Raw genomic sequence first — 48,699 nt, 5'->3', positions numbered from 1 at the left:
CATCGCCGCCGAAGCGACTTTATCAATATAACATTTTGTTATATTTTCGTCAACAACTTTTTGTCTTAAAAGTTGTTTTCGTTTGTTTTCTTTGTTGTCTTTCGTGACAACGAATATAAATATACCAGTTCATTTATTAAAATGCAATAGTTTTTTAATAAAATTTTTAACCTAATCAAAAAGTATAAAAACAGTATCGATCCTCCTACATAAAGACACCTTTCTTCTATATAGTAAATGAATCATTTTAACTTCACTATATGACAAAAAGAAAAGCTTTGGAGAAATCTCCAAAGCTTGGATTAGTCTTGCTTATGACGCATCGCTGGGAATAACAGCACGTCGCGAATAGATGGCGCATTTGTTAATAGCATAACAAGACGATCAATACCAATTCCAAGTCCACCTGTAGGAGGCATGCCGTACTCAAGTGCTTCAATATAATCATTGTCCATCATATGCGCTTCATCATTACCTTGTTCACGCTCTTTTAATTGCGCTTCAAAACGTTCTTTTTGATCGATTGGATCATTTAATTCCGTAAATGCATTCGCATGCTCACGAGCAACAATGAATAACTCGAAACGATCTGTAAAGCGTGGATCTTCATCATTCTTTTTCGCAAGCGGAGAAATTTCCACTGGGTGTCCATAGATAAATGTAGGTTGAATTAACTTTTCTTCTACTTTTTGTTCGAAGAATTCATTGATAATATGACCAACTTCCATTGTATCTTTAATTTCCACACCATGTTCTTTCGCCAATGTACGTGCTTCTTCCACGCTCATCGGGCTCCAGAAATCTGCTCCAGAATATTGTTTAATTGCATCTACCATGTGGAGACGTGTCCATTCTGGCTCTAAATTAATTTCTTGCTCACCGTACTGGATTGTTGTTGTACCTAGTACTTGCTTTGCGATATGAGCAATCATGTTTTCTGTTAGTTTCATAATATCTTCATAGTCAGCATATGCTTCATATAATTCGATCATTGTAAATTCAGGATTATGACGTGTTGACACACCTTCATTACGGAATACACGGCCGATTTCGTATACCTTCTCTAAGCCACCTACAATAAGGCGTTTTAAGTGTAACTCAATTGCAATACGCATATATAATTCCATATCTAACGCATTATGATGCGTAATGAATGGGCGAGCAGAGGCACCGCCCGCAATCGCGTGCATCATTGGTGTTTCTACTTCAAGGTAGCCATTATCATCTAAGTATCTTCTCATTTCACGAATGATTTTACTACGAGTAACAAATGTTTCACGGCTCTCCATGCTCGTAATTAAATCTAGGTAACGTTGGCGGTAACGTTGTTCAACATCTTTCAACCCATGGTATTTATCTGGAAGTGGACGAAGAGCTTTCGTTAATAACGTAAATCCTGTTGCTTTCACTGAAAGCTCACCTACGTTCGTTTTGAAAACTTTCCCTTCAATTCCTACTAAATCACCTAAGTCAGCTGTATTAAATAATTCATATTGCTCATCTCCAACAGCATCTTTACGAACATAGATTTGAACTTGTCCGTGTAAATCTTGGATATGCGCAAAACCTGCTTTCCCTTTACCGCGCTTTGTCATAATACGGCCAGCAATAGAAACAGAGATTCCTTTCTCTTCTAATTCTTCTTTAGAGAACTCTCCATACAAGTTTAATAATTCTTTCGTTGAATTCGTACGTTCAAAACGTTTACCAAACGGATCGATCCCTTGTTCACGTAAGTTATGTAACTTCTCACGACGAACAAGCAATTGGTCATTTAATTCTTCGTGGTTCATGTTATCCATGGTATTGATATCACTCCAGCTCTATTAAATTTTACAATATATACAGTATATCATTTTCTACTCAACTAGAAAAACTGCCAGTAGTATACTGGCAGTTCTTCTTTCTTTCACGTAATTATAGGTAGTGAGAGAAGGAATGTCAAACGTTCTCTCTTTCCTCCTTTTAACCAACGTGAATTGTTTTTTGTTTTGTTTCTACTTCTTCTATAAATGCACCTAATAAAGAGGCAAGATCTTCACGAGTATTACAAGTATTAATTGCATTACGTACTCTCGCATTACCACCAACACCTTTTAAATACCAAGCTGCATGCTTTCTCATCTCTCTTACTGCAATATCTTCATTCTTTAAGTCAATAAGACGATCTAAGTGCAACATACATACATCCATTTTCTCACGCACTGTTGGTTCCGGCATTAATTCCCCTGTTTCTAAATATTTTACTGTACGATAAATCATCCATGGGTTCCCGAGAGCTGCACGCCCAATCATAACGCCATCTACCCCTACTTCATCAAGCATACGTTTCGCATCTTGAGGAGTTTCTACGTCACCATTTCCAATAACAGGAATATTCACAGATTGTTTTACCTGTTTAATAATATCCCAATCCGCTTTCCCTTCATACATTTGAACACGTGTACGTCCATGAACCGCTACCGCTTGACCGCCTGCACGTTCCACAGCTCTAGCATTTTCAATTGCGAAAATGTGGTCTTCATCCCAGCCAATACGCATTTTAACTGTAACTGGTTTTTCAACAGCATCTACAACGGCCGCTACCATTTCATATACTTTATCTGGATCTAATAACCACTTTGCACCAGCATCACACTTCGTAATTTTCGGAACTGGGCAACCCATATTGATATCGATAATATCCGCCGTTGTGTTTTTATCTACATATTTCGCAGCACCAACAAGCGTTTCCTTCTCACCGCCAAAAATTTGTAAACTTAGCGGCTTCTCTCTCTCATCGATATATAACATATCTAATGTTTTTTGGTTATTAAATAAAATCGCCTTATCACTTACCATTTCAGCACATACTAAACCTGCACCAAATTCTTTTACTGTTAAACGGAATGCAGAGTTACACACTCCCGCCATTGGTGCTAGTACAACTGGATTCTTCATCTCAATGTTTGCAATCTTTAACACTCGACTGTCTCCTTCTTTTATCCTCACTTTGGCATTAATTCATCTATTGAAATATTTAATGTCTTAGCAACTTCTACTACAAAATCTTGAGAAGGGGTTCTATTCCCTCTCTCTACTTCTCCTAAAACAGATACAGATACCCCTAATTCCTTTGCAAAACCTTCTTGTGTATAACCTTTTAATTTCCGAAAAGCACGAATGCGTCTTCCCCATTTTTCTGCTTCCATACCGTTACTCCCTCTCGCCTTTTCATTTCATCTACTTGCGAACGTGAAATATTTTGTTTTATATCTTGATTGATCTCTAACAACGGAACGATAACAAAAGCTCTTTCGAACATCCGCGGATGCGGCACAATAAGATTCTCTGCTTCAATATTTTCTTGATTATAGAGCAAAACGTCAAGGTCAATGGTTCGCGGGCCCCATCTAATTTCCCTTTTTCTTCCTAAATCTATCTCAACCTTTTGCGTTACTTTCAACAATTCTTGCGGCGGTAAATTGGTAGAAATTTTTATAACTAAATTTAAAAAACGATTTTGATCTGTATATCCCACTGGATCTGTTTCATATACAGAAGAGACATCCTCCACTTGAATATGAGGATTTTTATTTAACAGCTCAATCGCTTGCAATAAATAAACATAACGATCACCAATATTTGATCCTAACGCAACGTATACTACATTTTTCATGGTCGATCTCTCGTAATTTCTACCGCCACAGCACGATAGTGCCCTGGTATTGGTGGATCCGGTTTAACAACCTTTACTGTACATCGCAAAATACTTACGTACTGATTCAATATATTCGCCGCTATATTTTCCGCAATACTTTCTACAAGCTTATATGTTCGATCTTCTACCACTTGTCTGCAAAGTTCAAAGAGCTCTCCGTAGTTTACCGAATACTCTAAGTTATCACTTTCGCCCGCTTGTTTTAAATCCAGTTCCACTGTTAAATCCACTTTAAATCTTTGCCCCAATTTATTCTCTTCTGGAAATACGCCATGATAGCCATAAAACTCCATATCATGAATATAAATTTTATCCAATCATTTTACCCCCTTGCCAATCATTGCATCCATCATCTTTGCCATACGTGCCATTTCCTTCACATCATGAACACGAATCATTTCACAGCCTTTATCAATACCAAGACAAATCGATGCTCCTGTGCCTTCTACACGTTCCTCTACCGGCAAATCTAAAACATGACCGATAAACGATTTTCTCGAAGTCGCAAGAAGGACTGGATACCCTAACACATGTAATTTTTCTAGATTACGCATCGCTTCTAAATTTTGTTCTGGCGTCTTCGCGAAACCGATACCCGGATCTAAAACGATATTCTCATCAGGTACACCTGCACCTTTTGCAATTTTAACACTCTCATATAGATCCGCAATCATATCCGCCATAAGATTACGGTAATTTGTGTTATCGCGATTATGCATTAAAATTATCGGCACATTATAATGTGCCGCAACTTCTGCAATTTTCGGTTCCGCCTTTGCTCCCCATACATCATTAATAACATGAGCACCCGCTTCAATTGCTTGTTTGGCTACTTCAGCTTTATACGTATCGATAGAAATAGGCACTTTCACTTCTTTCGAAACCGCTTGAATCATCGGAATTACACGCCCTAATTCTTCCTCCACCGAAACTTTCGCGAAACCAGGACGAGTTGATTCCCCACCGATATCAATAATATCAGCTCCATTACTCACCATTTCTCTCGCATGACTTACAGCTGCGTTCACCTCATCGTAGTTTCCACCATCTGAAAATGAATCTGGTGTAACATTTAAAATCCCCATGATTAATGTTTTTTTATTTAAGTCCAATGTATATTCGCCGCAGCGCAAATCATAATTCCACTTCACACTACACATCTCCTCTTAGCAGTTCATTTCGGCTCCAAAGACTTTCTCTATGCATTTCATACACACACATGAAAGACTTTGTAACCTTCCCTTCTTTACCTGGAAAATTAACTTCTTCAATCTGATTAAGTGGGACAATTTCTTGAATAGAATTTGTTACAAACACCTCATCGGCAGAAAGCAATTCCTTTTGTGTAAACAAACCTTCTTCTACACGTACATCTAATACTTCAGCAATTCTTATAATAAAAGCGCGAGTGATCCCATTTAAAATCCCTGTTTCCAGCGACGGCGTGTATAAAACACCCTCCTTCACAAAAAAGAGATTCGAAACAATCCCCTCCGCTACATAACCTGCTTCAGTAAGGAAGATTCCTTCTTTATTCACAACATTTCCAATTTCACGTTTTCCTAAAATGTTATTTAAATAGTGATGAGACTTTAAACGAAACGTCCCTTCCGGCGTATTTCGTTTTTGATTCAAAATAACGCCTTTCTTTTCTACCGCTTTACCCGGAACCGTCAAAGGTTTTATAAATACAATAACGGAAGGCTCTTCATATAGCCCTGTCTGTAAGCCTATTTCACCTATACCAGCTGAAACATTAAAACGAACATACGCATGTTCTAATCCATTTCGCACGAGTAATTCCTGCAAAATACGAAGTACGTCATCTTTCGTCATCTTCCACTCAATTTGCAATACAGAAAGGGCATCCATTAAACGCTCATAATGATCGTCTAATAAAAACGGATAGCCATTATAAATACGAAATGTCTCAAAAACCCCCAGCCCATATAAATACCCATGGTCATAAGGGGAGATTTTCGCCTCACTCGCTTCCACATATGCACCATTTACATAAATTAACATGACGATACACTGGGGCTATAACTACGAATAAAGTTCTGCAGTAACTCTTTCCCATGTGAAGTCATAATGGATTCCGGATGGAACTGCACTCCTTCAATTGGCAATGTTTTATGACGAAGCGCCATAATCTCTCCCTCTTCTGTCCAAGATGTCACTTCTAAACATTCTGGCAATGTTTCTTTTTTTACAATAAGAGAATGATAACGCGTTGCTGTAAATGGATTTGGAATGTCTGCAAAAATCAGGTTTCCATCATGATACATAAGAGAAGTTTTTCCATGCATTAAACGATCCGCACGAACAACATCGCCTCCGAACACCTGTGCAATCGATTGATGACCTAGACACACACCAAAAATCGGAATCTTTCCTGCAAAATATTTAATGACACCCATACTTATACCAGCTTCATTCGGACTACAAGGACCTGGTGAAATCATAAGAAAGTCAGGTTTCATTTGTTCAATATCTGAAATTGTAATTTCATCATTGCGCTTGACGATAAGCTCTTGTCCAAGTTCCCCAAGAAATTGCACTAAATTAAACGTAAATGAATCATAATTATCAATCATCAATATCATTTCTCTCACCTAACCGTTTCTTCGCTGCTTTCTTTCGCACGCCATAAGGCGATTGCTTTTTTCAACGATTCTTCATACTCATATTTCGGATTTGAATCAATTACAATTCCTGCCCCTGCCTGCACATATGCTTGGCCATCTTTTGCAAGAAGCGTACGAATCACAATATTTAATTCCATATCTCCTGAATAACCAATCCAACCAATTGAACCTGTATAAATTCCACGGCGAACCGGTTCTAATTCCTCTATAATTTCCATCGTACGTATTTTAGGTGCCCCCGTAATTGTTCCACCTGGAAACACAGCTCTTACTAAATCGAAAGCATCCTTATCCGTTTCAACCTCACCACGAACGTTTGAAACGATATGCATAACATGCGAATATTTTTCAATGACCATAAATTCATCTACTTCTACAGTTCCATACTTACAAACTCTCCCTAAATCATTACGCTCTAAATCCACAAGCATGACGTGTTCTGCACGTTCCTTTTCATTTTCAATTAACTCTTTCGCTAAACTCTCATCTTCTTGTTCGTTTTTCCCACGAGAACGTGTACCAGCAATCGGACGGGTACTCACTTCATTCCCTTGCTTTTTAATTAACAATTCAGGTGAACCGCTAACAATTTGAAAATCTCCAAACTCTAAATATCCCATATATGGTGATGGATTAATTTCACGAAGACTCGTATAAATCTCCAGTGGGTGTGTTTGTAATGTTTTCTCTTGTCTTGTAGACAAATTCACTTGAAACACATCTCCAGCCCCAATATATTCTTGAATACGCTGAACAGCTTTCATAAATCCTTCTTCTGTAAAAGCTACCGCTTCATTTCTATTTTCAGGACATTCAAATGGCACTTTAACTTCAGGAATTTCCTTCATCCAAAGGCTCTTCCATTCATTTAAACGACTTTCCGCTTCCTCACGTTCATCTATATAATGCGTAATAATCCACAACACATTCTCTTGTTGATCATACACAAACACGTCATCAAATAATAAAAAGAATATGTCAGGTATATCCACATCATCCTCCGCAAGGGAAGGAAGTTTTTCAATATAACGGATACAGTCATAACTAAAATATCCGATTGCACCACCTTGAAATGGCGGATAGTCCGGATTATGCTTCGTTCTCCATCGTTCCATATACCTTTGCATTAAATCTAACGGATTGCCTTTCTCTATTGTTTCCTTACCGCTTTCACTTATATGTAACGTTTCATCTTTCCCCTGAATCACCGCTACCGGATCGAGCCCCGCAATACTATAACGACCCCCACGTCCACTTTCTAACAAAATATGTTGATTCTTATTCTGAGAAAGAAACTTATATTGCTTAAAAAAATCTAAATGATATGGAACAGAAAGCGCTAAAGATTTTCTTCGCTGCATACCAACACCCCGTCTTCTTTTATCCCACTCCCTTAGACTAATCACCCCAAATTACAGATGGTTAATATGACATACTCGTCCCTGAGAGCTAGTGAAAATATTTTAACTTTACTACTACTTATTTTACATGAAGTTTTCTAGTCATTCACTATTTTCAAACGAAAAAAGAAAAAGCATTCCTTTTCAGGAATGCTTTTTCTGGCCATACTAATTATGATTCAAATTGATAAAGCGGTGTACTTAAATAACGTTCACCATTACTTGGAATAATTACAAGAACCTTTTTCCCTTTACCAAGCTTTTTCGCAACTTCTGTCGCGGCATAAATGACAGCACCTGAAGAAATACCAACTAAAATACCTTCTTCACGAGCCACTCTTCTCGCATATTCAAATGCCTGTTCTGTCTTCACTTGAATAATTTCATCATATACTTCTACATCCAATGTTTCAGGAACGAATCCAGCCCCAATACCTTGAATCTTATGCGGACCTGGTTTCCCACCAGATAACACCGGAGAATCTGCAGGTTCTACTGCGTAAATTCTAATATCTTTATATATTTCTTTTAACACTTCACCAGCACCTGTAATTGTTCCACCAGTACCGATACCAGCGATAAATGCATCTAATTGATTACCCATTTGTTCAACAATTTCTGGCCCTGTCGTCAAACGGTGAATTTCTGGATTCGCCGGGTTTTGGAATTGTTGTGGTATAAAGTAACCATGCTCTTTCGCTAATTCAGTTGCCTTACGAATTGCGCCGCCCATTCCTTCTGAACCCGGAGTTAATACTAATTCAGCTCCATAAGCACGTAATAAGTTACGACGTTCAATACTCATTGTCTCCGGCATTACTAAAATTGCCTTATAGCCCTTTGCAGCCGCTACCATCGCTAAACCAATTCCTGTGTTACCACTCGTTGGTTCAATAATTGTATCGCCTTCTTTTAATAATCCCTTTTTTTCAGCAGCTTCGATCATAGATAATGCAATACGATCTTTTACGCTACTTCCAGGGTTCATGAATTCTAATTTTAAGTAAATGTCTGCACTGTCTTGCTCTACGATGCGGTTCAACTTAACGATCGGCGTTTTCCCGATTAATTCTGAAACTGATTGTGCCACTCGCATTCCTGTCACTCCTAACACCGAGTATTTTTATTGGTTTTATCTACATTTTAATTTTGACAGAATTTTTCTTACTTGTCAATTTATTTAGATGATTCGCAATTGCTAGAAAACCCTTTTGTTTACAAGCTTTCAATCAAGTTTGTAATATCTTCTTTAGAGAAATTATATCGCTCATTACAGAAATGACAATGCACTTCCGTTTCATCTTCTTCCTCACGAACTTGTTCTAATTCTTTTTTACCGAGGCTAATTAATACACTCTCAATACGTTCACGAGAACATGTACAATTAAATTGAACGTCCATTGTTTCTAATACCTTCACTTTTTCTTTTCCTAGTACTTCGTATAATAATTCCTCTGGCGAAAGACCTTGTTCAATTAATTTTGAAACAGGTGGGATTTTTTGCAGACGCTCTTCAATAAAGGAGATTGTCTCTTCCTGTGCTCCTGGCATAATTTGCAGGATAAATCCACCTGCAGCAAGTATGCTATCATCCCCATTTACAAGGACACCAATACCAACAGAAGAAGGCGTTTGCTCAGAAACAGCAAAATAATACGTGAAATCTTCCCCTAATTCTCCCGAAACAATTGGAGACTGCCCGATAAACGGTTCACGCATACCGATATCTTTAATTACCGTTAAAAATCCTTCTGTACCTACCGCTTGATATACACGTAATTTCCCTTGCTCTGTTGCTTCAAAATCAACGTGGGGATTCGTTACATATCCACGCACATCTCCATTCGCATGAGCATCCACTAAGATTGGGCCAAGTGGGCCATTTCCTTCCACCTTAATCGTCAGCTTCTGATCACCTTTTAACATAGCCCCCATCATTGCACCAGCTGTTAACGAACGCCCAAGTGCTGCTGAAGCAGTTCTCCATGTATCATGACGTCTTTGCGCCTCACTTACCATATTTGTTGTACGTACACTATACGCACGAACTTCTCCATCAAACGCTAACGCTTTTACTAAATAATCTTTCATACTTATTTATTCACCCTTCTCATGCTGTAAATTTGCATTACGTTCATATAGCATATGCAAGCCTTTTAATGTTAAAAACGGATCTACAACATCAATTACATTAGATTCTTCTGCAATTAATTTTGCTAATCCTCCAGTTGCAATAACTTTCGGTTCTTGTTTAGCTTCTTCTTTCATACGCCTCACAATACCTTCCACTTGTCCAACATACCCATAAAGAATGCCAGCTTGCATTGCACTTACTGTATTTTTCCCAATAATACTACTTGGTTTTGTAATTTCAATACGAGGAAGTTTAGCCGCTCTACTGTATAAAGCTTCTGCCGAAATCATAATACCTGGTGTAATTACCCCGCCCATATAATGCTTATTTTCGTTAATATAACAATATGTAGTAGCTGTTCCAAAATCGACAATAATAAGCGGGCCTCCGTATAATTGGATACCAGCTACAGCATTTACAATACGATCCGCTCCAACCTCACGCGGATTTTCATATTTAATATTTAAACCTGTTTTTATTCCTGGTCCCACTACAAGTGGTTTAATTTTGAAATATTTCTCACACATACGCTCTAAGGCAAACATAATTGGTGGTACAACCGAAGAAACAATAATTCCTTTCACATCTTGAAAAGAAAGGCCTTCATGTTCAAGTAACTGTTTCACTAACATACCATATTCATCTTCTGTTTTATGACGATCAGTCTCCATGCGCCAATGCTGACGAAGTTTCCCATCTTCAAATACACCAAGCACCGCATTTGTATTCCCTACATCCAATACAAAAATCATATTCTCACCACTTATCTTATTTAATCTATATTTGTGCAGTATGTACAAAACTGATAATGCCATCATATCATACATACCTATATAATCAGTTTTTCCATCTTCACCATTTTACAAAAAGATCGTTCACTATTTCAATTTTTAAAGCAAAGAAGCTTCAAATTTATATACAAGTACACAAATTTCTCAGCATAGAAAAAAGGAGTGACTATTGTCACTCCTTCATTTCTTATTTATCTTCTGCGTTCTCATCATCTTTTTTCATTGTGATATTCACTTTCACATCTTCAGAGGACTTTTTACGCTCAGGTAAAACTCCATAATCATATAAATGATTAATTTGCTCTGCATCTAACGTTTCCACTTCAAGTAACGTTTTTGCGATAATATCAAGCTTATCACGTTTTTCAGTAAGAATTTGTTTTGCACGAGCATAACATTCTTTCATAATCGTTTGCATTTCTACATCGATGTCATGTGCAATTGCATCACTGTAGTTTTGTTCTGAATGGAAGTCTCTTCCTAAGAACACCTGACCACCTTGTGAGCTTCCAAACTGCATCGGTCCAAGCTTATCACTCATACCAAATTCCGTTACCATACGTCTCGCAATGCCAGTCGCACGTTGGAAGTCGTTATGAGCTCCTGTACTCACTTCACCAAATACAACTTCCTCAGCCACTCGGCCACCAAGTAAACCAGTGATTTTATCAAGTAATTCTGGTTTTGTCATGAAGTAACGATCTTCTTTCGGAAGCATTACCGCATACCCACCAGCTTGACCACGAGGAACAATTGTTACTTTATGAACGATATCCGCCTCATCAAGCACGACACCAATTACAGTATGGCCCGCTTCATGGAATGCGACAATATTACGTTCTTTTTCAGAAATAACACGACTTTTCTTCGCAGGACCTGCAATAACACGATCCGTCGCTTCATCGATATCAGACATGTCAATTTTCTTTTTATCTTGACGCGCAGCTACTAATGCAGCTTCGTTTAATAAGTTCTCAAGATCTGCACCAGAGAATCCTGGTGTGCGAGTCGCAATTGCTCTTAAGTTAATATCATCATCAAGTGGTTTGTTACGTGCATGTACTTTCAGTACCGCTTCACGTCCATTTACATCTGGACGATCCACTGTAATTTGACGGTCAAAACGTCCTGGACGTAATAACGCTGGGTCAAGAATATCAGGACGGTTTGTTGCAGCGATGATAATAATACCTTCGTTTGCACCGAATCCATCCATTTCAACAAGAAGTTGGTTTAGCGTTTGTTCACGTTCATCGTGACCACCACCAAGACCTGCCCCACGTTGACGACCTACTGCATCAATCTCATCGATAAAAATGATACAAGGAGCATTTTTCTTCGCATTTTCAAACAAATCACGTACACGGGAAGCACCGACACCAACGAACATCTCTACGAAATCAGAACCACTAATAGAGAAGAAAGGAACGCCAGCTTCACCTGCAACAGCACGTGCAAGCAATGTTTTACCTGTACCTGGAGGTCCAACTAGCAGAACACCCTTAGGAATACGGGCACCAACTTCAGCAAACTTGCGAGGATCTTTTAAGAATTCTACTACCTCAACAAGTTCTTGTTTCTCTTCGTCTGCTCCAGCTACATCTCTGAAGCGCACTTTTTTCTTTTCATCATTGTATAACTTCGCCTTACTTTTCCCGAAATTCATAACACGGCTACCGCCGCCCTGAGCTTGATTTAGTAAGAAGAAGAATAAGATGAAGATAATCACAAACGGAATGATAGAAGTAAAGAATGTCACCCAAGCACTTGTTTCCTCTGCTGGTTGATACTTCACTTCAGCACCTTGCGCTTTGTCATTAATTTTCTTTTGTAATTCTTCAGTATTTGGTGCATAAGTAACAAATTGTTCTTCCTGACTAGCATTGCTAAATTGTCCTTTTACCTCAAACACACCATTTTTTGGTTGAAGCTGCACATTACGCACTTCACCTTTTTCAAGTTTAGTAATGAATTTATCGTAGCTAACTGATGTTGTTTTTTGTGTTGAACCATTAAAATAGCTCACGATTCCAATCACTACTAAGAATATCAGTAAATAAAAGATGGTATTACGGAAGATACGATTCATTCCTAACCTCCTCTCACGGCATAAACACTATAGTAAATCGTAACATAGAAAAACTTTCCTATCCAATTTTAACGCCTGTATTTAATTAATTTGAGTAAACGCTTGGTTTCAATACTCCAACATAAGGAAGATTACGATATTGCTCCTTATAATCTAAGCCATATCCTACAACAAATTCATGAGGAACAGTAAATCCAACATAATCCGCTCGCAGGTCGACTTTGCGACCAGTTGGCTTATCTAGTAGCGTAACAATCTTTACAGATTTCGCCTTACGATATTTGAATAGGTCCACTAAGTAACTTAATGTAAGGCCGCTATCAATAATATCTTCAACGATTAAAATATCGCGACCTTCTACAGAAGTATCAAGGTCTTTTAAAATTTTCACTTCACCTGTTGAAACTGTAGAATGACCGTAGCTAGAAACAGCCATAAAATCCATTTCAAGATATGTATCTGTTCTTTTCAATAAATCTGCCATAAATGGCATTGCACCCTTTAATACACCGATTGCAAGAGGTACTGTATTTTTGTAATCCTCTGCAATAATTGCACCTAGCTCATGCACCTTTTCTTGTATTTGTTCTTCGGAAATTAATACTTTTTCGATATCTTGATTCATCATTTCATTATCCTCCTGGAAGACTCCTTGCTTTTGTAGTGAATAATCATATATTTATCCTTATCTGCTGTTCCGTGTGAAATAGCAAATGCAGATTGTTTCAACAACGGAACCCAAATAATGTTCCCGCTTGCATCACAAACAATCGGCCACTCTTCTCTCTTTTCTTTTGGTACTTTTTCCTCAATAAAAATAGCTTTTATCTTTTTTGTACCACTCATACCTTTTATTGACATGCGATCTCCGTTTTCTCTAGAGCGAATAAGAAGAGGATATGATATATCATTATACTTAGCAACAAATACTGTTTCATTCATGTTACTTGGTAATTCCTCATTTACTTCTGCTACAAGTTCATCACCGTTTGCTAAGGTAACAGCACCCGGTACTGATAAAACTTGTGAAAAAGGAAAAACAATTTCTTGCTTAAATCGGAAACTACATTCTTCATATGTACGAACAATTTTTAGGCCACCAGGAAAATCAAGTGAGCCTGAAGGGTGTGTCCGCTTAAAAAATGCAATAACTTTGTCAATATGTATAGAAGAAAGCGAAGACGGAATCTTGTATTCATAAAGATAGTTTAATATTAGTTGAATCCCTCTCCTTTGTAAAGGCATAGACATGGATTCAAAGGCAGGAATTGATAAGACAATGTGTTTATCACTTTTTTTTGTAATTACTTTATTCATCTTTTCAAAAGCTAATTCCTGCAAATACACCTCATCCTCTTGCATAAGCATACTAAAATTTTGAAATCGCTCATGCACATGCGGATTTTCCTCTTTTAAATAAGGTAGAACATACTTACGTAATCGATTCCTCGTATATACTTCCTTTTCGTTACTTGGATCCATACGTGGTGTAACCCCTAACCTTTTACAATAAGCATTAATCTCTTCCTTTGTTACCGCTAACAAAGGCCTAATTACATATCCACCATGGAAAGGGCGTTTCACGGCAATTCCAGCATAACCCTTCGGAGTACTCCCGCGGACGAGACGCATTAAAATCGTCTCCATCTGATCATCTCCATGATGCCCAAGAGCTACATATCGTGCATCATATTTCTTCATTATTCTTTCCAAAAATGCATATCGGCATTCCCTAGCAGCCACCTGTGCATTCATTCCATATTGCTGTTGATATTGCGATACATTAATTCTTATCGTTTCGCAAATAACCCCAATCTTCCGGCAAAGATTTTCTACAAATTGTAAGTCTTCATAGGATTCATCTCCTCTAAACATGTGATCCACATGCGCGACTACAATCTTCAATTTCTTCTCTTCCCTTTTCTCTAATAAATAATATAAAAGAGCTAAAGAATCAGGGCCTCCAGAAACTCCTACAACAATTGTCGAATGTTCCTCTAATACATCATGCTGCTTTGCAAACTCATCTACTTTTTCAACAAATGTATCTCTCAACTCCGCAATCACCTTTCGTTAAAGCCAAACAATAACATACTTTTTACCTTACTTATAATGGTACAACTTTTACAAACTTTGTGCAAAAAAAAGATGTACAAAATTCACTTTTTTATCTTACATCCCTTCCCTATCTTCATAGAAATAATAAAGCTACTTTCTCCTATAAAAAAAGGCCTAGGTATCAACCTAGACCTCATAACCAAACTGAAGAGATTTCCGCTCCCCTATTGCGCTTGTTTACCCATAATTGGAATCGTAGCCCACTTTGGCATATTCTTCTTTACCTTCGCAACGACAATCGTCATATCATCATTGATATATCCATCACTAGATCGAATGACCTCTTCCATAATAATATCGGCAATTTCTTGTGGATCATCGGTTTGTAATTCTTTAATTTTACGCTTCATCCACAATTCATGGTTTTCCACATGTTGCGCCCCTTCAAAAATCCCATCACTCATCATAATTAGAATGTCCTCTGTTTTTAATTGTTCACCAACAACATCCACCTCAACATCCTCAATGATTCCCATTGGCAAGTTGCTTGCTTCTATTTGTAAAACGTTATTTCCACGTTTTACAAAACTTGGGGTTGAACCAATTTTTAAAAACTTAGCGCTTGCATCACGTAAATCTACCATAGCTAAATCAAGCGTCGTAAACATTTCTTCTGTCGTCCTCAATGAAAGAATTGAATTAATAGACTTAATAGCAATTTCTTCATCAATACCGGATTGCAATATTTTTTGTAACAATTTTACCGTTTCCTTACTTTCCATATGTGCCCTTTGTCCATTGCCCATTCCGTCACTAATGGCAAGGGCATATTTCCCAACACTTAAATCCATCATCGCATACGAATCTCCTGATACAAATCCGCCTCCTTTTGCCGCTGTAGCAAGCCCTGTATCAAGAGAAAATGTTTTCGCTGATCCAAAAGATATCATGCTATGACCATTTGGATAAGCAGAAGGTTCTTCATGTTTAACAATAATATTTTCTTTTAAAATATCCGAAAGCATCGGCGCAACTAATTTGTCACATTCCCCATGTTGATTAGATGCTGCCGGAATCATCATTTCAATATCAATATTCCCTCTATCTAAACAATAGATATCAACATGTTCCACCCCGACACCAAAGTCACGAAACGCTTGTAAAATTTGTTCTTCCTGTACCTGATGATTTTCCCGTTCACGCTGAATTTCTTTCGCAAAATCTTCCATTACTTTTGAAACACCTAATAATTGTTCTGCAACAATTCTACGATTCTCTTTCATTTGTTTTCGTAACTTTTGCCCCTCATAGAAATGACCTAATTCTCCTGCCATTAAATCTGTTACCTTTTTTCCTCTTACGCAGTGCTTTTCCCATTCACGAACCAACTTACGGTTATGCTGAAGCGTCCCTTCTTCTGTTTCATTCATAATTTGTTTCATATAATCATATGTTTTATCAAAATTCACTACCCAGCATTGATCCTTTTTAAAACATGATTGACACGTCTTTGCTGTAATTGTACTTAAAAATAAATCAGCTTCTGTTTCCTCATCCTCTTCCTCCACATATCCATATACCGAAAAGCTATTAGATAATGCAGAGAATACATTTGCAAATTGATTAATTTTATTAGCTGTCACATCACGCATTCTTCGTAAATATTGTTGTTGATCCTGAGAATGTTCTTGTGTTCCTGGCATAAATTTAGCAAGCCGATCGATAATTGCCTGTGGTGTTAGTAAAAAGAATCCTATCGCCACTCCAGATTCTATTAAAGTTGTTATAATATTTACTTGCTTGTCGACGTATAATGTAATTAGACCTGTACCAATTAGCAACCCTAAACTAACGCCCAAACGCTTCCCTTCTTTTAATAATCCACCAAGTAACCCCGAAAAAGCCAATAGACTAAGTTGAGATAAGCTACCTATATTCGCTAAACTCAATATCAATCCTGTAACAACCCCTACTGTTGAGCCAGTAGCTGCCCCTGCAACAAAAGCAAATAATAACACTAAATATCTCGTGAAAATATGTTGAACTGAAGCGTCGTAAATAAACCAATCTGTTGTACCCGTTAACACAGATGCAAGTAATATAATTAAACAAACAATTTCTTCCGTTTCTAACGCTTGTTGCTTTCCCTTTCTTTCTGTCAATAACGGTACACTTTGTAGAAAAATCATTGTTAAAACAAAACTAAGCCCTGCTTCAATAGTACTTACGAGTAAATCATACATAGTGACGGTTTGCTGCGCGAAGTAAACAACAGCGAGATGTGCGGTTAATGCGGAGATAAATACTTGAAATGGTACAAGTCCAACAATTTTACGTGTAAATCGACTAAAGAAGATATTGTAAATGAAGAAAGTAAAAATAGATGCAAAGGCAAAAAGTAAATTATCTAGTGAAACGGAAAGCGCACCACCCATAAGAGCAAGAAATGCGAGTGCCATCTTATCACGTTTCATTACATAAACAGCAGCAAAAAACGGTAGTGCAAACGGTAAAATGTTCGTTAATATATATGCTCGTCCTAAAAGAAAACCGATTACAGCAATAACAAATCCCCATCTAAAGAAAACTTGCTCCAACTTCACTTTCAACTTGCTTGTCCATGTTATTGATCTGAGTTGCCCATCATTCATAGCCAGTGTACTTGTGTTCACAGTATTCCTTCCTGCTTTTGGCATATTTTTAACACCACCTGCATAGTTTAATTACTGTTATTATAAAAGATGATTATTGGGATTTTTGTCAAAACAACAGTTCACACTTACATAATCGTTCGACTTTTTATTCGAAATAAACCTATATATATACAAGTTGTTAAAAATAAGCACCTTAAAAGAACGGAAAATTCAAAAAATATAGGGTGTTTTTGTAGAAGCTTTGCAATTATTTACAATTTCTTAATAAAAAAAAGATCATGCTATCTGCATGATCTTTTTTAGATGACCCGTACGGGATTCGAACCCGTGTTACCGCCGTGAAAGGGCGGTGTCTTAACCACTTGACCAACGGGCCGTTAAAATAAATATAGCGGCGGAGGGGATCGAACCCCCGACCTCACGGGTATGAACCGTACGCTCTAGCCAGCTGAGCTACACCGCCATGTCGTCTTATTTAACGGACAATTAGTATCTTATATCAAATTCACTTTAAAGTCAACATGTTTCAAAAAGTTTTTTATTCTTTTTTTAATATACTCATTTACATAAAAAAGCACCCCGAGTGACTTACTCCGGGCACCTCTCTATATGTTAAGAATAAAACGTTCGTTTTATCCGCGACGAGCGCCACGGCCACCACGTTTAGATTCTGTATTACGCTTTAAAGAAGTTAGACGATCTTCACTGTCTTTTAAAAAGCGTGCCATCTTTTGCTCAAACGTTTCCTTTTGATTGCCACCATTATCACGGCCACCACGGTTATCTCTGTTAAAAGAACGATTGCGTTGTGGACGTCCAGAACGTTGTTGATCACCACCACGTTGCTCTCCACCACGTTGCTCTCCACCACGTTGATACTCACCGCGTGGACGATCTCCTTCTGGCCTTACACGCTCTTTCGCTTTTTTAATAGATAGACCAATTTTTCCATCTTTTTCAACATTAATAACTTTTACTTCTACTTGGTCGCCTACTTTTAAGTGATCATTAATATCCTTCACATAATTATCAGCAACTTCACTAATATGAACAAGACCCGTTAAGCCTTCTGGCAGCTCCACAAAAGCCCCAAAATTTGTAATACCTGTTACTTTACCTTGTAACTTGCTGCCTATCTCGATTGACATAAAAAAAATGCTCCTCCTTAGTGGTTAAAAAGTCAAATTTTACTTTATTATATATAATCCTAAAATATAGTGTCAATAAGACACGACCTACTTAGAAACAGGAAAAATTATCTCCCCTTTTCCAGAGAAGAAATAATCCCTCCTAGCAATCTTTAAAACATACTCTTCATCATTCAACTTTTGAACATCATCTTGTAATTTTTTTTCTTTCTTTGTTAATGAACCCAATTCTTTTTTCATCTCTTCAACCTTTACTTCTTTTGCTTTAACGGAACTATTTTGTTGATAAAACGTTACACTAATGCTCGCAATAATTGTAAAAGCAAAGACAAGAAAAACTGCTAAACGGCGATATAATCGCCTCCTGTTTTCATTTGTTTGTATTATATGTTCTCTGACAGAATTTGGATTCTGCTCTTCAATCAATCTTTGCCTCAGTTCCCTCATTTCCGAGGTCCCCCTAACTTCTTTTTTATACGCTCCCAAATTTGAAAGGTATATTTCTTCAATTTCCTTGTATGTTGCAGTAATCCTACATATCTCTTTATAAAAAGTTTAACACGGTTAGGGAGAAGTTTCCATATGAGCAAAGTAAGAAATCGAACAGGCCAGAAAAAAATTTTCCATACAAAAAGTAATATCCATACGGTACATTTCCACAACACATGCCCAATTGAAAATAATATACGAAATAAAAATAAAATAAAAGCAATAATAAGCTGCGCTATAATAATAACAGGTTTTATCATAAGTAGCTGTACAATTTGGATAAAAAATTGTATCGTTTGTACAAAAATATAAATGAGAAAATTCAATACTCGCATATACACTGCTTTCAATAAGCTTTGATATGCAGCAAAACCACAAAGCAAAGCTACAAAAACATATATACGTAATTCAGCTTCATTTACAAGCAGCAATACATAAAAGACAAACAGTGCTTGGACAATCCAAAACAGTATATCATATATAAATACAATCCAACGCTTACGCCGCGGTCGCTGTAAAAAGCGTTGGTATGTATCTAACGCCGCTCCAATCCAAGCACCCATTCCAATCATAGAAAGCATTGTATACAGTTGAATCGTTAAACTCATTTAAACAACTTACTAAAGAATCCTTTAGCTTTCTCCCCTTGATTTTCATCAATGTACAACATCTCATGAATTTTCCCTTTAATGGATACAATACCTTTTTCTACATCTAAATTTTTCATCTGTAAGTTTTGACCGCGAATTGTTAAAAAACCCATTACAGTTTCTAATAAAAACTCTTCACTATCAAAACTCTCTACTTGCTTTACGCCAGTAATATCTATTACACGTCTACCACGCATAATAATATCATGCTCTACAGAAACATTCTGTTGATTAGAAGACGCAACTGAGTAGCCCTTATTCACGTCAATCCCCCCATAGCTTTATACTATCTAGTAAATAATGTATGAGGAGAGAAAATAATTTAGAACAAGCCTTCTTCTGCTTTCACTTTCTCTTCACGAACTACCGTATACATGTTAGCTGCATCTTCTTTTTTCGTTGTTTCTTTTAATTCATTTACTTTTACAGTTACTACTTTTTGTCCAAAACGAATTGTTAGTTCATCTTCTACTTTCACAACAGAGCTCGCCTTTGCAGCTTGCCCATTAATCGCAATTCTTCCTTGATCAGCTACTTCCTTTGCTAATGTTCTCCTTTTAATTAGACGCGATACTTTCAAAAATTTATCTAAGCGCATCTCATTTCCCCCCTATTGATTCTCTATCTGCTTCGCTTCTTCCCATAAAGCATCCATTTGCCCTAACGTTAACTCCTGCATTTCCTTATTCATTTCAGCTACTTTGGCTTCCATGTATATAAATCGGCGCATGAATTTCTCATTTGTGGTACGAAGTGCCTCTTCTGGATCCAATTTATAGTAGCGAGCAATATTAACAAAGGCGAATAGTAAATCCCCAAATTCACCTAACATTTTTTCTTTATCCATCTTTGCAACTTCCTGCTCAAACTCTTTCAATTCTTCAAAAGCTTTATCCATCATTGGCTGTACATCATCCCAATCAAAACCAACTTTTCCTGCTTTTTTCTGGATTTCATACGCACGCATTAATTGTGGTAAACTTTTTGGAATTCCCGTTAAAGCAGACTCCCTTACATGCCCTTTTTCTTGTTTTTTAATTTCTTCCCAGTTTAAAACAACTTCTTCCGCATTCTCTACATCTATATCTCCAAACACATGTGGATGACGACGTACCATTTTTTCAGATAGCGTTCGGATGATATCCTCAACAGAGAACCAGCCCTCATCTTCTCCAATTTGAGCATGAAGCATAACTTGTAATAACACATCACCAAGTTCTTCAATCAAGTGGTCATCATCTTCTTCATCAATTGCCTCTAACACTTCATATGTCTCTTCAATTAAATATTTCTTTAAAGACTGATGTGTTTGCTTTTTATCCCATGGGCAGCCATTTGGTCCACGAAGCTCAGCAATAATTTCTCGGAGCACATCAAATTGTTGATATAAAGAAGCTCGCTCAGTAACAGGCGGTACATATACGCTCGTTAGATTGTTCAACTCTGTTTCATGATCCAACATATAGAGCGGCACTTTTTTCACTTGCTCAAAAGATGTTCCTGCGGCTGTTACAATATATACTTCATACTCATCAGGCAACATTTCCATTAATGTCAACTTAACCTCAGATGCAACAAACGCATCATATACTTGGCAAAAAATTAAGTGTTGACGTAATTCTAATTGACCTCTTTCAAATGAAGTTGCATCAATAAGTTGGAATCCTTCAATTGGATCTATTTTTAAACTAGCAAACATCGGATCCAAAAAGCTTTGTCCACCTTCAATTCGCACCTCAATCTGCTTCGTTTCCCCTTTTTGCAAGAGTAATTGAACAGTTCGTTCCGCAACAAGTGGATGACCTGGTACAGCATATATAATATCCGCACCTTGCGCTTGTTCTATTAACGTATTCGCAATTGTTTCATACACGATTTCAAATGTATCGTGCGACTCATATACATCATCAAAAGCCGTGTACTTTATACCTTCCTTTTCTAACTCTTCAATAACAGGATGCTCTTTCGTACGCACATACATATGATCTGCTTCTTTTATTTTTCGATATACACCCATTGTCAGCTGATCTAATTCACCAGCACCTAATCCTAAAATCGTGATTACTCTACTCACAACCATTCACCTCTATCCACTCTTCTTCAATGAAGCTTCTACCTTCTCTTGCTTCATAACAGTCCCTAATTCTTTTTTTGTAAAAACACTTAACTTCGTAATTAAAAACAGATATACCAATCCGCCAATCGCTACGCCTAGCAACGCTTCAATTACAGCTAATCCTCTATACCCTTCATCACTTCCTAGTCCCAACCCTTCATAAATACGCATAAATAACATTAATATAACGACCATTCCTAATCCGCTGATCGTTACTCCAAATATGCCTTGTTTATGAATGAGTGGTTCTTCTACAATTCGAATAAGGAAAGCACTATTTAACAAAGCGATAACCATGAGCGAAATTAACGTTGCGACTGCCGCCCCAGTTACACCAAATTGCGGCATTAACATATAATTGAGCAATAATTTTAGACACCCTCCAAATATAACAAACAGTGCCGGCTTTACAGTTTGACCAAGCCCTTGCAAAATAGAAGCCGTTGTAATGGATAAGGAACTAAATAAAATAGAAACAGCTAAAATAGCTAACACACCTGAGCCCTCACTATTTTCAAACAACATAATATTTGTCGGCTTAATGATACACGCTAATCCTAATGCAGCCGCAACTCCAATCACAAAAGTTATCTTCATCGCTAACTGCACCTTTTGTTGAATAAACAGACGATCTCCTCGTTCTTTTGCTGAAGTAATAATTGGAATAAGCGAAAGTGAAAATGAAGTCGTCACAACTGTACCAAGCTGCATAAGCGGGATACTTCTGTCATAAACACCCTTTAATACTTTTGCAATTTCCGCCGGTTCTCCTGCCTGAATAAGCAATGTGTAAAACGAAACGGAATCTGCCATTTGTATAAAAATTAACACTAAATTACTAACACAAATAGCCATTCCTTGCCAAAAAAGGATTCGAATGATTTTCTTTTTATTGTGTATCCTCTTCCATCCTTGTAAGAAAATAGAGCGAAAATTATGCCGCATATAAAATAAAAGTACGAGTATTCCAATAAACCCGCCTGCAATCGACCCCAACATCGCTCCTGCTCCAACTGTATATAAATCAAATTCATGTGCGATGAGGAACAACGATAAGAACACAATAATTGACACACGAACCGTTTGTTCAATCACTTGCGATATAGCTGTCGGTATCATATTGTTAAACCCTTGAAAGTGCCCTCGTGCAACAGATAAAAAGGGCATTAACAAGAATGAAAATGAAATAACTCTTAGCAGTTTATCTAAATTTGCATCGCCCATGACTGATGCAATCGTGTGCGCTCCCAAAAACAACGTAAAGAAACCTATACAACCGATTCCTAATAAAAACCAAAAAGAAACACAAATAATTCCCTCTGCCTCTTCCTGCTTCCCTTGTTCTAAACGCTCTGCTACCATCTTAGAAATAATGATGGGAAAACCATAAGTAGCTAAAATTAAACAAAATCCATAAAATGGATAAATTTGTTGATAAATATAAAAACCAACATCTCCCGCTATATTTTGATATGGAATACGGTAAAAAGCGCTTAATACTTTCGTAACAAAACTTGCAATCGTTAATATAATAGCCCCGCGCCAAAAAGCTTGATACTTCTTCGCTTCCATACGAGAAAACTCCTTTTCCTATTCTCATCCCTCGTATTATATCACAAAGAAAAAACAGGATTCCTTTTAGATTTATACAATAAAAAAGGTAGCAAGACGCTACCTTTAAATGAAATACAATCCTACTTTCCGAAAAAAACCTTTTATAAAGAAATATTATGATTAAGAAGAATTACTGTTCCATTTGTTTTGCTAAAAAACTTGCAGCAGTATTTACTGCCTTATGCTCTACCTCACTTATAATTGCTTCTTTTGAAAAGATGATAACAGCTCCAATCGGATCTCCATTTGCAACGATTGGTCCAACCGTATAAGAGCTAACCTTTTCGGTTACACCATCGATAATCGAAATTTCACTTTCATCTGTCATAACAACAGATTTTCGATCTTCCATCGTTTTTTCGATTAAATCGCCAACACTTTTATTTAAGTATTCTTTCTTAGATACCCCCGCTACGGCGATAATGGAATCGCGATCACATACGAGTACGTTATGTCCTAAACTATCGTATAAAGCTTCTGCATATTCTTTTGCAAAATCACCTAATTCACTAATTGGAGAATATTTTTTCAAAATCACTTCTCCATCGCGATCCACAAAAATTTCTAGCGGATCTCCTTCTCGGATACGAAGGGTTCTACGAATTTCTTTCGGAATTACTACCCTACCTAAATCATCAATTCGACGTACGATTCCAGTTGCTTTCATTCTAATGCTGCCTCACTTTCTACTGATGATGAAAGTGGTGAATTTACCTGTTCATGTAAAAATCACCAACTGTTAGACATAGTATTTTACACATTAGTTCTTCTATGCACGTCGAATTACATTTTTTATTTTGTTTTAGGCATTTATTACTTCTTTTTTCACGTCAGACAAACCTTTTAATAAATTTTCGGCGATTGTTAACCATTTTGATGTCTCTAATCCATTCGTTTTCATAACAATTTTCAAACGAGAACCTTCCATACCAAGACCAATCATACGACCAAAACTATTACCAAGCATAAATAATTTTCCACCATCAATATTTTGGCTTGATTGCTCTGAGAATAAAAACGTCACTTCAAATTTTGTTTGTTTAATTAGCTCAATCTGTTCTTTCGTTGCTAATACTTTAATATTTGCAATTTGTAATAAATATCCAACTTCTTGCGGATAGTCTCCAAAACGATCAATCATTTCTTCTTGTAATTCCTCAATATCTTCAATCGCAGAGACACCTCTAAATTGTTTGTACATCATAATTTTTTGTTTACTATCTGAAATATAAGCGTCTGGCAAGTAAGCATCGACTTCTAAATCAATTTCAACATCAACCGTATTTTCAATTCCTTGTGTTCCTTTACGCTGTTCAATCGCATCTTTTAACATTTGAGAATATAGATCAAATCCGACAGAATCGATGAATCCATGCTGCTCAGCCCCTAACAAGTTACCAGCACCACGAATGGATAAATCTCGCATTGCAATTTTAAATCCTGATCCAAGTTCTGTGAATTCTTTAATTGCTTGTAAACGCTTCTCAGCGACTTCTGATAACACTTTATCACGCTTATATGCAAAGTATGCATAAGCAACACGGTTTGAACGACCAACGCGCCCACGAAGCTGATAAAGCTGTGATAATCCCATACGATCGGCATCAAATACAATTAATGTATTTACATTAGGAATATCAACACCTGTTTCAATAATCGTTGTACTTACAAGAACATCATGCTGTCCATCTAAAAATGATAGCATGACAGACTCTAGTTCACCTTCGTTCATTTTCCCATGAGCATACGTCACACGCGCCTCTGGGACTAACATAGAGATTTCATCTGCTTTTCTTTCAATATCTTCAACACGGTTATACAAGAAATAAATTTGACCGCCCCTTGCAAGTTCCCGTTCTATCGCCTCTCGAATTAACCCTGGATTATACTCAACCACATATGTTTGTACCGGGAAACGATTTTCTGGCGGCGTCTCAATAACAGATAAATCTCGTACACCGAGCATAGACATATGGAGCGTACGCGGAATTGGCGTTGCCGTCAATGTTAATACATCAACATTCGCTTTCAATTGTTTAATCTTTTCTTTATGCGTAACACCAAATCTTTGTTCTTCATCGATAATTAGTAAGCCTAAATCTTTATAGGTTACATCTTTAGATAAAATGCGATGTGTTCCAATAACAATATCAACTGTCCCATCTTTTAAACCTTTAATTGTTTCATTTTGTTGTTTTCTAGTACGGAATCTACTTAACAATCCAATATTAATTGGGTAGTCTTGAAAACGTTCTCGAATCGTTTCATAGTGTTGTTGTGCAAGAATCGTTGTCGGTACTAAAATTGCAACTTGCTTTTCATCCATAATTGCTTTAAACGCTGCACGAATTGCAACTTCCGTTTTACCATATCCAACATCACCACATAGAAGTCGATCCATCGGACGCCCACGTTCCATATCTTTCTTAATTTCTTCAATAGAACGCAACTGATCTTCTGTCTCCTGGTACGGGAAAGATGATTCAAATTCCTGCTGCTCTGCAGTGTCCGGCGTATACGCATATCCCTTTGAAGCCTCACGCTCTGCATACAATTTAATTAAGTCATCTGCAATATCTTGTACAGATTTTTCTACCTTCGTTTTGACCTTTTTCCAATCGTTTCCGCCTAGTTTGTAAACTTTCGGATTCTTACCTTCTGATCCTACATACTTTTGTACTTGATCAATTTGTTCGATTGGCACATATAACTTATCATTACCTTGATATTTAATGTTCAAATAATCTTTATGGACACCATTAATTTCTAACGTTTCAATTCCTAAAAATTTACCGATACCATGATTTACATGAACAACGTAGTCGCCAACCTTTAACTCTGAATAACTTTTAATACGCTCTGCATTCGATAGTTTTTGCTTACGTTGTGATTTTTTTACTTTTTTATGGAACAGCTCTTTTTCTGTAATCACAACAAGCTTTTGCATCGGCATTTCAAATCCTGCATGTAAATCACCTACAGCAATTTGAAGGCGACCAGGAAGCAATATATCTGTAGATTCTATAATGTCTGCTTCAATATCATAATCACTTAAAATATATTGTAATTTTTTTGCGCGTTCTTCATCTGTTCCCAATACAACAGTCGTGAAATCCCCTTCAGTCCATCTATCAATTTCTGTTTTTAACAATTGCATTTGCCCATGAAAGTCCTGCATTGTTTTACACGTTACATTAACAATATTTTGCGGGTGCGTATGTGCAATATGGCGTAAAAATAATGTTAAATATACAAAGCTTCTCTTTTTATGGTGTAGAAATTCTTCAAATTGGTGTGAGAACACCAAATCTTGAAGAATTGCCCCTTCACTTAGAAGCGATGTATACCATTCCGCTTCTTCTGTCTCAAGATGTGATGCCGTTTCTTGAATACGCGAAATTTCATCTAAGATAACGACACCATTCTCAGGTAAATAGTCTATTAGACTAGCATGTTCTTTGTAAAAAATAGATAAATATTTAAACATTTGCTCTATAGTCTGTCCGTTTTTCAATATTTCTATCTCGTGACTAACTGTTTCAAGTACTGCTGTCTTGATTTTATCATCAGAGAGCTTCTGCATCGTCTTCATTAAACCTTCCTCAAGACGCTCTACCCCTAATTTCAGTTCATCTTTTGAAAATAAAAATTCTGTCGCAGGACCGAATTTCACGCTTTCTCTTTTATCTTGAGAGCGTTGTTCTTCTACATCAAATGAGCGGATAGAATCTACTTCCGTATCAAAGAACTCTATACGAAACGGTAATTCTTCAGTTAACGGATAAATATCCAGTATACCCCCGCGCAAACTAAATTCTCCAGGTGCTTCTACCATTGACTTACGTTCATATCCAATATGATGCAATGTATGAAGCAATACATCTAAATCAATCTCTTGCCCTAGACTAATTTCGATTTGCTTTTGCTTCCATAATTCTTTTATTGGTAAAAATCTACGTAATCCAGCAACTGGAACAACAATAATGCCCCGCTCGCCCATCGCTAAACGATTTAATACTTCAATACGCTGCGCTTTCAGTTCTGGGCTTGCAACCCCTATTTCTGACGCAATTAATTCATTAACCGGATATAACCATACATCCTGCTCACCAAGTAGTGATACTAAATCCTCATATACTTTTTGCGCTTGAAATAAGTTGTGTGTAACAACAAGTTGCGACTGCTTTGTTTTTTTATATAAAGCAGCCATTAATAAAGAACGAGAAGAAGTTGCCATACCTGATACAAGCTGCTCTTTCAATCCTTCTTCTAGTCCATTAATAATGGATTGTATTTCTTTATTTTTATAAAATTGCTCTAATAACCCTATCATTTTCAAAACCCCTCTCAACATAAAGAGCAAGTTAATATATTTTTATGCAAATATTTTGGAAAAAGAAAACAGAAAAATGCTTTGGACACGCCAAAGCGACAACATTTTATTGCAAAAATTTTTCATACTCATAATACTCCGGATAAGATGAGAGCGTTTCTTGGCACGACTCACAGATTGTTTTTATATATATATTTCCATTTTCATGAAAATGAATCATATCCAATCGTTCTTGCTCTGTTAGTTGAAATAAAACTTTGCTGTATACCTTTTCTGCGGTAATGGCACCTACGTTACACCCACAATGTCTACAGTAATAATGTCCTTCCATACTATCCTCCTAAGTGTACAATTACTATTAGTATGGATTAAAACATCATAAAATATTCCAAATTAGAACATTAACCGTTAAAAGTATTCATAATTTGAAGAAATGGTTTCTTTAACCACTCTTCACATGCGGCCGCAGCCTTTTCAATGGAATGATTTACTTCTGGCAGCTCTTCTGCTGTGAAGCGCCCCAATACATAATCCACTACTTTCATACCATTTTTCGGGCGATCAATCCCCATACGAATACGTTGAAACTCTTGCGTTCCTAAATGGGAAATTGTCGATTTCACACCGTTATGGCCGCCTGCACTACCTTTCATACGAAGGCGCAATTTACCTACTGGAATATCCAAATCATCATACATGACAACAAAATCTTCCACATCAATTTTATAGTAATCCATAAGCGGACGGATACTTTCTCCAGATAAATTCATATACGTAAGTGGCTTTAATAAAATTACTTTTTCGCCATTAACAAATCCTGAACCATACATACCTTTAAACTTTTGTTCATTTAAAGAAATTCCCCATCGTTTCGCAAGTTCATCAATTCCCATAAATCCGATATTATGCCTTGTTAATTCATATTCTCTACCTGGGTTCCCAAGTCCTACTATTAATTTCATTCTTGTACCACTACTTTCTTTTTACGATACGAAAAGACGTAACCAAATTTGGTTACGTCTCATTCTATCCAATTAATTGAATAATACACTCACAGATTCTTCTTCGTAAACACGAATGATTGCTTCTCCGATTAATGGAGCAACAGAAAGCTCATGTACTTTATCAATTTTCTTCTCTTCTGGTAATACGATAGAGTTTGTTACAACTAACTCTTTAATATTTGAGTTTTGGATACGCTCAATTGCTGGGCCAGATAAAACTGGGTGTGTACAGCAAGCATATACTTCAGAAGCACCGTTCTCAACAAGAGCGTTTGCTGCTAATGTAATTGTACCAGCTGTATCAATGATGTCATCAATTAAAATTGCTGTCTTACCTTCGATATTACCAATAATGTTCATTACTTCCGATACATTCGGACGTGGACGGCGTTTATCGATAATAGCGATTGGCGCTTTTAGGCGATCCGCCATTTTTCTTGCACGTGTTACACCACCGTGGTCAGGAGATACGATTACGATATCTTTAAGACCTTTTGTCTCAAAGTAATCAGAAAGAATCGGTACACCCATTAAGTGGTCGATTGGGATATCAAAGAACCCTTGAATTTGTGGAGCATGTAAATCTAGAGTGATTACACGAGTTGCACCTGCTGTTTCAAGCAAGTTTGCTACAAGTTTCGATGTAATTGGTTCACGAGAACGCGCTTTACGGTCTTGACGCGCATAACCATAATAAGGAATAACGATATTAATTGTTTTTGCAGATGCACGTTTTAACGCATCAATCATAATAAGTAATTCCATGATATGTTCGTTTACTGGGAAGCTTGTAGATTGAATAATGAATACATCACAACCACGAATACTTTCTTCAATGTTAATTTGAACTTCTCCATCACTAAAACGGTCAACAGAACATTTCCCTAACCCTACTCCAATATGCTTTGCAATTTGCTCAGCAAGTTCCTTATTAGAGTTTAAAGAGAATACTTTCAAATTAGAATTTAGATATTGAGTCGACATCTAGATTAACCCTCCACATTATGATTTTTTCTTATTCAGCAATTGATCAACATAGTCTTCTTTGTTAACTTGACGTGCACGTGCAATTGATAATGCTTTTGATGGAACACTCTCTGTAATTGTAGAGCCTGCCGCAACATAAGCACCATCTTCAACTGTTACAGGAGCAACAAGGTTTGAATTACAACCAATAAATACGCCGTTACCAATAACTGTTTTAAATTTATTCTTGCCATCGTAGTTCACCGTAATTGAACCACAACCAAGATTCACGTCTTCTCCAACTTGTGCATCCCCGATATAACTTAAGTGTGAAGCTTTACTTCTATTACCAAAAACAGTCTTTTTGATTTCCACGAAGTTTCCAACGCGTACTTCGTCACCAATAACTGAATCTGGACGGATATGTGCAAATGGACCGATTGAAACTTCCATACCAATCTTACTGTCATGTACAGTAGATTGACGAATTGTCGTACAATCTCCAATTTCACTATCACGTACTACTGTATGTGGACCAATTTCACAATCAGAACCAATTACAGTTTTGCCTTCAATAACTGTTCCTGGATAAAGAACTGTATCATTACCAATGATTGCATCAGCAGAAATGTATGTGTTATTTGGATCAATAATTGTAACACCATTTACCATGTTCTTTTGGTTAATACGCTTTTTCATAATAATTTCCGCTTGCGATAGAGCGACTCTGTCATTAACACCTAATGTTTCATCGAAATGCTCTGTTTGATAAGCTGATACAATATGACCTTCACTTTTCAAAATCTCAATAACATCTGGAAGGTAATATTCACCTTGAACATTATCGTTTGAAACTTTAGAAAGTGAAGCAAATAGTGCCTTATTATCAAAACAATACGTCCCTGTATTAATTTCTTTAATAGCTCGCTCTACTTCATTTGCATCTTTATGCTCAACGATTTTTTCAACATGACCACTTTCATTACGAACAATGCGGCCATATCCAGCAGGCTCTTCTATGTACGCTGTTAACACCGTCGCTTTCGCTCCTGCTTCTTCATGATGCTTTAACAATGCTTCCATTGTTCCTGCAGTTATAAGGGGTGTATCACCACAAATAACTAAAGTTGTTCCCTCTTCATTTGCAAGTACATCGGCAGCTTGATCAACAGCATGTGCTGTACCAAGTTGTTCTGCTTGCAATGCAAATTCACTTACGTTCCCTAGTTGTTCTTGTACTTTTTCAGCACCATGTCCAACTACCGTTACAAGTTTCTGCAATCCTAATTGAGATACTTGATCAACTACATGCTGTACCATTGGTTTTCCGCATACAGGATGAAGCACTTTGTATAGCTTGGACTTCATACGTGTGCCTTTACCTGCAGCTAAAATCACTGCAAATCTGTTTGACATATAGAACCTCCATCGCAACCTATTTATCCATTAAAGATATTATCCTAAATCATTATATATTTCAAGAAACACGGCATAACTATTAAATTTTACCATACTTCTTATAAGATGTTTTATTCTTTAGTATCTTTTTTTAGGAAATAAGATATACTATTTCGAATGATTTTAAAGAAATTAGAAGTTTACATATAACGAGGACAATAAAGTGAGGCTTTAATTAGCGGAAAATTTTATTCAAAATAAACACTTTATAAGTAAAAAACCGTTCTTTTTAGGCGGGAGAGAGCGCCCCGCCTCGCACAGAAGCGGTCAGGGCCTTTTTTGCCTCCATGCCAAGGGAAGACAAAAGGAGATAACGAGTTCCGATCTTCTTTTATTTTCATACCCGGAACTTAGGCGCCAATAAATCAAAATGGATTTACAAATAAAAAAACAAACCCCTGTAAGTGTTTACAGGAGTTTGTTACAAAATTATAGAGCTCCTTTATTAGAGCCCTTTTTATTCGAATTTTACGAAGCTCCTGCTTCTTCAAACTCAACTTCTTCTAACTCGCCTAAACGGTGATACTCAGCTAAAACCGCATCTTGAATTTTTGAGCGTGTGTTAGAATTAATTGGATGCGCAATATCACGGAACTCCCCATCTGGAGTACGTTTACTTGGCATTGCTACAAATAATCCATTATTGCCATCAATTACACGAATATCATGAACAACAAACTCATGGTCCAATGTAATAGAGGCAATCGCTCTCATACGGCCTTCTGTGTTTACGCGGCGTAATCTTACGTCAGTCACTTCCATCTTGTGTTCACCACCCTTTTCTAAATAAGCGATATATTTGTATAAATTCCACAAATTTTCTATTTTCCCTTTAATTTTTTAAAAATTTTTAAGATAAAAAATTTTTTTTAACGGAATATAAGAATTAATGGACGTTATCGCTTACAAATTTTCATTTTACAAGGGCAATAACTTCAATTTCGATGGAAACATCTTTCGGTAATTTTGCAACTTGTACACAAGAACGAGCTGGTTTATGTGCAGAAAAATATGTTCCATATACTTCGTTTACATCATTAAAATCATCCATATCTTTTAAAAATACAGTTGTTTTTACAACCGTATCAAATGATGCTCCTGCCTCTTCTAACACAGCTTGTAAATTTTGAAATACTTGTTCGGTTTGTATTTTCACATCACCTGTTACAAGTTCTCCACCTGCCGTTAATGGAATTTGTCCTGAGCTATAAAACATGTTATTTACGATAATTCCTTGTGAATATGGACCAATCGCTTGTGGTGCTTGATTTGCTTGAACTACTTTCATATTTTCTCACCCTTTTATTATTTTATTTTCCTTAAATAAAAACTCCTAGAAAACTTTCTTCCCATATAAACTCAGTTCATCCTATCTAAAATAATTAGGATGCCCTGTGCTAGCGGGCGGTAAGACTTTCACAATACAAGAAAAGACTTAACGTCCACTAGCACTTTCATTTACAAAAAAAGATAAAGCTTCTGCTTTACCTTTTTATTCAGCTTCTACAAGCCCTTCGTCAAATGGCACAAGTGAATAATTCCCTTTTTCCACTTGAATTGTTTTCTCTTTAATATCTACTTCTGATAAGCGGATTAAAGAAACAAAGTTATTAATAAGTCTTTCTTCAATATCTGTCGATTCTACTAATACGCCGATTCCAACAACATTGGCATTAAACTCTTCTAGCATGCTAATCATGCCTTGAATTGTTCCTCCAGCCTTCATAAAATCATCAACGATTAAAACATTGGCACCTTCCGGAAGACTACGTTTTGCTAAAGTCATTGTTTGAATACGCTTAGATGAACCTGATACATAGTTAATACTAACTGTTGGTCCTTCTGTTACCTTATTATCTTTTCTTGCAATTACTACAGGTACATCTAAATAATTCGCTACCGCATATGCAAGCGGAATCCCTTTTGTTGCTACCGTCATAACCGCATCAATCGGCTGCCTCGCAAATACAGAAGCAAATAGGCGACCTGCCCCGTTGATATAGCGTGGATTACTCAAAAGATCCGTCATATATAAGTATCCACCTGGAAGAATACGATCTGGATTCTCAAATAAGCCACAAAGCTCATTAATGATCAGATTTGCTTCCTCTTCACTTATATATGGAATATATTTCACTCCTCCTGCTGCCCCTGCTATCGTTTGCAATGTGCCGACCCCTTGTTGTTCAAACGTTTGCTTAATAATAACTAAATCTTCACTAATGGAAGACTTAGCTGATTGATACCGTTCAGCAAAAAAAGTGAGAGAAACTAACTGACGAGGATTTTGCAATAAATAGTAAGTCATATCAACTAGTCTTGTACTCCGTCTAATTTTCACATTCTCACCCCAAATCACGAATATTCTAAACAAATCATAACTTATTATACGTCTTTATTCAAGCGTTTCTCGCTCTCCTAATAGACGGACTGCGTATACTTGTTCACAAAATCCTTTTAAACCATTATAAATACGGTGCATACGCGAATCATGATGCACAAGCCCAAACACAGTTGGACCACTGCCACTCATTAAAACTGCATCTGCGCCAAAGCGCTTCATCTGTGCTTTAATACGTGCAACTTCAGGATGCATCGCAAATGTCACATCTTCTAATACATTTCCAACTGCATTGCATATTCCTTTATAGTCACCTTGATTGATAACTTCAACCATTTTATCTACGTCTGGATGTGTGACACGATTTAATTGTAAATTTCCATATACGTCAGCAGTAGATACACCGATGTGAGGCTTCGCTAAAATAACCCAACAAGAAGGAGGTGTCTTTATATGCTCAACCTTTTCTCCTCTTCCTGTCGCAATCGCTGTTCCGCCATATACACAAAAGGATACGTCAGATCCAATTTCTGCTCCAAGTTCCGCTAATTCACCTATTGTAAGACCTAAATTCCATAGCTTATTAAGACCACGTAATGTAGCAGCCGCATCACTGCTTCCACCTGCTAATCCTGCTGCTACTGGAATTGTTTTTTCAATAGCAATAGATACACCTTGTTTTACCTTAAATTTCTCTTTTAATAATTTCGCTGCTTGATAAGCTAAATTACGCTGGTCGTCTGGGACATACCGATTATGGGATACAATTTCAATACGGTCTTCTGATAACTCCGTTAACTCTAAACGATCTGCTAAATCGATTGTTGTCATAATCATTTTCACTTCATGATAACCGTCTTGTCTTTTCCCTAGTACATCTAACGACAGATTAATCTTTGCTGGTGCTTTCACTAGTAGCTTCAATCTATTCACCCACTCTATGTACTCAATCTTTTATCGTTTATTTTACCATAAATTTATAGTAAGACGATGACACTTCCCTAATTATAACGAAAAGCATTCAGAATGAAACTACTTATGCAAAATGATGATACCTTTTGGCGTGCAAAAAGCCGAGGAATTTCTCCTCGGCTACCGTAGCATAGAAGTTATTTTGCAACTACTGGTTTTGTTTCATTAATTGCTGCTGTGCAATTTCAATAGCACGTTTCACCATATTACCAGCATCTTTCGCACGAATTCCGCCCCATCCTTCTTTCTGAACAACATCATAAAATCCAAGCTCTTTTGCAAGCTCTTCTTTAAACTGATTTGACATGACTCCTCTTCGTCTACTCAATGCAGGTCCCTCCTTATTTTGCTACGGTATAATTAGTATGCAAAAAAATGTCTTTTTTATTTATGGAAATATATGTAACAGAGTGGACAATTACCCTAAAATAACCTCGTTCTGAGGATCATCATAAAACGTTAATTCTACCGTTTCTGTTAAAACATCTGCATAGCTATAGGAAACACGCTGCAATGTATCCTCTTGTTGATCTAACTGTACAACAAAAACAGAACGATACGTTTCTGCTAGTACGCCTGATTGTTCCACTGTTTTTCTTCTTCCACTATTCGCCTTTAACATAAGGCGCTTCCCAAGATGATGATCTAATTCACTTTTAATTTCATCTAAACGTTTTGACATATACTTTGCTACACCTCGCTGTAATTTAGAGTGAATACATAAATACATGATATATCTATCCCAATCATTGCCTATACATAACAAGCAATATCTTCGCAAGAACCTAATGCGTTCGAATAGATAGAAGAATTACTATATTATAAAAGTATCATTGTATAGTCTGTACGTTCTTACCTTTTTTTATCCAAGCACCTACAAATCCTTGTTTATGGTACATCTTTCACCAAACAAACTGATACTTTTCCCATAAGAAAAACAAGGTACATATATACCTTGCTTACTCTTCATAATATTGAAAAGGTAATCCTGTTCGTAAAAGTCCCCGGGTCTCAATACCACCAAGGCCTTTTTGCCCAGTAATAGTATTTCGAACAACATCCCATACATTTACGCGTTCCATAAATGAAGTAAAACTAATCTTCCCCACTACATATACTGGATCCAATGCATGAATATTAATACGCGATGGTGAACTAGCAAAATTAGCACCAGCTCGAATTAATGCTTCAAAATGGGACTGACATGCCCCTGCAAAAATAACAAGTTGATCTAAAGAAGGGTATTTTTTTCGTACTTCCCGAACAGCCTGTACAAAGTGCCGAGAATGACGATAAGCTGCTAAGTCTCCCATAACTCCTTTAGATTTTGTATATGCATCATGACCTGTAATGACCAAAATGTCTGGACGAAAATGATCGATTAAATCAACTACCTTTTCATGCATTTCTGTTTCTTTACAATGTACCCCTTGAACTGGAACACCTATCTTTGTATATAAATCTAAACATTTCCGTAAATATAATGGGTCTCCATCTATATGCAAAACCCTACCTGGCATTTGAAAATAATTGACTTCACTCGTATATCCTCCTGTAGAATTATGCTCGTGACGTTGCTTCATCAAAACATAGTCTTGTTGAAACAGGCGATATGTTCGCTCCATCGTTTCCTTCTCACGCTTTTCCCTTTTCTTATACTCTCTCTGATCAATGCTAATTAAATCTTCAAGCGGTGCATCTGCCACAAGTCTGACTTCTTCTCCAAATAATATTGCAATTTCACCTTTTATTTCTGTAATGCGAAAAAGAATGTCTCGGTTATAAGATTGTCGTTCCACTAAATCTCCAACATGTACAGCCATTATCCTACCTCCAAATTCATTAGGCCATCTCACTAACCATGTTCTGTTTTTAACGTATGAATTTAGAGTGAAAAGGGTGACAAAAAGGACAGCTCGAATTGAGCTGTCCTTTTATTGTTTATCCCGCTATTTGCGGGCAGTAAGATCCCCACTCCAAAATTCAGCGAAAGCAAAGAAGTTAGGTGGGGGATTAACTGCCCATAAAAGCCCGATTGGTTCAACTAATAATCAGTGGGTGATTAAAGTTTCACTTTATGAGAGACTAATGCATTACTCAGTGCTGCAAATTCTTCGATTGATAATGTTTCGCCTCTTCGCTTTGGATCAATGCCTACTTCCGTTAAAATACGATCTAATAACTCCTTATCTTTCGGGAAACCATTTAGATTATTTGATAAGTTATTCATCAACGTTTTACGACGTTGTGCAAAGCTTGCTCGTACTACTTCGAAGAAAAACTTCTCATCTTTCACTTCAACAATTGGTTTTGGACGTTTTAAAAGACGAATAACTGCGGAATCTACATTTGGTTGTGGGACAAATACGGTGCGCGGAACAGTCATAACTGTTTCTACCTCCGTATAATATTGAATTGCAATAGATAGAGAACCGTAGTCTTTCGTTCCTGGTTTAGCCGCTAAGCGATCTCCCACTTCTTTTTGCATCATAACAACAAACCCACGAACTGGTAATTGCTCTTCTAGTAATTTAAACAAAATTGGTGTTGTAACGTAGTATGGTAAATTTGCTACTACCATTACGTCTTGTCCTTTTTCGAACTGCTCTCCGAATACTTCATGTACATCTGCTTTTAAAATATCTTTATTAATTACAGTTACGTTGCTGTAAGGAGCTAATGTTTCGTCTAGAATTGGTAATAGTCGTTGATCGATTTCAAAAGCGACTACTTTCTTAGCACGTTTTGCTAACTGCTCCGTTAACGCTCCAATACCAGGGCCAATTTCAATTGCTCCGCTCTCTGGGCCGATTTCTGCATAATCCACAATACGATTTAATACGTTTGTATCAATTAAGAAATTTTGACCTAAACTCTTTTTGAATGAAAACCCGTACTTTTCAACAATGTCTTTCGTACGATTCGGTGTTGCGATATCCTTCATTTCTTTTCCTCCTGTAATACTTGTTTATATGCTTCCGCAAATGCTTCTTTTGAAACTTGAAACATTTGTAAACGTTTATGTAACTGCTTCGCATTTGTATAACCAATCTTTAATAGTTTACCCATTTTTTCTCTACGACTTTTTGCCTGTTCTCCGCCTACTAGTCCAGCATCTACTAAGTCACTCCAACTAATTTCGCTCGTATAGGCTTCCATTTCTTCGTGAACATTTTCTAAAGCACGGCGAATGGATTCATTGGAAGCATGTTCAATTCCGACTCCTTTTTTTCTCTTGGCAAGTGCCTCTTCTTTCGGTAAGAAAGCATGCTTACAACCCGGAACCATTTCAGAAATAATTTTCCGAATACGCTCTCCCGGGTAATCAGGATCCGTCAAAATAATAACGCCTCGTTTTTGCTGTGCCAATTTTACTTGCTCAATGACATGTTCACCGATTGCTGAACCGTTCGTTTCAATTGTATCTGCATCAACAGCACGCTTAATTGCAACTGTATCATCTTTACCTTCTACAACGATAATCTCTTTAATTTTCATGACTGCCTCCACACTGATTTCGTCTCTACTTAGTAAAACAAAAAAACGAATACTTTTCCATTATTATTTTCCCACTGATACAATTTAAAAAGCAGAGGAGAAAAAATCCTCTGCCTACTCTTCTTATTGTAACACTTTAACCTCACTTGTTTTCTTCCCTACAAATATATCCGTTAGTTAGCTAGCTTGTATTGCCTTCCGGGTATTGTTAGTGTCTCTTCATTGAGAGGTAACAATAGAGGCAGGGTAAAAGAAAAAGAATGGAATTCACCATTCTTTCTTATTCAACACCAAATAAAGCTTTTGCATTTTCTGTAGTTACCTTTGCGACCTCTTCGTATGAAATACCTTTTAAGTTAGCAATTTCTTCTGCCACAAGTTTCACATAACTTGGCTCATTTCGTTTACCACGAAATGGATGTGGCGTTAAGTATGGACAATCCGTTTCTATTAGCAGCTTTTCCATTGGAATTTCCATTGCAACTTCTTTCGGTTTCTTTGCATTTTTGAAAGTTACTGGCCCACCCAATGAAATTAAAAAATTCATATCAATACATTGTTTTGCCACCTCTACACTGCCACTAAAGCAATGCATAATGCCGCCTACTTCAGCTGCATTTTCTTCTTCTAGAATATCTACAATATCTTGCGTTGCATCACGGTTATGTATAATAATAGGCAATTTCACTTTCTTTGCTAACTGAATTTGTTTACGAAATACTTCTTTCTGTATTTCCTTCGGAGACTTGTCCCAATGATAGTCTAACCCCATTTCACCAAGAGCAACTACTTTTGGGTGTGCAGCTAACTCTTCTAACCAAACTAAATGCCCTTCCGTCATATCAATGGCATCAACGGGATGCCAACCAACCGCTGCATAAATAAAGTCATACGTTTCTGCGAGCTCAATTGCCTTTTTTATTGTTACCTCATCAAAACCAACAACAACTGTATACGAAACCCTAGCTTCTTTCATTCTTGCAATAACTTCCTGTAAATCTTCTTCAAATTGCTCTGCATTTAAATGTGAATGTGTATCAAACAACATAACAAATAACTCCTTTTATTTGAAATAAATTCTATCATAGTAAAAAATCTCTTCCCTAAAAACGTAATAACAATAGTACAATCTTAATACAAAAAAGGAATTTTTAAAAAGATTCCTGACAAGAAAAAAAGATGCTCCACGAATGTTACACGTGAAACATCTCTTATTTTGTCAAGATTACTTGATTTTTGTACCATTTGGTAAATTTTGATCAATTGTTGCTAAAGACAATACTCCGTTTTCTTCGCCTGCTAAAATCATACCTTGTGATAATTCACCACGTAATTTCACTGGTTTTAAATTCGTTACACAAATAACTTTTTTCCCTTTTAATTCTTCTGGTGTGTAAAATTTAGCAATTCCAGAAACAACTTGTCGCTTTTCTGTGCCTAAATCAAGTTGAATCTTTAACAGTTTGTCTGCTTTTTTTACAGGCTCTGCTTCTATTACTTCCGCCACACGCAATTCAACTTTAAAGAAATCATCAATTGTAATTTCTTCTGCCTTCGGTTCCTCTTCCTTTTTCTCCTCTACTTTAGGAGCAGAACCTTTCATTTGTTCTTTGATATATTCAACTTCTACTTCTACCTCTAAGCGTGGGAAAATTGGTTGTCCTTTGACTACCTTCGTGCTAGCTGGAATACAACCAATCGTAGAAAGGCTATCCCAAGATTGATAAGCTTCATCAGTAAGGCCAAGTTGTGTAAAGATTTTACTTGGTGTTGCTGTCAAGAATGGCATAAGCATAATACCCATTTGGCGAAGCATTTCTGCAAGGTGTGCCATTACGGACGCAAGTTTATCACGATCATTCTCATCTTTCGCTAATACCCAAGGTTGTGTTTCATCAATATATTTATTAGTACGGCTAACCAGTTGCCAAATAGAACTCAATGCTACTGAAAACTCCATGTTTTCCATTGCTTCTTCTACTTTTTTTAATGTATCCTGTGCAAACGTTACTACTGTTTCATCAAACTCAGTTACATTTTCTTTAAAAGCAGGAATTTCTCCATTAAAGTACTTATCAATCATCGCTACTGTACGATTTAATAAGTTTCCTAAGTCATTTGCAAGGTCAAAATTAATTCGCTCAATAAAACCTTCTGGCGTAAATACACCGTCTGATCCAAATGGAACCTCACGAAGTAAATAGTAACGCAGTGCATCCAATCCATAACGATCAATTAACGTAACTGGATCAACTACATTACCTTTTGATTTACTCATTTTTCCGTCTTTCATTAAGATCCAACCATGAGCAAATACCTTTTTCGGCAGTGGTAAATCTAGCGCCATTAAAATAATCGGCCAATAAATTGTATGGAAACGAACAATTTCTTTTCCTACTAAGTGAACATCTGCTGGCCAATACTTTTTATATTTCTCTTCATTATCTGTTCCATATCCTAGTGCTGTAATGTAATTAGATAATGCATCTACCCATACGTAAATAACGTGTTTTGGGTTACCTGGCACACGAATTCCCCAGTCAAAAGAAGTACGAGAAACTGCTAAATCTTCTAGACCTGGTTTAATGAAGTTATTAATCATTTCATTTTTACGAGATTCAGGTTGAATGAAGTGTGGATTTTCTTCATAAAATTGTAGTAGTCGATCTACATATTTACCCATTCTAAAGAAGTAAGATTCTTCGCGAACCAGTTCTACAGCATGGCCACTATCTGGACTTTTTCCTCCGACTACTTTATCGCCTTCCATAATCGGATCAACAAGTTGATGTTCTGTGTAGAATGTTTCATCCTGTACAGAATACCATCCTTCATATTCATCAAGATAAATATCACCTTGATCAACAAGTTGTTTAAAAATCTTTTCAACAACTTCTTTATGACGATCTTCGGTTGTCCGAATAAAGTCATCGTAAGAAATGTCCATTTTCCCCCACAATTCTTTAATTCCTGCTACAATGTTATCAACATATGCTTGTGGTGTAACTTGTAGTTCTTCTGCTTTCTTTTGAATCTTTTGTCCATGCTCATCAGTACCTGTTAAATAATGAACATCATATCCTTGCATGCGCTTGTAGCGTGCCATCGCATCTCCTGCTACCGTTGTATAAGCATGTCCAATATGAAGCTTTCCGCTTGGATAATAAATTGGAGTAGTGATATAAAAGGTCTTATTTTCCTCTGTCATTGTTTTGAACCTCCCAAATGACCTCATATGTATTTATAAACAGTATATCAAAAACTGACGCATAAAAACGAATTAATGCTCGATTATCTTTATCATCTATTACTCATATTCAAAAAAAATATACAGTAATTTATCTGAAATATTGATAAAATTTAAAAATATAGTAAAACACTTGTGTAATTCTTTCATTTTCTATTATATATAAGAAGTATAAAAATCTACAATTCTTTCATAAAATATAAAATTTATGAATTGACGGAAATGTAAATGATTGGTATCATATGTTCATAGGGTATTTTGTCGAAAAATGACGAATTAAAATATAGACTCGCAAACTTACAAAATATGAGGAGGATAACGAATATGAAATCTACTGGTATCGTTCGTAAAGTTGATGAATTAGGCCGTGTTGTAATTCCGATTGAATTACGTCGTACATTAGGTATTGCTGAAAAGGATGCTCTTGAAATTTACGTTGATGACGAAAAAATCATCCTAAAAAAATATAAGCCTAACATGACTTGCCAAGTAACTGGTGAAGTGTCTGATGGTAACCTTTCTTTAGCTGAAGGTAAAATTATCTTAAGCAAAGAAGGCGCTGAACAGATCTTAAACGAACTTCATCAATATATTCAAGCAGCAAAATAAGCTTCTCAATTATGAGAAGCTTATTTTTTATCAACATGATAGATTTGATAGACGTCTCGTTTCGACAAATCTCGATCTTTGGCCGCCTTTTTAATTGCATCCTTTGAAGACATTCCTTGCTCGTTTATGTAATGTTCGATATGATCGTATACTGATATAGCTTCCCACCACTGTTCCTCTGGAGCAGCTTCCTCTTTTGACCCGGATACTAATATACAAAATTCACCACGAACCTCATTTTGCTTTGTCCATTCAATCGCTTCTTCTACCGAACCACGAATAAATTCTTCAAATTTTTTCGTTAGTTCTCGGCACAATACAATTTCTCTATTTCCAAGTACTTCTTTCATAGAAATTAATGTATCATCTAACCGATGCGGCGCTTCATAGAACATCATCGTAGTTGGAACATAACGAAGCTTTTCTAATTCCGCCTTACGTTCTTTTTTATTTCTGTGCAAAAATCCGTAAAAATAAAAATGTCTCGTTTCTAACCCTGATGCAATTAACGCTGTAAGGGCTGCATTTGCCCCTGGAAGTGGAATAACATGATATTGTTTCTCTACAGCTTCTACAACAATGTCGTAGCCTGGATCAGAAATACAAGGCATACCTGCATCACTTACAAGAGCTACTGTTTTTCCATCTTCTAGCTTATCTAAAATTTTCTGTCCACTTACTCCCTTATTATGCTCATGATAACTCATAACTGGTGTTTCAATTTCAAAATAGTTACAAAGCTTTTTCGTCTGCCGCGTATCTTCAGCAGCAATGATATCAGCCTCTTTCAATATCCGAATCGAACGAAACGTCATATCTTCTAAATTACCAATCGGCGTTGGAACTAAATATAAGGCTCCCTTTTCATTTGCTTGAAAACTTTTTTGCTGCCACATAGCGTTCTCCTTTTTGCATATATTCTTCTTTTTCTTTTCGCTTTAACTGTTTAAAATGATATTCGGCTTGCATCGCTGTAGTTTTATCTTCATGAACCTCTACATATTTCAAAACAACAGGAAGCCTAGCACGAGTATAACGCGCTCCCTTCCCACTATTATGAGTTTGAATTCGTTTCTCTAAATTATTTGTATACCCTGCATAATAACTCCTATCTGAACATTCTACTACATAAAAATAATGTTTATTTTTCTCCATATAAGATTGAACGAAGCTCCTTTGTATACTCATTATTTTCCTCATATACAAAAAGCGGTGGCAAAATTTTTAAATCTGCATTTCCATCTTTAATTCCTTCTATTAGTAGCGTATTTGCTTCTTTACCCGCCTTTGGATATACAAACTGCACACGTTTTGGTTCAATCTTATACTTTCTCATTAGTGTTACAATATCAAGTAATCGACCTGGACGATGAACAAATGCTACCTTACCACCTTGCTTTACAAGCTGACTACTAGCATATACGACATCCTCTAATGTACACATAATTTCATGACGAGCTATAGCTAAATGCTCGTTAATGTTTTTCTCAGATGCCTTTGGCGTTTGAAAATACGGCGGATTACATGTTACAACATCGTATTGATGACGCCCAAGCTGCTCTGGCATATCCTTTAAGTCTCCATGAATTAACTGGATTCTTTCTTCTAACTTGTTATACTGGATGCTTCTTACTCCCATATCATACAAGCGTTCTTGAATTTCTACCCCTGTAATATTCCCTTTCGTTCTCGTGCTTAACAAAAGCGGAATAACAGCATTTCCTGTACATAAATCAAGCAAATTTCCCTTTTGAATCGGGATCCATGCAAAATTCGCAAGTAACACTGCGTCTAAAGAAAAATTAAACACAGATGGACTTTGAATAATTTTCATTTCTTCCGCTAGTAAATAATCTAAACGTTCATCTTCATATAAGTGCATATACGATTTCCTTTCTTATACTTAACCTACCCTATTTGAACGTAAAACTAAGACCTATTTCATCTTATCTTTACTCTCATGTATAAAAAATTACCTTTCCAATATATTGGAAAGGTAATTTCATTTTTTATTTAAAAATGACAGACAGAATAAACAATCCCCTTCTTTACGTACACTTCCATAATGTAAATTACAGATATGGAAACCTTCTTGATATAGGCGTGCTAAGTTATCATAGCCTTCACCAATATCCGTTTTAGGCTTCATTTCTTTTCGTTTTTGAGTTTTTTGTTTTTCCTTATTCTGTATTTCTTCAAAACGACGTCGCAAATTTTCATTTTCCATTTTAATATGTTGGTTTTCTTCAAGTAACTCTGCAAGATGTTGCTTTAATTCTCCCAACTGCTTATATAAATGTCCAATTTGCTCTTCCATACTGGAAACCGCTGCAAAAATATCCTTTTTCTCCACAAGCACCCACCTCATTAATCTGTGGTTTGACTCGAAACGACCCCTTCATTAATTAATTCATCTAACGTATATTCTACTATCCGTTCCTTGTCTACTAGTTCCACTTGAATTAATCTTTCTAAAATATTTAATCCGATAACGCGTCCAAGACCATGCGGTGTTTGTATACGTTGATCTAAATCAGGAAGTTGCTCTTTTGCCGCTTCATACTCATCATTCTCATATTTTAAGCAACACATTAATCGGCCACATAAGCCAGAAATTTTCGCAGGATTTAATGATAAATTTTGATCCTTTGCCATTTTAATGGATACAGGTTCAAAATCACCTAAAAATGTAGAACAACAAAGCATACGGCCGCACGGACCAATACCACCAAGCATTTTTGCTTCATCGCGAACACCAATTTGTCTTAGCTCAATTCTTGTCCGAAAAATTGCAGCTAAGTCTTTTACAAGTTCACGAAAGTCAATACGACCATCCGCTGTAAAATAGAAAATAATCTTATTACGATCAAACGTATATTCTACGTCTACAAGCTTCATATCAAGTTTATGTTCCCCTACCTTTTGTTGACAAACTTGATATGCTTCTTTTGCAGCATGTTTGTTCTCTTCAACAATTGTCCGATCATTTTCATTTGCAATGCGAATGACTTTCTTTAGCGGTAGTACCACATCGTTTTCATCAACTTGCTTTTTTGTAATAACTACTTTCCCATATTCAATACCTCGTACAGTTTCCACGATCACAAATTCATTTTCCGAGATATCGAATTGATTCGGGTCAAAGTAATACACTTTTCCGGCCTTCTTAAAGCGAACACCTACTACATCATACAAAACGGTCATCCCTCCTGCAACCGCAACACTAACTGTTCGAACACAAGCTGCGCATTTACATTAGCGTTGATTCTATTTTTTGCTTCTAATATATTAAAAAGAGCTGATACAATGCGCCTCTGAGCGTAAGAGAAAGAATGAAACATCTCCTTTTGATCTTGAAAGACAAGACGATCTTCCTCTCCTAATTGAACATATAATAAATCCCTATAAATAAGGAGTAAAATATCTAAACCTTGTTGTAATTGTTCCTTCTCTCCAAAGTGTTTCCCCCATTTTTCTTGTACAAAAAAAAGAGAGGTTGTATCTTTTTCGAGCGCTTCACATAATTTTATCACTAAAGCTCGTGCTTGTGCAAACCATTCATCATTACACAGTAATAATGCTTCCTCAAAACTATTCGTAAGCTGTGCAGCAAGGGTAGATAAAGAAACTGCAATTCCATCTCCCTGCAGTCTCTCAATTAAAGATTCTGTAGACAAAGGTCTAAATGTCACAACTTGACAACGAGATAAAATAGTATTTAAAATTTGATGACTTTGTTCAGTAAGTAAAATAGCTGTTGTATCGCTGCTTGGTTCTTCTAAAAATTTTAATAAGGTATTAGCAGCATTTGCTGTCATTCGATCTGCATGCTCAATAATGTATACCTTTTTATTTGCCTCTAAACCCGTTTTTGAAAACTCTTCCTGTAAATCGTGAATTTGTTGTTTTTTAATAGATAACCCATCTGGTCTTACAATATGTAAATTAGGATGGTTACCCGAATCAATCCGGCGGCAATTCGTACATGTATGACACGGCTCTACACCGTTTCTTTGTTTACAAAGAAAACTTTTTGCCATTTGAATGGCCGTTTCATATTTTCCAGTTCCTTTTGCACCTTCTAACAAATAAGCGTGGGATATACGCCCTTTTGCAATACTATTCATCAACATCTTTACACCAATGGGCTGTATAGCAGAAAGCTGCTCCCACGTTCTCGTCATAATGCATACCTCACTTGTTTTATACTTTCCTTCTATTATAACAATTTATCTTCTACAAGCTGAATAACTTCTTCCAAAATCTTTTCCATCGGTTGATCTGCATTCACAATAACTATGCGATCTGAGAAGCGATCTACCACCTGTAAATATCCCTCACGTACACGTTTGTGGAATTCAATACTTTCCATATCTAAACGATTCACTTCACGATTAGCATCCTTTTCAATGCGTGCCAAGCCTACTTCAGGTTCAATATCTAAATAGATTGTCAAACTAGGCATACAGTCTTCTGTTGCAAACCGATTAATTTCAAATACTTTATCAATCCCTAGACCTCTTGCATAACCTTGATAAGCAAGAGAACTGTCAATAAAACGATCACATAATACAAGGTAGTTTTTCTCCAAAGCTGGCATAACTTTTTCTACTAAGTGCTGTCTGCGTGCTGCAGCATATAATAATGCCTCCGTACGTGCTTCCATCATCGTGTGCTCTTGTTTATGTAAGATTTCTCGAATTTCTTCTGAAATCGCAATACCACCTGGTTCTCGCGTTGCTATAACTTTTTGTTCTTTCTTTTCAAAGTGCGGTAATAACTTTGTAATTAATGTCGATTTACCTGAACCCTCTGGTCCTTCAATTGTTACAAATAATCCCTTCATCCTAAAACCTACTTTCTATATCATACACATTCATATATTTTACATTTCCTTGAAAACGAGCACCCGTTTCTTCTAAATAAGAAATTTGTTTGATGTGTTCCGTAGTAATTTTTTCTCCATACATAAGCAATGGAATACCCGGTGGATACGGGATAACCATATCCGCTGCAATCATCCCGGCGGCTTCTTGTAAAGGTACAACTTTTTTCTTATACTTTTCTAATTGCTTATAAGTAAATGGTAAAGAAGAAAATCCCCCTTTGTAAGTATACCGAATCGATGATATCTTGTCTGTTACCGTATAGTTACGTAATGCCGACCGTATTACCTCTATCGCTTTCATATACTGCTCATTTACTTGCAATGGTAAAATAAATAGAACATTATATGGATCTGCCATTTCTGCGTATATACCTATCTTTTCAAATATAGATTGTAATTCATATCCAGACAGCTCACAGCGTGTTTGTACCGTAACCTTTAACTCATCCTGCAAAGGATACTGCAAAACAGCGATTTGTGGAATATCCTGCAATCCCTCCCTAAATTGCCTCACAAACTCCACAATTTTATGACAGCCCTTCTCCTTCATATTTGCTAATGTAAAGCGAGCCACATCTAATGAAGCCATAATCGGATAAGATGGACTGCTAGATTGTAACATACTTAAATAAGAAGAAACTTTTTCTTCATGAACTAAATTACTATTGATATGTAAATAAGAACCCATAGTCATGGCGGGTAATGTTTTATGCGCCGAGTGTACAACTATATCAGCACCGTATTCTAATGCTGAATTAGGGAACGGCTCTCCTATACAAAAATGAGCTCCATGTGCCTCATCTACTAAAACAGGAATTTTATTTGCGTGTGCACACATAATACTTTCCTTTAAATCAACTCCCATACCATAATAATTGGGATGTGTTAAAATCAATGCCTTTGCTTCTGGGTATCGTTCAATAGCTCCCTTAATGACTTCATGCTGAACTCCAACTGGGACGCCATACAATTCATCAATCCAAGGCTCTAAAAATACTGGATTCACTCCAGCTAACTTTAAGCCATTAATAATGGACTTGTGGCAATTTCTTTGTACAAGAACAATATCATGCTCCTCACAGCATGATAAAATCATTGCCAAATTTCCAACTGTAGAACCATTAATTAAAAAATAACTCTTTTTTACATTATATACATCAGCCAATAATTGCTGTGCTTCATCTATACATTCAAACGGACTATGCAAATCATCTAATCCTGTTAATTCCGTTACATCAATAGAAAGTACATCACTAAAACCTGCTTGTGCCTGCTCCGGAAAATTCAAACCATTTTTATGTCCCGGAACATGTAAAGATAGAGGCTTTTTATTTTTAAACTGGAGTAACGTCTCATATAATGGTATTCGATTTTGATTCATGTTTATCTCTTCCTTACTTTTCATTCTCTATCTATTATACAGAGATATTATGGCAAAAAAAATAATAGGCATGTACGCCTATTTATGAATATGATATTTGGATTTTTCGCAGTTGTTCTAAATAGTATATATATTTAGGGTCATTCGTTTCAGTTTCTACCATGTCCCGTTCACAAGCATCACATATAAAACTTGTGTGTACATGTATACCATCATCTTTCCTATTCCCACATACAATGCAAACCTCATGTTTTATTTTCATATCTTTATCCTAATCATTTTTCTCTAAATGAAAACGATGTAGGATATTCCTCCCCTCTATTTTGAATTAAAATATACTTACTTCTATTCCTTGACACTTTTCTGGAAAATATACATCGTTTCGTTATATATGTATGATATGAATCCTATTTGGGCAATGTGTTTGTCACCCACATGATGAAATTAAACTTTCTTCCACAGTACTTTTATTATCTTTTCACCTGAAAATATAAAAAAGCACGAGTCAATC

50 protein-coding genes and 2 tRNA genes are annotated in these 48,699 nt (G+C 36.5%); 1 reads left to right on the top strand and 51 read right to left on the bottom strand.

The window, feature by feature from the left end; genetic code table 11:
* Nucleotides 1–302: 302 nt before the first annotated feature.
* The 42 genes from lysS to metG form a co-directional block, all read right to left on the bottom strand.
* Nucleotides 303–1,802 carry a lysine--tRNA ligase gene (gene lysS, locus ACM6HU_RS17440; RefSeq protein WP_016116929.1) on the bottom strand — a complete coding sequence of 500 codons (1,500 nt, stop codon included), beginning with the start codon at nucleotides 1,800–1,802 and terminating at the stop codon, nucleotides 303–305.
* Between the two features lie 163 nt (nucleotides 1,803–1,965).
* Complete coding sequence (dusB, locus tag ACM6HU_RS17435) at nucleotides 1,966–2,964, bottom strand: tRNA dihydrouridine synthase DusB (RefSeq protein WP_016116928.1); 999 nt, start codon at nucleotides 2,962–2,964, stop codon at nucleotides 1,966–1,968.
* 23 nt (nucleotides 2,965–2,987) lie between these two features.
* Nucleotides 2,988–3,191 carry a helix-turn-helix domain-containing protein gene (locus ACM6HU_RS17430; protein ID WP_000387032.1) on the bottom strand — a complete coding sequence of 68 codons (204 nt, stop codon included), beginning with the start codon at nucleotides 3,189–3,191 and terminating at the stop codon, nucleotides 2,988–2,990.
* Entirely contained in the window at nucleotides 3,143–3,658 is a 516-nt protein-coding gene (folK, locus tag ACM6HU_RS17425) for a 2-amino-4-hydroxy-6-hydroxymethyldihydropteridine diphosphokinase (protein ID WP_016116927.1), read from the bottom strand. The genes ACM6HU_RS17430 and folK overlap by 49 nt, the downstream gene beginning before the upstream one ends.
* On the bottom strand, nucleotides 3,655–4,017 hold the full coding sequence (gene folB / locus ACM6HU_RS17420) for a dihydroneopterin aldolase (RefSeq protein WP_016116926.1): 363 nt from the start codon (nucleotides 4,015–4,017) through the stop codon (nucleotides 3,655–3,657). The genes folK and folB overlap by 4 nt, the downstream gene beginning before the upstream one ends.
* Nucleotides 4,018–4,860 carry a dihydropteroate synthase gene (gene folP / locus ACM6HU_RS17415; protein ID WP_077295494.1) on the bottom strand — a complete coding sequence of 281 codons (843 nt, stop codon included), beginning with the start codon at nucleotides 4,858–4,860 and terminating at the stop codon, nucleotides 4,018–4,020.
* Nucleotides 4,853–5,725 carry an aminodeoxychorismate lyase gene (gene pabC, locus ACM6HU_RS17410; protein WP_016116924.1) on the bottom strand — a complete coding sequence of 291 codons (873 nt, stop codon included), beginning with the start codon at nucleotides 5,723–5,725 and terminating at the stop codon, nucleotides 4,853–4,855. Before pabC ends, folP begins: the two co-directional genes overlap by 8 nt.
* The gene (pabA, locus tag ACM6HU_RS17405) at nucleotides 5,719–6,306 is read right to left on the bottom strand and encodes an aminodeoxychorismate/anthranilate synthase component II (protein ID WP_033671259.1); all 588 of its coding nucleotides are present in this window, start codon (nucleotides 6,304–6,306) and stop codon (nucleotides 5,719–5,721) included. The genes pabC and pabA overlap by 7 nt, the downstream gene beginning before the upstream one ends.
* Before the next feature lie 5 nt (nucleotides 6,307–6,311).
* Complete coding sequence (trpE, locus tag ACM6HU_RS17400) at nucleotides 6,312–7,709, bottom strand: anthranilate synthase component I (RefSeq protein WP_016116922.1); 1,398 nt, start codon at nucleotides 7,707–7,709, stop codon at nucleotides 6,312–6,314.
* 211 nt (nucleotides 7,710–7,920) lie between these two features.
* On the bottom strand, nucleotides 7,921–8,844 hold the full coding sequence (gene cysK / locus ACM6HU_RS17395) for a cysteine synthase A (RefSeq protein ID WP_016116921.1): 924 nt from the start codon (nucleotides 8,842–8,844) through the stop codon (nucleotides 7,921–7,923).
* 119 nt (nucleotides 8,845–8,963) lie between these two features.
* The gene (gene hslO / locus ACM6HU_RS17390) at nucleotides 8,964–9,839 is read right to left on the bottom strand and encodes a redox-regulated molecular chaperone HslO (protein WP_003194276.1); all 876 of its coding nucleotides are present in this window, start codon (nucleotides 9,837–9,839) and stop codon (nucleotides 8,964–8,966) included.
* 6 nt (nucleotides 9,840–9,845) lie between these two features.
* The gene (locus tag ACM6HU_RS17385; protein ID WP_033671258.1) at nucleotides 9,846–10,634 is read right to left on the bottom strand and encodes a type III pantothenate kinase; all 789 of its coding nucleotides are present in this window, start codon (nucleotides 10,632–10,634) and stop codon (nucleotides 9,846–9,848) included.
* 226 nt (nucleotides 10,635–10,860) lie between these two features.
* Nucleotides 10,861–12,762 carry an ATP-dependent zinc metalloprotease FtsH gene (ftsH, locus tag ACM6HU_RS17380; protein WP_016116919.1) on the bottom strand — a complete coding sequence of 634 codons (1,902 nt, stop codon included), beginning with the start codon at nucleotides 12,760–12,762 and terminating at the stop codon, nucleotides 10,861–10,863.
* 85 nt (nucleotides 12,763–12,847) lie between these two features.
* Entirely contained in the window at nucleotides 12,848–13,390 is a 543-nt protein-coding gene (gene hpt / locus ACM6HU_RS17375) for a hypoxanthine phosphoribosyltransferase (protein WP_016116918.1), read from the bottom strand.
* Nucleotides 13,387–14,817, bottom strand: coding sequence for a tRNA lysidine(34) synthetase TilS (gene tilS, locus ACM6HU_RS17370; RefSeq protein ID WP_016116917.1), 1,431 nt, complete (start codon nucleotides 14,815–14,817; stop codon nucleotides 13,387–13,389). Before tilS ends, hpt begins: the two co-directional genes overlap by 4 nt.
* 227 nt (nucleotides 14,818–15,044) lie before the next feature.
* Entirely contained in the window at nucleotides 15,045–17,516 is a 2,472-nt protein-coding gene (gene spoIIE / locus ACM6HU_RS17365) for a stage II sporulation protein E (protein WP_016116916.1), read from the bottom strand.
* Nucleotides 17,517–17,778: 262 nt separating this feature from the next.
* A tRNA-Glu gene (locus ACM6HU_RS17360) sits at nucleotides 17,779–17,850 on the bottom strand.
* A gap of 13 nt (nucleotides 17,851–17,863) precedes the next feature.
* Nucleotides 17,864–17,937 (bottom strand) — tRNA-Met (locus ACM6HU_RS17355).
* A 169-nt stretch (nucleotides 17,938–18,106) separates the two neighbouring features.
* Nucleotides 18,107–18,622, bottom strand: a complete 516-nt coding sequence (locus tag ACM6HU_RS17350; RefSeq protein ID WP_016116915.1) for a S1 domain-containing RNA-binding protein — start codon at nucleotides 18,620–18,622, stop codon at nucleotides 18,107–18,109.
* An 87-nt stretch (nucleotides 18,623–18,709) separates the two neighbouring features.
* Complete coding sequence (divIC, locus tag ACM6HU_RS17345) at nucleotides 18,710–19,069, bottom strand: cell division protein DivIC (RefSeq protein WP_016116914.1); 360 nt, start codon at nucleotides 19,067–19,069, stop codon at nucleotides 18,710–18,712.
* The gene (gene yabQ / locus ACM6HU_RS17340) at nucleotides 19,066–19,719 is read right to left on the bottom strand and encodes a spore cortex biosynthesis protein YabQ (RefSeq protein ID WP_016116913.1); all 654 of its coding nucleotides are present in this window, start codon (nucleotides 19,717–19,719) and stop codon (nucleotides 19,066–19,068) included. The genes divIC and yabQ overlap by 4 nt, the downstream gene beginning before the upstream one ends.
* On the bottom strand, nucleotides 19,716–20,024 hold the full coding sequence (yabP, locus tag ACM6HU_RS17335) for a sporulation protein YabP (RefSeq protein WP_003194251.1): 309 nt from the start codon (nucleotides 20,022–20,024) through the stop codon (nucleotides 19,716–19,718). The genes yabQ and yabP overlap by 4 nt, the downstream gene beginning before the upstream one ends.
* A 59-nt stretch (nucleotides 20,025–20,083) precedes the next feature.
* Nucleotides 20,084–20,359, bottom strand: a complete 276-nt coding sequence (locus ACM6HU_RS17330; RefSeq protein WP_003194249.1) for an RNA-binding S4 domain-containing protein — start codon at nucleotides 20,357–20,359, stop codon at nucleotides 20,084–20,086.
* A gap of 12 nt (nucleotides 20,360–20,371) precedes the next feature.
* Nucleotides 20,372–21,835 carry a nucleoside triphosphate pyrophosphohydrolase gene (gene mazG, locus ACM6HU_RS17325; protein ID WP_414848350.1) on the bottom strand — a complete coding sequence of 488 codons (1,464 nt, stop codon included), beginning with the start codon at nucleotides 21,833–21,835 and terminating at the stop codon, nucleotides 20,372–20,374.
* A 12-nt stretch (nucleotides 21,836–21,847) separates the two neighbouring features.
* Nucleotides 21,848–23,449 carry a polysaccharide biosynthesis protein gene (locus tag ACM6HU_RS17320; RefSeq protein WP_016116911.1) on the bottom strand — a complete coding sequence of 534 codons (1,602 nt, stop codon included), beginning with the start codon at nucleotides 23,447–23,449 and terminating at the stop codon, nucleotides 21,848–21,850.
* A gap of 172 nt (nucleotides 23,450–23,621) precedes the next feature.
* The gene (gene spoVT, locus ACM6HU_RS17315; RefSeq protein WP_006093076.1) at nucleotides 23,622–24,158 is read right to left on the bottom strand and encodes a stage V sporulation protein T; all 537 of its coding nucleotides are present in this window, start codon (nucleotides 24,156–24,158) and stop codon (nucleotides 23,622–23,624) included.
* A 135-nt stretch (nucleotides 24,159–24,293) separates the two neighbouring features.
* Nucleotides 24,294–27,824 (bottom strand): transcription-repair coupling factor, encoded by a 3,531-nt coding sequence (mfd, locus tag ACM6HU_RS17310; protein ID WP_016116910.1) that lies wholly within the window; start codon nucleotides 27,822–27,824, stop codon nucleotides 24,294–24,296.
* Between the two features lie 106 nt (nucleotides 27,825–27,930).
* Nucleotides 27,931–28,155 (bottom strand): anti-sigma-F factor Fin family protein, encoded by a 225-nt coding sequence (locus tag ACM6HU_RS17305; protein WP_016116909.1) that lies wholly within the window; start codon nucleotides 28,153–28,155, stop codon nucleotides 27,931–27,933.
* A 70-nt stretch (nucleotides 28,156–28,225) separates the two neighbouring features.
* The gene (gene pth, locus ACM6HU_RS17300) at nucleotides 28,226–28,786 is read right to left on the bottom strand and encodes an aminoacyl-tRNA hydrolase (RefSeq protein WP_016116908.1); all 561 of its coding nucleotides are present in this window, start codon (nucleotides 28,784–28,786) and stop codon (nucleotides 28,226–28,228) included.
* A gap of 72 nt (nucleotides 28,787–28,858) precedes the next feature.
* On the bottom strand, nucleotides 28,859–29,812 hold the full coding sequence (locus tag ACM6HU_RS17295; protein ID WP_000107420.1) for a ribose-phosphate diphosphokinase: 954 nt from the start codon (nucleotides 29,810–29,812) through the stop codon (nucleotides 28,859–28,861).
* An 18-nt stretch (nucleotides 29,813–29,830) separates the two neighbouring features.
* The gene (gene glmU / locus ACM6HU_RS17290; RefSeq protein ID WP_016116907.1) at nucleotides 29,831–31,210 is read right to left on the bottom strand and encodes a bifunctional UDP-N-acetylglucosamine diphosphorylase/glucosamine-1-phosphate N-acetyltransferase GlmU; all 1,380 of its coding nucleotides are present in this window, start codon (nucleotides 31,208–31,210) and stop codon (nucleotides 29,831–29,833) included.
* Between the two features lie 510 nt (nucleotides 31,211–31,720).
* On the bottom strand, nucleotides 31,721–32,014 hold the full coding sequence (gene spoVG / locus ACM6HU_RS17285; protein ID WP_002174553.1) for a septation regulator SpoVG: 294 nt from the start codon (nucleotides 32,012–32,014) through the stop codon (nucleotides 31,721–31,723).
* Nucleotides 32,015–32,165: 151 nt separating this feature from the next.
* Nucleotides 32,166–32,540, bottom strand: coding sequence for a RidA family protein (locus ACM6HU_RS17280; protein ID WP_414848349.1), 375 nt, complete (start codon nucleotides 32,538–32,540; stop codon nucleotides 32,166–32,168).
* Between the two features lie 204 nt (nucleotides 32,541–32,744).
* The gene (purR, locus tag ACM6HU_RS17275; RefSeq protein WP_016131601.1) at nucleotides 32,745–33,593 is read right to left on the bottom strand and encodes a pur operon repressor; all 849 of its coding nucleotides are present in this window, start codon (nucleotides 33,591–33,593) and stop codon (nucleotides 32,745–32,747) included.
* A 54-nt stretch (nucleotides 33,594–33,647) separates the two neighbouring features.
* The gene (ispE, locus tag ACM6HU_RS17270) at nucleotides 33,648–34,517 is read right to left on the bottom strand and encodes a 4-(cytidine 5'-diphospho)-2-C-methyl-D-erythritol kinase (RefSeq protein WP_018767331.1); all 870 of its coding nucleotides are present in this window, start codon (nucleotides 34,515–34,517) and stop codon (nucleotides 33,648–33,650) included.
* A gap of 196 nt (nucleotides 34,518–34,713) precedes the next feature.
* Nucleotides 34,714–34,893, bottom strand: a complete 180-nt coding sequence (sspF, locus tag ACM6HU_RS17265) for an acid-soluble spore protein SspF (RefSeq protein ID WP_016116903.1) — start codon at nucleotides 34,891–34,893, stop codon at nucleotides 34,714–34,716.
* A gap of 90 nt (nucleotides 34,894–34,983) precedes the next feature.
* Nucleotides 34,984–35,247 (bottom strand): biofilm formation stimulator Veg, encoded by a 264-nt coding sequence (gene veg, locus ACM6HU_RS17260; protein ID WP_018767332.1) that lies wholly within the window; start codon nucleotides 35,245–35,247, stop codon nucleotides 34,984–34,986.
* A gap of 277 nt (nucleotides 35,248–35,524) precedes the next feature.
* Nucleotides 35,525–36,388 (bottom strand): sporulation peptidase YabG, encoded by an 864-nt coding sequence (gene yabG, locus ACM6HU_RS17255; protein WP_003205440.1) that lies wholly within the window; start codon nucleotides 36,386–36,388, stop codon nucleotides 35,525–35,527.
* 239 nt (nucleotides 36,389–36,627) lie between these two features.
* Entirely contained in the window at nucleotides 36,628–37,509 is an 882-nt protein-coding gene (gene rsmA / locus ACM6HU_RS17250) for a 16S rRNA (adenine(1518)-N(6)/adenine(1519)-N(6))-dimethyltransferase RsmA (protein ID WP_016116901.1), read from the bottom strand.
* A complete protein-coding gene (rnmV, locus tag ACM6HU_RS17245; RefSeq protein WP_016116900.1) occupies nucleotides 37,506–38,063 on the bottom strand; it encodes a ribonuclease M5 in 558 nt (185 codons plus the stop codon). The genes rsmA and rnmV overlap by 4 nt, the downstream gene beginning before the upstream one ends.
* Nucleotides 38,064–38,343: 280 nt before the next feature.
* Nucleotides 38,344–39,111, bottom strand: a complete 768-nt coding sequence (locus tag ACM6HU_RS17240) for a TatD family hydrolase (protein ID WP_016116899.1) — start codon at nucleotides 39,109–39,111, stop codon at nucleotides 38,344–38,346.
* 177 nt (nucleotides 39,112–39,288) lie between these two features.
* Nucleotides 39,289–41,271, bottom strand: a complete 1,983-nt coding sequence (gene metG, locus ACM6HU_RS17235; protein WP_016116898.1) for a methionine--tRNA ligase — start codon at nucleotides 41,269–41,271, stop codon at nucleotides 39,289–39,291.
* Between the two features lie 363 nt (nucleotides 41,272–41,634).
* Between metG and ACM6HU_RS17230 the strand changes: the two genes are divergently transcribed.
* Nucleotides 41,635–41,919 carry an AbrB/MazE/SpoVT family DNA-binding domain-containing protein gene (locus tag ACM6HU_RS17230; protein WP_016116897.1) on the top strand — a complete coding sequence of 95 codons (285 nt, stop codon included), beginning with the start codon at nucleotides 41,635–41,637 and terminating at the stop codon, nucleotides 41,917–41,919.
* 20 nt (nucleotides 41,920–41,939) lie between these two features.
* On the opposite strand, the gene rsmI is transcribed toward ACM6HU_RS17230, so the two are convergent.
* From rsmI to ACM6HU_RS17185, 9 genes are all read right to left on the bottom strand, one after another.
* Entirely contained in the window at nucleotides 41,940–42,815 is an 876-nt protein-coding gene (gene rsmI, locus ACM6HU_RS17225) for a 16S rRNA (cytidine(1402)-2'-O)-methyltransferase (RefSeq protein WP_016116896.1), read from the bottom strand.
* Nucleotides 42,784–43,074, bottom strand: coding sequence for a GIY-YIG nuclease family protein (locus ACM6HU_RS17220; protein ID WP_018783059.1), 291 nt, complete (start codon nucleotides 43,072–43,074; stop codon nucleotides 42,784–42,786). Before ACM6HU_RS17220 ends, rsmI begins: the two co-directional genes overlap by 32 nt.
* Entirely contained in the window at nucleotides 43,061–43,801 is a 741-nt protein-coding gene (locus ACM6HU_RS17215) for a tRNA1(Val) (adenine(37)-N6)-methyltransferase (protein ID WP_016116894.1), read from the bottom strand. Before ACM6HU_RS17215 ends, ACM6HU_RS17220 begins: the two co-directional genes overlap by 14 nt.
* Nucleotides 43,802–43,921: 120 nt before the next feature.
* On the bottom strand, nucleotides 43,922–44,272 hold the full coding sequence (yabA, locus tag ACM6HU_RS17210) for a DNA replication initiation control protein YabA (RefSeq protein ID WP_016116893.1): 351 nt from the start codon (nucleotides 44,270–44,272) through the stop codon (nucleotides 43,922–43,924).
* A 14-nt stretch (nucleotides 44,273–44,286) separates the two neighbouring features.
* Nucleotides 44,287–45,114, bottom strand: coding sequence for a stage 0 sporulation family protein (locus ACM6HU_RS17205; RefSeq protein WP_003194202.1), 828 nt, complete (start codon nucleotides 45,112–45,114; stop codon nucleotides 44,287–44,289).
* A gap of 5 nt (nucleotides 45,115–45,119) precedes the next feature.
* Entirely contained in the window at nucleotides 45,120–46,103 is a 984-nt protein-coding gene (gene holB / locus ACM6HU_RS17200) for a DNA polymerase III subunit delta' (protein ID WP_016116892.1), read from the bottom strand.
* Between the two features lie 35 nt (nucleotides 46,104–46,138).
* Complete coding sequence (gene tmk / locus ACM6HU_RS17195) at nucleotides 46,139–46,765, bottom strand: dTMP kinase (protein WP_016116891.1); 627 nt, start codon at nucleotides 46,763–46,765, stop codon at nucleotides 46,139–46,141.
* A 1-nt stretch (nucleotide 46,766) separates the two neighbouring features.
* On the bottom strand, nucleotides 46,767–48,188 hold the full coding sequence (locus ACM6HU_RS17190; protein WP_016116890.1) for an aminotransferase class I/II-fold pyridoxal phosphate-dependent enzyme: 1,422 nt from the start codon (nucleotides 48,186–48,188) through the stop codon (nucleotides 46,767–46,769).
* An 82-nt stretch (nucleotides 48,189–48,270) separates the two neighbouring features.
* A complete protein-coding gene (locus ACM6HU_RS17185; protein WP_016116889.1) occupies nucleotides 48,271–48,450 on the bottom strand; it encodes a sigma factor G inhibitor Gin in 180 nt (59 codons plus the stop codon).
* Nucleotides 48,451–48,699: the final 249 nt, after the last annotated feature.

It is taken from the genome of Bacillus sp. IT-79MI2 (genome assembly GCF_949768135.1).
GTDB classification, from domain to species: Bacteria; Bacillota; Bacilli; order Bacillales; family Bacillaceae_G; genus Bacillus_A; species Bacillus_A pseudomycoides.
This window is presented reverse-complemented; position numbering and strand designations above follow the sequence as displayed.

Bases quoted from the DNA above. Each gene is read 5' to 3' on its own strand.
- hpt (WP_016116918.1), bottom strand. From the start codon at position 13,390: ATGATGAATCAAGATATCGAAAAAGTATTAATTTCCGAAGAACAAATA.
- trpE (WP_016116922.1), bottom strand. From the start codon at position 7,709: ATGCAGCGAAGAAAATCTTTAGCGCTTTCTGTTCCATATCATTTAGAT.
- ACM6HU_RS17320 (WP_016116911.1), bottom strand. From the start codon at position 23,449: ATGGAAGCGAAGAAGTATCAAGCTTTTTGGCGCGGGGCTATTATATTA.
- ACM6HU_RS17220 (WP_018783059.1), bottom strand. From the start codon at position 43,074: ATGGAGAAAAATAAACATTATTTTTATGTAGTAGAATGTTCAGATAGG.
- tmk (WP_016116891.1), bottom strand. From the start codon at position 46,765: ATGAAGGGATTATTTGTAACAATTGAAGGACCAGAGGGTTCAGGTAAA.
- ACM6HU_RS17350 (WP_016116915.1), bottom strand. From the start codon at position 18,622: ATGTCAATCGAGATAGGCAGCAAGTTACAAGGTAAAGTAACAGGTATT.
- folP (WP_077295494.1), bottom strand. From the start codon at position 4,860: ATGTGTAGTGTGAAGTGGAATTATGATTTGCGCTGCGGCGAATATACA.
- ACM6HU_RS17230 (WP_016116897.1), top strand. From the start codon at position 41,635: ATGAAATCTACTGGTATCGTTCGTAAAGTTGATGAATTAGGCCGTGTT.
- ACM6HU_RS17240 (WP_016116899.1), bottom strand. From the start codon at position 39,111: ATGTTGTTTGATACACATTCACATTTAAATGCAGAGCAATTTGAAGAA.
- divIC (WP_016116914.1), bottom strand. From the start codon at position 19,069: ATGAGGGAACTGAGGCAAAGATTGATTGAAGAGCAGAATCCAAATTCT.
- ACM6HU_RS17295 (WP_000107420.1), bottom strand. From the start codon at position 29,812: ATGTCGACTCAATATCTAAATTCTAATTTGAAAGTATTCTCTTTAAAC.
- pabA (WP_033671259.1), bottom strand. From the start codon at position 6,306: ATGATATTGATGATTGATAATTATGATTCATTTACGTTTAATTTAGTG.
- spoVT (WP_006093076.1), bottom strand. From the start codon at position 24,158: ATGAAAGCAACTGGAATCGTACGTCGAATTGATGATTTAGGTAGGGTA.
- ACM6HU_RS17185 (WP_016116889.1), bottom strand. From the start codon at position 48,450: ATGAAAATAAAACATGAGGTTTGCATTGTATGTGGGAATAGGAAAGAT.
- pth (WP_016116908.1), bottom strand. From the start codon at position 28,786: ATGAAATTAATAGTAGGACTTGGGAACCCAGGTAGAGAATATGAATTA.
- ACM6HU_RS17215 (WP_016116894.1), bottom strand. From the start codon at position 43,801: ATGCACTTATATGAAGATGAACGTTTAGATTATTTACTAGCGGAAGAA.
- folK (WP_016116927.1), bottom strand. From the start codon at position 3,658: ATGAAAAATGTAGTATACGTTGCGTTAGGATCAAATATTGGTGATCGT.
- rsmA (WP_016116901.1), bottom strand. From the start codon at position 37,509: ATGAAGGATATCGCAACACCGAATCGTACGAAAGACATTGTTGAAAAG.
- yabG (WP_003205440.1), bottom strand. From the start codon at position 36,388: ATGGCTGTACATGTTGGAGATTTAGTGGAACGACAATCTTATAACCGA.
- ftsH (WP_016116919.1), bottom strand. From the start codon at position 12,762: ATGAATCGTATCTTCCGTAATACCATCTTTTATTTACTGATATTCTTA.
- rsmI (WP_016116896.1), bottom strand. From the start codon at position 42,815: ATGTGGCAGCAAAAAAGTTTTCAAGCAAATGAAAAGGGAGCCTTATAT.
- ACM6HU_RS17330 (WP_003194249.1), bottom strand. From the start codon at position 20,359: ATGCGCTTAGATAAATTTTTGAAAGTATCGCGTCTAATTAAAAGGAGA.
- ACM6HU_RS17305 (WP_016116909.1), bottom strand. From the start codon at position 28,155: ATGGAAGGACATTATTACTGTAGACATTGTGGGTGTAACGTAGGTGCC.
- spoVG (WP_002174553.1), bottom strand. From the start codon at position 32,014: ATGGAAGTGACTGACGTAAGATTACGCCGCGTAAACACAGAAGGCCGT.
- glmU (WP_016116907.1), bottom strand. From the start codon at position 31,210: ATGTCAAACAGATTTGCAGTGATTTTAGCTGCAGGTAAAGGCACACGT.
- rnmV (WP_016116900.1), bottom strand. From the start codon at position 38,063: ATGAAAATTAAAGAGATTATCGTTGTAGAAGGTAAAGATGATACAGTT.
- ACM6HU_RS17190 (WP_016116890.1), bottom strand. From the start codon at position 48,188: ATGAATCAAAATCGAATACCATTATATGAGACGTTACTCCAGTTTAAA.
- hslO (WP_003194276.1), bottom strand. From the start codon at position 9,839: ATGAAAGATTATTTAGTAAAAGCGTTAGCGTTTGATGGAGAAGTTCGT.
- yabQ (WP_016116913.1), bottom strand. From the start codon at position 19,719: ATGAGTTTAACGATTCAACTGTATACAATGCTTTCTATGATTGGAATG.
- metG (WP_016116898.1), bottom strand. From the start codon at position 41,271: ATGACAGAGGAAAATAAGACCTTTTATATCACTACTCCAATTTATTAT.
- ACM6HU_RS17430 (WP_000387032.1), bottom strand. From the start codon at position 3,191: ATGGAAGCAGAAAAATGGGGAAGACGCATTCGTGCTTTTCGGAAATTA.
- cysK (WP_016116921.1), bottom strand. From the start codon at position 8,844: ATGCGAGTGGCACAATCAGTTTCAGAATTAATCGGGAAAACGCCGATC.
- lysS (WP_016116929.1), bottom strand. From the start codon at position 1,802: ATGGATAACATGAACCACGAAGAATTAAATGACCAATTGCTTGTTCGT.
- spoIIE (WP_016116916.1), bottom strand. From the start codon at position 17,516: ATGCCAAAAGCAGGAAGGAATACTGTGAACACAAGTACACTGGCTATG.
- veg (WP_018767332.1), bottom strand. From the start codon at position 35,247: ATGTCAAAACGTTTAGATGAAATTAAAAGTGAATTAGATCATCATCTT.
- ACM6HU_RS17280 (WP_414848349.1), bottom strand. From the start codon at position 32,540: ATGAAAGTAGTTCAAGCAAATCAAGCACCACAAGCGATTGGTCCATAT.
- pabC (WP_016116924.1), bottom strand. From the start codon at position 5,725: ATGTTAATTTATGTAAATGGTGCATATGTGGAAGCGAGTGAGGCGAAA.
- mfd (WP_016116910.1), bottom strand. From the start codon at position 27,824: ATGATAGGGTTATTAGAGCAATTTTATAAAAATAAAGAAATACAATCC.
- ACM6HU_RS17385 (WP_033671258.1), bottom strand. From the start codon at position 10,634: ATGATTTTTGTATTGGATGTAGGGAATACAAATGCGGTGCTTGGTGTA.
- holB (WP_016116892.1), bottom strand. From the start codon at position 46,103: ATGACGAGAACGTGGGAGCAGCTTTCTGCTATACAGCCCATTGGTGTA.